This is a genomic window from Microcoleus sp. S36b_A4 (genome assembly GCF_036700645.1).
Classification (GTDB): domain Bacteria; phylum Cyanobacteriota; class Cyanobacteriia; order Cyanobacteriales; family Microcoleaceae; genus Microcoleus.
On the sequence record NZ_JAUBPI010000033.1, the window covers coordinates 1 to 54,718 of the forward strand.

Below are 54,718 nucleotides of genomic sequence, written 5' to 3' on the forward strand. Positions count from 1 at the left end.
ATTAATTATGAAATGGAACCGAAAGATCAAAAACAAAGGTAACGCGAGTTAATGCAGTTTAGATGTCGAACAGCTTAATATTCCGAATTGTGTCGGCAAGGTTGTATGGTAAACTCACTTTTGTTAACTCCTATGCTAGGGTAATTTGTAAATAGGAAGACCAGCCATTTGCTGACATTTAAGTATTATAATGAGTCAACTTGATCTTTGTCAGTGAGAAAAAGTGACAAAAAGTGAGAAATAGTAGCAACATCTTGGAGATTGTGATAAAATCTATCCATAGCAATGTGCGCGCACGGTCACAGTGTCATAAACCATGCTGGCACAACCTCAACTCGGACACTACCTTTAAGAGGATTTAACCCATGACTGTGGATGAAGCTCTCGCCATTGTCGAAACAGTATTAGATGATGACGAACAGTTAAACGATGTGCAAGAGCTAATCTTCAAACAGTGCTGGGAAGGCAGGCAGTCTTATGAGGAAATTGCTAAACTTTCTAAATATGATGATGAATACATTAAAGCGGCTGGCTATAAACTCTGGAAGTTACTCTCAGACGCTTTTGACGAAAAAGTAAAAAAAAATAATATTAAAGCAGTTATAAAACGATACTTGCGGCGACATCAAGTGACATTACATCGAACTCAAGTAATTGGAGTTAATCTCAGCGGTGCTAACTTAAGCGGCTCCAGAGTATCATTCGCAAACTTAAGTGAATCAGATTCGTCAACAGATTTGCAGGGTGCAAATATATCTGATAATAAAACGGTATCAGATGAAATTATCAAGGTTGAAGACGCACATAACCAGGGAATTTTGTCGAGCATAAGAGAACGCATTTATCAATGGAATGATTTGCGCTTTCACAGCCAAGAACAAGTAAAAATTGCCGAAGCGCTCGATCGCACAAACACCCTCTTTTTCCCCAACTCCAAAGCCCGCCTCACAACACCCGCAGGCCGACAAAACCAAGAACCAGATTTCCTCATATTTCACCAAGGCAAATGGGGTATTCTGGAAATATGGCATCCCGACACAGAAAAAGATGAAACGCGCGATCGCCTGTTTGCATCTCACGGTATCAGTATCATCCACTATTGCGACGCTAACAGATGCACAGAAGAACCCGATCGCATTGTTCGAGAATTTTTAGACATATTGAGTCAGGGATAGGGCGAGTGGTTTTTTCATAAGGGCGATCGGGCAAACACCGCTCAACTATATTTCCCTGAAGACTCAGCAGCATTAGCCAGCCGCTCCACGCCCGCTCGGACAATTACCGCCAAATCTGCGATCGGCATACATTGAATTTTTTTAAGCAAGTCGTTGGTATTGACAGGTTCCGGCATTGGCTTGCCTTCTAGATGGGCCATTAACTCTTCCATCGTAAAGCCCGCTCTTGCCGCAATCTGCGTCAAATTTTTCGTATCCGGGAGCACTTGTCCTTTTTCCCAATACTGAACAGCAGCCCCAGAGACTCCCAACAGTCTGCCAAAAGCGCTAAAACTCATGGAGCCACGCGCTAGCTTAACAACTTCGCTCAGTTTTTTCCTAGCTTCTGCGTCCACAGTATTAGTCACCAGATAAACACAACTCCTAGTTTACAGATAAATCTATCTAATACTCATTCCCCAGCAGCTTCAGCCGATGCAGCGAATCTATCCGCTACAGCTTTGCCAATTAGCGCCACCTGACTCAGAGGCAAAAACTGAATTTTTTTGACAATATCGTTAATTTCTGGGGCTTGCGAGACTGGATTGCCATCCAAAAAGCTGAGAAACTCTTCCAGCGAATAACCAGCTCTCGCAGCAATTTTAGCCAAGTTTTCCGTTTCTGGAACAGTATCGCCCCTTTCCCACAATTGCACAGCAGTCGCAGAAACCCCCAAAAGCTTGCCAAACGCTCGTTGGCTCATAGAGCCACGGGCCGTTTTGATAATTTCACTAAGTTTTTGTCTATTTTGGATGTTCACGACTTAAAAGCTACTCGACCGTACCTATAAGTAAACTGGTCAGTTTATAAATCATTATCATTTAACGATTGAATCGTTTACTTGTCAGGGTTGACACACAAGTAAGTTTACTCTAAAATTAAAAGTATAAATTTAGTACCGCTGTATCGGAGTACCCCTCACGATTTAGGAGTCCGAAAAAATGACTAATAGACGCACACGCAGGACACGCAAGACAAGCCACACACGCCAGAGCCTTACAGCCTCCGGTTGGCTAAAACCCAAGTGCTGGCAAATCTCCAAAATAGAAGCAGCCGAAGCCCTGAGAATGCCCGTCAACCGCATAGTCAAAGTTTACCCCAAACAACATCAAGTAATAGTTGTTTACCTGAACAAGAAAGGACAAAAATGCAGTTCCTTTTTCAGCTACAGACTATTTGCCAGATGGGAACAAGAGGCGATCGCAGCAATTGCCAGTTGTCGAAACCAGCAAATCCTAGCACCCCTAGAAGTCATTGTACAATACGACCTCGAACATTTCAAATATCCAGTGGCGATCGCCGATGTAATTTGGGAAGCCCTACTCAACCAGATATCCCGCGTAACAAGGGAACTGAGGCTGAGCAAACAATGCGCCTAGCCCCCCATCACTCCATCAATTAGTAGAAGCAGCCAACTCAACCAAACGTTCCTGCTGATCCTGAGAAATGCAAGTTTGAATAATCTCCTCAATATCCCCTTCCAAAACACTATTGAGCGAGAAATTCTCCCCCAAACGGTGGTCCGTAGCCCGATTGTCCTTATAGTTGTAGGTGCGAATCTTCTCCGATCGCGAACCAGTACCAACCTGAGCCAAACGCCGCGACTTCACCTCATCCTGCTGCTCCCGCAACTTCATCTCATAGAGCTTAGCCCGCAAAATCTGCATCGCCCGCTCCTTATTCTGCAACTGACTGCGCTCCTCAGTACAGAAAATCCGAATTCCCGTCGGCTTGTGAAACAAATCCGCCGCAGTTTCCACCTTGTTCACGTTTTGGCCGCCAGCACCGCCCGATCGAGCCGTGCTCATCTCAATATCCTTCGGATCGATGTGAATCTCCACATCGTCAACCTCCGGCATCACAGCCACCGTCGCCGTCGAAGTATGCACCCGGCCGCCAGCCTCAGTCACAGGCACTCGCTGCACCCGGTGTACCCCAGCCTCAAACTTCAGCTTGCTGTAAACGCTGTCGCCCGTAACTTCCAGAATCACCTCTTTAAAGCCGCCCATTTCCGCCAGCGACTCGCTCACCAACTTCACCTGCCAGCCTTGAGTTTGAGCGTAGCGCGAATACAGCCGCAGCAAATCTCCAGCCCAAATACTAGCCTCATCTCCGCCAGTACCCGCCCGAATTTCCAGCATAATATTCTTGTCATCATTCGGGTCACGCGGCAGCAGCAAAACCTTCAAACGACTTTCCAAATTCTCCAGCTTCGCCTCAAGTTCCTGAACTTCCAGCGCAGCCATTTCTTGCATATCTCGATCGCCCGCGGCTTCCTTGAGAACCTGTCGCGCGCCCACCAAATCTTCCTGAGTGGTTTTCCACAGAGCAAAAGTATCGACCACTTCCTCCAAGGACGATCGAGCTTTCGCTACCCGTTGAAACTCTTGATTGTCCCTAGCCACATCCGGGTCAGCCATGCGGCGAGTCAGCTCATTAAAAGTTTGCTCTACCGACTTCAATTTATCCAGCAAATAAGATTCAGCCATTGTCAGTTGTCCTTTGTCAATCGATTTTAGATTTTAGATTTTAGATTTTAGATTTGAAGCACAGTTGGTATAGAATCTCGATCGAACTCAACTGCCAGCCGTAGCAAGTCTTCAATCTCAACTCTCCAATGCGAGGGCGGATCGATTTTAGATTTTAGATTTTAGATTTTAGAACTCAAGAGCAGTTAGGATCGAACTCTACTCGATCGAAGTCAACTGCCAGCCGTAGCAAGTCTTCAATCTAAAATCTAAAATCCGAGGGCGGTAAGTTGCCAGTAGAAAGAACTACTCTCAACAAACTGCGGACAAATGACAATCCGGCTACTTCTTCTTTTTGCCTTTACCAGCAGCCTTAGCAGCATCTGCTTTCGGATCTTCCATTTTCAGCGGTCCAGAGGAAGCATCTGCCTTCGGCATTTCTACCTCGGTCATGCCGTATTTCCGCATAAAGCGCTCCACACGACCTTCAGTATCAATAATCTTCTGAGTGCCAGTATAAAAAGGATGATTTCCCGACCAGACATCAACTTGAAGCTTTGGTCTAGTGGAACCCACAGTCATCACGAGTTCCCCGTTGCAATAAACCTGAGATTCGGGATACCACTCAGGGTGAATGCCATCTTTTGCCATTGTTTTTTACTCTCTAATTTTTGACTTTACAACCATTTTAGCTGCCGCAGGACTTCTAAACCAACAACAGCACCAATTTTGTCTTATACCTTTTGGAACCAGGAATCAGGAATCGGAAATAAACTTGAAAAAAGGCAGATAAAATCTGAATGATTCTTGCCTTTTCTTCCTTCCTTCTTCCTTCTTCCTTCTTCCTTCTTCCGTCAATCCGTCAATCCGAACATCCGTTACATCCGTTAAAAAATCCGTTGCCGAACTTCCATTACATCCGTTACATCCGTTAAAAAATCCGTTGCCGAACTTCCCTCGATTACCGCTTCGAGTATTGAGGAGCTTTGCGAGCTTTCCGCAAACCGTACTTTTTCCGTTCTTTGGCCCGCGGGTCGCGAGTCAAATAGCCCTCAGTCTTCAGAGGCTTGCGGTTGTCCGGGTCTAATTGACAAAGTGCTCTAGCGACACCTAGGCGAATCGAGTCAGCTTGACCTGTCAAGCCACCGCCTTCGACTTTTACCAAAATGTCGTACTCATTTTCCAGACCCAAAGTTTCCAGAGGGGCTTTAGCCAGAGCCAAATAAGTAGGATTGAATTGCAGGTACAAATCCCCCTCTTTACCATTGACAGTCAGTATGCCAGTGCCGGGAACCAAGCGCACCCGCGCTACTGAACATTTGCGGCGACCGGTACCCCAGTACACAGCGCGGCCGGTATCTGTTGCTTGCATTACTCATTTCCTCCCGGAATCGTGTGAACAATTAATTCTTCTGGTTTTTGAGCTTGGTGCGGGTGGTTGGGGCCAGCGTACACCTTCAGTTTAGTAAACAGTTGTCTGCCCAGAGAAGTGTGAGGCAGCATTCCTCGTATAGCTTCTTCGACAATTCTTTCGGGCAAACGTGCTTGCAATTTGGCAAAAGTTTCTGTTTTCATGCCGCCCGGTCTTCCAGAATGGCGGCGGTAGATTTTCTGGGTGCGTTTTTTGCCAGTAACAGCGATTTTGTCAGCATTGATGACAATTACGAAGTCGCCGGTATCCATAGAAGGAGTGTAAGTCGGTTTGTGTTTCCCCCGGAGGTACATGGCAACTTCAGTTGCCAGACGGCCCAGCCGCTGGTCGGCGGCATCGACCACGTACCACTTGTGCTCTAGGGAGTCTTGAGTAGGGACGTAAGTTTTGTTCATTGTTTATGGTGAGTTGTCTATTAACTGTTAACTGTTGTTAGTTGTCAGTTGTCAGTTGTCAGTTGTCAGTTTTTAATTGTTAGTTGTCCTTAGTTTTTTATTAGTAGTTACCTAATGACTAATGACTAATGACTAATGACTAATGACTAATGACTAATGACTAATTTTGGCTGAGTGTCGTACCAGACCTCTGGGGGAAAGGGAAATTCTGAATAGCCAACCCGCAGCAGGCACAAACCTTGAGCGGGGGCGGCATATTTTACCATTTCTCGGCGTTCGTTGACCCAGATATCTGTGAAATTGTCGATCTGCCTTTCCCCTCGACCCACCTGCACCAGCAACCCCACCAGCAGCCGCATCATCCCGTACAGAAACCCGCTTGCCTGAACCTCTATATAGATAAGAGGCCCAGAACGCTGACACTCTGCCGCTTGTACGTCCACCCAGGAATGGGGGCGGGCAGAACCAGCGCGGTGGAAAGCAGCCAGGTGATGCCGCCCGATGAGCGGTGTCAATGCTGTCTGAATCAAAGATTCATCCACAGGAGCGTGATAGCAGTGCCAAGCAAAAGGACGCACAAACAAATTAGGTGTCGGGTCTGTATAAAGGGTGTAGCGATAGCGCCGCCAACTGGCTGAGAACCGAGCGTGCCAGGTAGGTTCCACCTTTGCCGAAGCTCGAATTAAAATATCTTTTGCCAGTCGAGAGTTGAGAACGCTTGCCCAACGGTGAGCCGGAATTGGGCCGTGGGCGTCAAAATGGGCTACTTGAGCAGCAGCGTGAACTCCCGCATCGGTTCTCCCAGCAGCGTGCAGCGTTACCGGGCGTTCCAGAACAGTCGATATTGCTGTTTCAATTTCTTCTTGTACTGTACGTTGGTTCGGCTGTCGCTGCCAACCGTGAAAGTTAGTGCCGAGGTATTGGATTACTAGAGCAACGCGCTGTATCGATTGGGGATTTTCGATTGGGGATTTTGGATTGTCAGTCATAAATCAAAAATCTCCAACCCAAAATTGAATTAAACCAGTTCAACGATCGCCATTTCGGAATTGTCTCCCTGACGGGGGACTGTTCGCACGACGCGGGTGTAGCCGCCGTTGCGCGATCCGTACCGTTCTTGTGCCGCCTCAAACAAGGCGTGTACTAACTGTTTATCGTAGATATAGCCCATAGCTTGGCGGCGAGCGGCCAAGGAGCCATCTTTCGCCAGGGTAATCATCCTGTCCGCCTCTGAGCGCAGCGCTTTGGCGCGGGCTAGAGTGGTAGTGATTTTACCGTGGCGGATTAATTCGGTGGTCAGCGAGCGCAGTAGGGCGCGGCGCTGGTCAGCCGGTTTGCTGAGTTGGGGAACGCGACAGCGGTGACGCATAGCAGTTGGTAATTGGTAATTGGTAATTGGGTGCCGGGATAGTCCGCGAGTTTTGAGCGGTGAATTCTTTAACTTAAAAACTCACCTACTTAAAATTCAAAACTTTTTGACCCGTTACCCGTTGATTAACTTTTAGCTGATTTTTCCTGTGGCAAGGTAATGCCCAAGCGTTTTTGTAAAGCTTCAATCACTTCTTCTGCAGACTTCTGCCCGAAGTTCTTGATCTCGAGCAAGTCTTCTTGGGTATAATCCAATAAGTCTGCGACTGAGTTGATCTGAGCCCGCTTGAGACAGTTGTAAGCCCGGACGGACAACTGCAATTCTTCGATCGGAATTTGGCTAGTAGGATCTGCCTCACCTGGATACTCTGGTTTGAGAGAATCTTGGGTGATGTCTTTGAGAGGTGCAAATAAATCTACCAAAATGTGGGCCGATTGACTCAAAGCTTCTTGAGGAGTCACGCTGCCATCAGTCCAGATTTCCATAATCAGCCGGTCTTTCTCGACCGTGCCGCCTACCCTAGCATCTTCTACGCTGTAGTTGACTCTGCGAATCGGCATAAAGATGGCGTCTATTTGGAGGAAATCCAAAGCCGACCCATCATCGCGACTGCGGTCTACTGCTCGGTATCCGATGCCTTTTTCAATTCTGAATTCCATTTCCAGAACTGAGCCTGGCGAGAGAGTTGCAATGTACTGGGAGCGATCGATCAATTCCACCTCTGAGGGCAAATCGAATCGATCGGCCGTAACGGTGACGGGCCCCTCAATCCGCAACCTGCCGATTTGCGGCTGTTGAGAATGAGTTTTGAGAACCACCTCTTTCATGTTCAGGAGAATTTCTAGAACATCCTCACGTACCCCTTCGATCGTGGCAAACTCGTGATTGACGCCCGCGATTCGGACTGAAGTTACTGCTGTTCCTTCCAAATTTGACAGCAGAACTCGCCTCAGCGCATTCCCAACAGTTGTTCCCTGACCGCGATCGAGCGGTTCCAGGACAAATTTTCCGTACTGACTGCGGTCTTTGTCAGTGTTAGACTCTATACATTCAATTTGAAACTGCGCCACGGAGTGACCTCCCTTTTCCACTTTGGATTTTTGATTTTGGATTTTAGATTGCAGAGCATACCCCTGAACGGATTTCGGATTTTGGATGGACGGGGCAACAGTTAGAACCATTAGTTTTTGACTTTAAGCAGTTAGCCATTATCCAAAATCTAAAATCTAAAATCTCAAATCGTTTTAGACTCTACGCCGCTTGGGAGGGCGACAGCCGTTGTGAGGAATTGGGGTAACATCTCTAATCAGGGTGATTTCCAGTCCCGCCCCTTGCAGCGCCCGGATTGCAGTTTCTCTACCTGCTCCCGGCCCGCTCACCATTACTTCTATTTGGCGCATTCCTTGGTCGTTTGCTCTGCGGGCCGCACTTTCTGCTGCTGTTTGAGCTGCAAAGGGAGTTCCCTTTTTAGCTCCTTTAAAACCGCTGGAACCTGCCGATGCCCAGGATATGACTTCGCCGTTGAGGTCGGTAATAGTTACTATCGTGTTGTTAAAGGTAGACTGGATGTAGCCTACCCCATTGGGTACATTCCGTTTCTGCTTTTTTGCACCAGATTTCTTGCCTGTTTGTTGTCGCGCCATATTAGTCTCTTTAACGTTTCTCTCAACTAATGTCCCGAAGCGCTAGGAGCCAGCAGCCCCCAGCGTATTTTTCCCAAAAAGATGTTACTTCTTGGAAGGTGCCTTTTTCTTGCCCGCAACTGTTCGGCGGACGCCACGACGGGTTCTGGCGTTGGTACGGGTTCGTTGTCCCCGCACCGGCAGACCCAAACGGTGACGCCTACCGCGATAAGTTCCGATGTCCATCAGGCGCTTGATGTTCATTGACTCCCAGCGCCGGAGGTCTCCTTCGATTTGGTATGTGGTCTCTACATGAGCCCGCAGAGCTGTCACGTCTGCCTCTGTTAAATCCTTGACGCGAGTGTCAGGATTTACGCCTGTTGCAGCGATAATTTTTTGGGCCCGCGACAAGCCTATTCCGTAAATGTATGTCAGACCTATTTCGACGCGCTTATCGCGTGGAAGGTCTACCCCGGCAATCCGTGCCACACTTTTTGTCTCCCTAGTTTTCCTGTTTGGCTACAATGTTCAATTAGGATGCACCTGCGTGCAGTGCCCAATCTTCTTTTTTTCTAACCTTGGCGTTGTTTGTGTTTCGGGTTAGTGCATATCACCATCACTCGACCGCGACGGCGGATGACGCGACATTTTTCACAAATTTTTTTGACAGATGCTCGAACTTTCATCTTTCTTCCTGCCTGGAGAACCCCGCTCTAGCGGAGAACAGGCACGCTGGGACTGCCCGTAGAGCGGTGGGAGGAGAGGCTGGGCAAGGTGTAGGCCTCTCCTCGATTAAATTGTATAAAGTGCGGGTTGTTTCATGAAGGAGCCCGCTTGCACCCACTCCCATTGCTGGGTAAAGTTCGCCTGCGCCAGAGTGTAGGCGAGCGATACTTTTACGGTGTAACAATGACTTAACCCGGTACACCGGTGGGTTGTTGACGCCCTTCTCGGCAACACTACAAACGTAGCATTATAGCATAAATTTGACGCTTTTTACCAAATTCTCTCTAATTAAACTTAGAATTAGTTTTTAGAAAGTTTTATCTAAGCCTATTTTTTCCGAAGGCGATAAGTAATCCTGCCTTTGGTCAAGTCGTAGGGAGTCAATTCGACTTTGACGCGATCGCCAGGCAGAATTTTGATGTAGTTGCGGCGGATCTTGCCGGAAATGTGAGCTAGCACGTTAAACCCATTATCTAGGTCAACGCGAAACATCGCATTAGGCAGGGATTCCGTCACTGTCCCTTCCATTTCAATTAAATCTTGCTTAGACAATTTGGTATTTACCTCAACTCTACATTTGATTAACTAGGAGTGTCCCGCTGTTTACCTCAACACCTATTTACTGGTAGGAGTGAAACGGGAAGCGGGGCAAGAATTCGGGCGACTCGATCGACTTCTTGAATCAACCAACCGCTCGCTTTAGCTTTACTTGAGTAAAGTTGTGGCAATTAGTATCGAGTTCAATTCGGTCTCTAGCAACCCTCACAAAACCTGATAGCACAAAAAGCTCCTAGTTAACATATCTTAGCAAAAGCTTGTGAGTAACAAGCTGTATTGAGAGGGTTCAAGAGTCGCGCGAGAGAGCTTGTTGCAGTTCTGCTGTGACTAATTCCATGGCTCGATCGCCATCAACCGCAACTAACTGTTGGCGGCCGCTGTAAAAATCAATCAAAGGTTCAGTTTGCTCGCGATAAACTTGCAATCGGCGGCGGATCGTCTCCTCATTGTCATCCTGACGCCCCCGCGACAGCAGGCGAGCCACCAAAACATTGTCAGGAACGTCCAAATTGACAGCTCTGAGAGCGCAGTCCTTTCCAGACGTACTTCCTTCAACATCGCAGAGCAGTTTGTCAAAAAAAGCTGCCTGCGCGACTGTGCGGGGAAAGCCGTCGAGAATCCAGCCAGCACGAGCATCTGGCTGATTCATACGTTCTTGCACGATGTCCATCAATAACTCGTCAGGAACCAACTCTCCCCGATCCATGTAGGATTGTGCTTTTTGACCCAAGTCAGTTTTGGCAACTACGCAGGCGCGTAGGATGTCACCTGTAGAAATGTGGGGTATTTTCCAGAGAGCTGCTAAGAGCTGAGCCTGAGTTCCCTTTCCTGCCCCTGGAGGCCCCATAAAAATCAATTGCATTACGATTACTTCACCATTCCTTCATATCGCTGGGAGATGACGTAAGTTTGAATTTGCTTAGCAGTTTCGATCGCCACACCTACTAAAATCAGTAGGGAAGTTGCGCCAAAACCTCTAAAAGTTTGCACACCGATCGCGCTTTCTACAGCAGTTGGTACAATAGCAACCAGACCGAGAAAAATCGCTCCCAAGAAAGTCAAACGGTTCAAAACCTTCTCCACATAATCACTCGTTTTCTGACCCGGACGAATTCCAGGAATGCTAGCGCCCATTTTCTTCAAGTTCTGAGACATATCTACGGGGTTTACAATCAACGAAGCGTAGAAATAGCTGAAGAACAGAATCAAAGTTAGATAAAACAGCGCGTAAGCCCAAGGGGCAGGGCCGTTCGGACTCAAAACATTAGCAACTTGAACCAAAAACGGGTTATTGAGAGACTGAGCGAGGAAAGAAGGCACAATCAACACCGAAGATGCAAAAATAATCGGCATCACTCCGCCTTGATTCAAGCGCAGGGGCAGATAACTCCGGCTCTCCCGATAAACTTTGCGGCCGACTTGGCGACGTGCCGAAATAATCGGAATGCGGCGAGTACCTTCCTGAACAAAAACAATCCCAACAATAGTTACCAAAAAGACCAGCAGCAGAACGACTACGCGGCCGACAACTTGCGTGTCCCCGCTTTGAGCCAATTCAAAAGTTTGTCCCAAAGAGCGCGGCAATACCGACACAATATTGATAAAAATCAGGAGCGACGCTCCGTTCCCGATACCTCGTTCCGTCACCACTTCCGATATCCACATCACAAACATTGAGCCGGCTGTCAGAGCCAAAGCAGTTTGTGCTATGAATAAAGGCGCTGGAGATTGAGCAAAAGGGCTGACCCAAATCGCAATGCCAATACTTTGCAGAATTGCCCAGCCTAATGAAACGTAGCGAGTAATTTGAGAAATTTTGCGTCGCCCTGCTTCTCCTTCATTTTTCTGCAAGTCTTCTAAGCTTGGCAGAGCCGCAGTTAGAAGTTGCACAATAATTGAAGCATTAATGTAGGGCAAAATCCCCAACGCGAAAATCCCCAACGCTGACAAGCCGCCTCCGGAAAACAAGTCCAGAAAGCCAATTAAAGGGCTATTTTGGACGTTTTGGGCAAAGGCGACTCGATCAATGCCGGGGACTGGCAAGTGGACACCCAGGCGTACTAAAATCAGTAAGCCAACGGTTACGAGGATGCGGCCTCGCAAACCAGCAGCTTGAGCCATCTGCATGAACGTCTCTTGTGCAGTTGGCGCTTTCTCTCTACTAACGTCCATAGTTACGATTTTGGATTTTAGATTTGGGATTTTCGACTAAATCATTTTCTGATAGCAAGCTTGAGGATTTGAGATTTGGACAGACTCTCAAACCTCAAATCTTCACGCAACTAATTCGCAACTTCCGCCTGCAGCTTCAATTTTGGTGCGAGCACCTGCGGTAAAAGCCGAGGCGCGCACTTGCAAAGGTACATTCAGTTCGCCATCTCCTAAGATTTTCAGCGGCCCGTCGTCTGTGGTGACAATTTTTGCTTGGATCAGAGAGGTGAGAGTAACTTCGGTGTTTGCTGGCAGCGATGCTAATTTACTCACATTAATGGTAGTGTACTCTTTCCGGTTCACTAGAGGGAAGCTTTTCAACTTGGGGAGACGGCGGTAGAGAGGATTTTGACCTCCTTCAAAACCGGGTCTAGTGCCGCTACCGGCTCTAGATTTTTGACCGCGCATCCCTTTGCCGGAGCTCGCGCCTTGACCGGCAGAAATACCTCTGCCCAAGCGTCGGGGGCGCTTTTGGGAGCCTGCTTTGGGTCGGGCGTCTTGCAATCTCATAGTTTTAGTAATTGGTAATTGGTAATTGGTATTTAGAGAGGGGTATGCAGTAGTTTTGAGTGCGTGAGTTTTAAGTTGCGGATTTTTTTATTTTCACCGCAAGCACTTAACACTCAAAACTTACAGTTTCCCATTCTCGCGTGCCCTAACCGTAGAGATTTTCTACTGGAATTCCGCGCTCTTGAGCAACTTCGGACAAGGTGCGGAGGGTGGAGAGGGCATTGACTGCAGCTCGGGCGTTGTTTAAGGGATTTCCAGAACCTAGCTGTTTGGCTAAGATGTTGCGGACTCCGGCTAGTTCGAGAACAGTTCGTACTGCTCCCCCTGCAATTACCCCGGTTCCTGGAGCGGCCGGCCGCATCATCACTTTAGCTCCGCCACCGTCACCGTTGATGGGGTGAGGGATGGAGTTAGATTTGGTGAGGGGGACTTCAATTAGGTGCTTTTTGCCGTCAGCGACGCCTTTTTTAACGGCACCGATTACGTCGCTAGCTTTGCCGACTCCTACTCCAACTTGACCGCGTTCGTTGCCAATAATGACTATGGCGCGGAAGCTGAGTTTTTTACCACCTTTGACTACTTTGGTAACGCGCCGAATCTGAACAACCCGTTCTTGCCATTCGGATTCTTTTTCGCGCCCTTTGTTGTTGCTGCTGCTTTTTTTCTTGTTGCGCTGTTCTTTTTGTTCTGCCATAGTTTTGTCCTGTGGGAATTAGTAATTGGTGAAAGGCGATCGGCAAGTGGTAATTGTTTGAGTAAAAAGTAAAAATAGAAGAAATCTGGATTTTGCCTTTTAACTTTCAACTTTTGACTTTTTACTTTTTAATTACTCATTACCCGCTACCCATTACCCCCTCTAGAAGTCTAACCCCGCTTCGCGAGCTGCTTCTGCGAGGGCTTTGACACGACCGTGATAGAGGTTGCCCCCCCGATCGAATACGACTTTGACTATGCCAGCGCTGGAACAGCGTTTGGCAATCAACTGACCGACTTGCACGCTCGCGGAACAGTTGCCGCCAGAACTGAGAGTTGACTTCAATTCGGGATCGAGGGTTGACGCGGCGGCCAAAGTGTGCTGGGCGGTGTCGTCGATTACTTGAGCGTAGATGTGCTGATCTGAGCGAAATACCGCTAGTCTGGGACGTTCGGAGGTGCCGAACACCTTGCGCCGAACACGGCGGTGTCTGCGCTGGACTGATTCTTTGCGAGTAAGCTTCATTGTTACTTCTTACCTGTTTTGCCTGTTTTACCAGCTTTGCGCCGGACGACTTCGCCGCTGTAGCGAATGCCTTTGCCCTTGTAGACTTCGGGCGGACGCACCGCGCGGATGCGGGCTGCTGTATTGCCTACGAGTTCTTTGTCAATGCCGGAGACAATGACGTTGGTGTTGCCTTCAACTGCCATTGTGATGCCTTCGGGAGGGGGCATTTCAACGGGTTTGCTGTAACCGACGTTTAAAATCAGGTTCCGTCCTTGAACCTGTGCCCGATAACCTGTGCCGATAATTTCGAGACGCCGCTGAAAACCTTCTGATACACCTTCGACCATGTTGGCGACTAGGGTGCGGCACAATCCGTGCAGTTGTCTGGCGACGCGAGATTCGTCTCGGCGGGTAACGAGTAAAGTCTCGCCTTCAATTCCCATGAGGATTTCGGCTGGAATCACTCGGGAAAGTTCACCTTTGGGCCCTTTGACGGCTACTTTTTGGCCGTCTAGGGTGACGGTGACTTTCGTGGGGATGCTAATCGGACGCTTGCCAATTCGCGACATAGTTTTTTTGTCCTTTGTTTTTAGTTATTAGTCCTTGATTATTAGTGCTTAGTTATTAGTCCTTAGTTATTGATTTTTGAGTCTCTTGCCAACGACCAGTGACTAATGACTAATGACTAATGACTACCAAACATAACAAAGCACTTCACCGCCCAAACCTTGGCGTCGAGCTTCTCTATCCGTCATAATGCCACTGGAGGTGGAAATAATGGCTATGCCAATTCCGCCTAATACTCTGGGCAATTCTTTACGGTTCGAGTAAACGCGCAGTCCTGGTTTGCTGACTCGCTTAAGTGCCGTGATAATGGGCTTGCGAGTTTTACCTTTGTACTTTAGAGAAAGCACTAAATGTCGCTTGATCCCTTCTGGTTCTGCTTCTTCAAATTCGCTGATAAAGCCTTCACTTTTGAGGACTTGGGCGATGCTGCGGGTCATTTTTGTAGCTGGAATTTGCGTTGTTTGGTGGCGCGCCATGCAAGAATTGCGAATGCGCGTCAACATATCTGCTATGGTATCGTTAGCTGCCATCTTTTGCTTCTTACTCTAGTGCTTAGTTGTCCCGGAACGGCATTCCCATTTCTTTAAGCAAGGCGCGTCCTTCTTCGTCGGTGTTTGCTGTGGTGATAATTGAAATGTCCATGCCTCGAATTTGATCGATGCGGTCATATTCTATTTCTGGAAAAATTAGCTGTTCTCTCAGACCCAAGCTGTAGTTGCCGCGTCCGTCGAAGCTTTTGGGGCTGATGCCGCGGAAGTCGCGAATTCGGGGGAGTGCGAGGTTGATCAGCCGATCGAGAAAATCGTACATCCGATCGCCGCGCAGCGTCACCATAACGCCGACGGGTACTCCTTTGCGGATTTTGAAGCCTGCGATCGCTTTTTTCGCCCGCGTTACCACTGGTTTTTGCCCGGTGATGATGCTAATTTCGTTGATCGACGAATCCAGTGCCTTAGCGTTTTGAGATGCTTCTCCCAAACCTCGGTTCACTGTGACTTTGACGAGTTTGGGCACCTGATGGATATTAGTATATTTAAACTGATCCATCAGTGTGGGAACGATTTTTCCTTGATAAAGAACTTTGAGTTTGTCCGGCATAGTTTTTGTGTTTCGTTAACTGTCCCTGGGCTTGGTCAGGGAATTATTAGTTGTCAGTTGTCCGTTGTCAGTTGTCCGTTGTCAGTTGTCCGTCCGTTGACTGTTGTCAGGAAAGCATTTGTCTAATGACTGATGACTGATGACTAATGACTGATGACTAATGACTAATTATCGAGGATTTCTCCAGTTTTTTTGAGCTGTCGCAGTTTCCGGCCATCTTCGCTAAATGTATAGCAAACGCGGCTAGCTATTTTTTCTTTTTCGGAATAGTGCATGACATTTGAGCTGTGAATGGGAGCCTCAAACGTCAGTATTTTCCCGGACTCTCCCTCTTGCTGGGGCTTGACGTGCTTTGTTCTGATGTTTACACCTTTAACAATTACTTTGCTGACTTTAGGATATGTCTTTAAGATTTCTCCGACTTTTCCTTTCTCTTTGCCAGTAATTATTTGCACGGTATCGCCTGCTTTGACGTGCATTCTGTAGCGCTGCGGCTCGCTAGTTGGTTTACCCTTTTTTCCGTACATTTTAAAGTACCTCCGGGGCTAAGGAAACGATTTTAGTAAAGTTTTTGTCGCGCAATTCGCGGGCGACGGGGCCGAAGACGCGAGTGCCTTTGGGGTTGCCGTCTACGTTGATAATAACGGCGGCGTTATCGTCAAAACGAATGCTCATGCCACTGTCGCGGCGCAAACCTTTGCGGGTTCTGACAATGACAGCCCGAACGACATCGGATTTTTTGACGGCCATATTGGGGATGGCGTCTTTGACGACGGCAATGATGACATCGCCGACTCCGCCGTAGCGACGGTTGCCGCCTCCCAATACGCGGATGCACATCAGTTTGCGGGCTCCGCTATTGTCGGCGACATTGAGGTATGTCTGGGGTTGAATCATGGTGATTGTTGACTGTTAACTGTTGACTGTTAACTGTTGACTGTTAACTGTTGACTGTTGACTGTTGACTGTTGACGACTAATTGATTAATCAAGTACCGATCGGGCGATCGCGATATCGCAATTAACTGTTAGCCGTTTTTTGTCCCGAAAATCTCAGCAACCGTCCAACGTTTGGTTTTGCTCAGTGGGCGAGTTTCAGTGATGCGGACACGATCGCCCGATTTGCACTGATTTTCTTCGTCATGAGCTTTGTACCGCTTGGTGCGGACTACGATTTTGCCGTATTTGGTGTGGGAGGAGCGGTTTTCGATTGCTACCACGACGGTTTTATCCATCTTGTCGCTCACTACTACGCCAACTCGTTCTTTAATTGCCATAGCTACCTATTTTTGTTGTGCAATTGACTATTTTTAGCTACTGTGCGATCGTCGGCTCGGCTGCTTCTGACTCTTGGCTGACTGCTGCGGTTGCAGCAGGCTGTCCTACCTGTTTAGATGCGGCTAATTTTGCTGCTGCAGCTTCTTTCTCAGCAACGATTTGGCGCTCGCGTTCAACTGTCATCAATTGAGCTAGCCGGTGTTTGGCGTGCTTGAACAGGTGAGGCTTTTCCATGCGGCCCGTAGCTTGCTGAAGCCGCAATTCCATTAGTTGGCGCTTGACGGCTAAAATTTGCTCTGCTACTGCAGCATCGCTTAATTCTCTAGCTTCTTTAATCTTGGTCAAAGACATAATTGTGTGCTTTCTCGTTAGCGAGCGGTATGACAGAAGACAGAATTGTCTCGCTTGGCTGAAGGTCGAAGGAAAGAAAAGTTATGAAAGCCAGATTTTAAATTGCTGTAGCCGTTTAAAATGCTGATTAATACAGACCTAATTCTACCTTCGCTCTTCGCTATGACTGGTCTTCTTCGCGAGTGATGAACTTGGTTTTAATTGGTAATTTGAAAGATGCCAAACGCATTGCTTCGCGGGCAGTTTCTTCACTTACGCCGCCAATTTCAAACATTACCCGGCCGGGTTTGACAACGGCAACCCAAAACTCAGGATTACCTTTACCGGAACCCATCCGGGTTTCTGCTGCCCGCTGGGTGACTGGTTTGTCGGGAAAAATGCGAATCCAGATTTTGCCGCCCCGGCGGATATAGCGGGTCATGGCGCGCCGTCCGGCTTCTATTTGGCGAGAAGTGATCCAGGCAGGTTCGACAGCTTGGAGCGCGAAGTCGCCAAAGCTAACTGTATTGCCGCGGGTGGCAATACCGCTCATTCGCCCGCGCTGTTGTTTGCGGAATTTCGTTCTTTTAGGGCTTAACATGGCTTTGGGAGTTGGGTAATTGGTAATTGGTAATTGGTAATTGGTGATTGCTAATTGCTAATTGGTTTGGAACAACTCACACTTAACAAATGACAACTAACAGTTAACAATTAGCTAGCCTTCGTTCGATCGATCTTCAAAGTTCTGGCGGCGGCGCTTTTGTTTGGTGCGGGGCACTGCTGCATTTGGTGCAGCCTCTTGTTCCTGTCCGGGAATAATTTCGCCTTTGAAAACCCAAACTTTAATGCCCAGAATACCGTAGATGGTTTGAGCAGTGCAGTAGGAGTAGTCGATGTCTGCCCGCAGCGTGTGCAAGGGGACTCTTCCTTCCCGTGTCCATTCGGTACGGGCAATTTCTGCACCGTTGAGGCGTCCACTGACTTGAATTTTGATGCCTTGGATGCCGACTTTTTGGGCGCGGGTGATTGCTTGGCGGACGACTCGGCGGAAGGATACGCGCCGTTCTAGTTGCTGAGCGATGTATTCCGCGATCAGTGTGGCATCGGCGTCTACTCGCTGGACTTCGACGACGTTGATGCGGATTTGGCGGTTGCTACCGAGTTGCTGCTGCAAACCGACGCGCAAGGTTTCGATGCCTGCTCCGCCGCGGCCTACGACAACGCCTGGTCTGGCGGTGAACACTTCTAGGTCGATTTGATCAGCTTTCCGCTCAATTCTGACCGAGGAAATCCCAGCATTGCTGAGGGTTTTACGAACGTACTTGCGAATTTTATAGTCTTCTTGCAAGAGTTCTGGATAGTTTTTGGGATCAGCAAACCAGCGAGAGCGGTGCTCTTGGGTAATGCCGAGGCGAAAACCAATTGGATGTATTTTTTGGCCCATAATAGTTGATGAGTTAATTGGTAATTGGTAATTGGTAATTGGTAATTGGTAATTGGTGATTACCCATTTTTTCAACTTTAAGCTGTTTATTACCTATTACGTTTTTCCCTGGTTTAGTTTTCTACGAGCGGAGCTACTACTACGGTAATGTGACAGGTTGGCTTGCGGATTTGGTAGGCGCGACCTTGAGCGCGGGGTCTAAAGCGTTTGAGGACTGGGCCTTGGTCTGCGTAAGCTTGAGAAACTACCAGCTTGGATTTATCCAATCCTGCGTTGTGTTCGGCGTTGGCTACTGCAGATCGCAAAACTTTGACGATTGGTTCGCAGGCGCGGTAGGGCATGAATTCGAGTAAAATCAGCGCTTCTTGGTAGCTTTTGCCGCGAATTTGGTCGAGGACTCGGCGCACTTTGAAGGGGGATGTTCTGATGTAACGGGCGATCGCCTTAATTTCGGATGTGGTATCTATAACCATTTCGATTGGGTAATTGGTAATTGGTAATTGGGAAAAAGGTAATTGGTAATTGGGAAAAAGTTTGTCCGATCACCTATTACCTGTCACCTAATTCGGCTATCTTTTTGCCTTTTTATCACCACTTTTCGCGTGACCTCTAAAGGTGCGAGTGGGGGAAAATTCTCCGAGTTTGTGACCTACCATTTGGTCTGTGAGGTAGACGGGTACGTGCTGTCTGCCGTTGTGAACGGCGATCGTGTGGCCTACCATTTGGGGCAGGATTGTGGAAGATCGCGACCAAGTTTTAATTACTTGTTTTTGGCCGGCGGCGTTGAGTTTTTCGATTTTTGTCATCAGAGCATCTGCGACAAAAGGCCCTTTTTTTAGCGATCGAGACATGATTTTTGTAATTAGTAATTAGCAGTTGGAATTGAATTGGGAAGAAAGTCGGAGGAATAAAAGAGCGCGGAAAACTTTTTTGTTGTTCCTTCTTCCTTCTTCCTTCTTCCTTCTTCCTTCTTCCTTCTTCCTTAACTTTGTCTGCCGCCCTTGCCGCGCTTGGAAGCTTTGCGGCGGCGGCGGACGATTAAAGCGTCGCTGCGCTTGTTTTTGCGTCGAGTTTTTGCACCCAATGCTGGTTTACCCCAAGGAGTGACAGGCCCCGGACGTCCGATGGGAGCTCTGCCTTCGCCACCGCCGTGCGGGTGGTCTACCGGGTTCATGACACTACCGCGAACGGTGGGTCTGCGACCTTTCCAGCGGGTGCGACCTGCTTTACCCAGGCTGATGTTTCTGGCGTCGGTGTTGCCGACTTGACCGATGGTGGCGTAGCAGTCGGCGCGGACTTTGCGCTGTTCGCCGGATGGCAGTTTGAGGGTGACGTAGCTACCTTCTTTTGCCATTAGCTGAGCGCTGGAGCCGGCGGAGCGAACGATTTGTCCGCCTTTTCCGGGTACTAGCTCGACGTTGTGGATGCTGGTACCAAGGGGAATGTTCTTCAGGGGGAGGGCGTTGCCGATCTCGATCGGCGCGTCTGGGCCTGAGACAATTACTGTACCGACGTTTAAGTTGAGCGGGTGCAAGATGTACCGTTTTTCGCCGTCTTTGTAGAACACGAGGGCGATGCGGGCGTTGCGATTGGGGTCATACTCGATCGCCTTGACGGTAGCGGGAATGCTGTGTTTGTCGCGGCGGAAGTCGATGTCTCTATACAGCCGTTTGTGACCGCCTCCCCGGTGGCGACAGGTGATGACGCCTCGGTTGTTGCGGCCTTGTTTGGTGTGCTTATTGCTGGTTAGAGACTTTTCTGGCTCTGATCTGGTAATTTCAGCAAAGTCCGAGACGGTTTGTTCTCGGGTGCTGGAGGTATAAGGTCGGTAAGAACGGATGCCCATAATCGATCTATTTTAGATTTTGGATTTTGGATTTTGGATTTGACGTTTATCGATTTTAGATTTTAGGTTGAAGATTGGCGATCTTTGGTTAACTTACGAGTTTTCTGGTTCGAGAATTTCCACCAGTTAACCGCAATTTAAAATCTAAAATCTAAAATCTAAAATCCAAAATCGTCTAGACTTCTGGGAATAGGAGTTTGCGGATCGAGTCTCCGTCGGTCAGAGTTACGGTTGCTCGCTTGTAACAAGGTTTAAAGCCGACGAATTTGCCAACTCGACGCTTTTTGCGCGGCGGGTTTTGGGTGTTGACGCCGATGACTTTGACCTTAAATAGTTCTTCGATTGCAGCTTTGATTTGAGGCTTCGTCGCTTTGGGGGCTACGTCGAATGTGAATTGATTTAATTCCATCATTCGGGTAGCTTTCTCGGTGAGAATCGGACGCTGGATCAAATCTGCGTAGTCGCGGGGGTCGATTTTACTCACCGTAAATCTCCTGAATTTTAGCTATGGCTGTAGATGTGACGATAATTTTGTCAGCCGCGAGAACGTCGTAAACATTCAGGGATGTTGCCAAGATGACGTTTACTAATTCGATGTTGCGTCCTGATAAGTAGACGTTTGGTTGCGGTTCTGGCAAGATTAACAGAACTTTTGTATCGGGTTCGATACCCCAGCGGGCGATCGCACTCAACAATTCTTTGCTTTTCGGTCTCGGAAATTGCTCTGCAAATTCTTCAACCACAATGATGTCTTCGGTGCGACTTTGGAATGCTGTCCGCAAAGCGAGACGGCGTTCCTTTTTGTTCATTTTGACTTCAAAGTCTCTCGGTTTTGGTCCGAAGATGACACCGCCGCCCCGCCACAGCGGAGAACGGATTGAACCTGCTCTGGCTCGACCCGTGCCTTTTTGACGCCAGGGTTTGCGGCCACCGCCTCTGACTTCCGATCGAGTTTTGGTGCAAGCATTTCCTTGACGAGCGTTATTCAGTTGCCGCGTCAATGCTCTGTGAACGATGTGAGACGCATTTTCTTCTTTGGCTACGCGCAGTTCTAAAGTTGTTTCTCCAACTTCTTCGCCTTGCCAATTTCGCACTACACAATTAACCATATCTTTTGTCCTTTGTCTGTTGTTAGTTGTCTGTTGTTAGTTGTCTGTTGTCTGCTGTCTGTCGTCTGTTGTCTGTTCTCAGGTCTTAGTTTTCAGCTCTTAGTTTTCAGCTTTTAGTTCTTAGTTATTGCTTGCTACTAACGGCCAACCACTATCTACTGACTGCTGACTACTGACTAATGACTACTGACTAACGTCCTACTTTTTTCTCAGGCACAACATTGACTAAGGCGCCAGCTTTGCCGGGAACTGCTCCCTTAATTAGCAGCAAATTCTGCTCTGTATCCACCCGGACAATTGTTAGTTTGCGGACGGTGACTTGAACGTTGCCCATACGTCCTGCCATTCTTTTCCCAGGATAAACGCGACCAGGAGTAGTTCCAGGTCCGATCGATCCAGGCTCGCGGTGGTTCTTGGAACCGTGAGACATGGGGCCTCGTTTAAAGTTGTGGCGCTTTTGAAAACCTGCAAAACCTTTACCGATGCTGGTACCGATGACATCTACTATTTGTCCCGGTGTAAAGGTATCTGCTTTTAGTTGTTGACCTAATTCAAAGGAACTGGTGTCTTCCAATCGGTATTCCTGCAAGTGGCGCAATGGATTCGCCCCCGACTTGGCAAGGTGTCCTAGTTCTGGCTTGTTGAGAGCCTTTGGTTTAACTTCGTTGTATCCAACTTGAACGGCACCGTAGCCGTCAGTTTGTTTTGTTTTGATTTGAGTTACTGTACAAGGCCCTGCTTGTATGACGGTGACGGGGATGGCTCTCCCTTGGTCGTCAAACACTTGAGTCATGCCTAGTTTAGTGCCAAGAATGCCTACAGACACGGATTTTCTTCCTTTTATTTACGCAAGAGGTTTCGGATTGCGAAATTTACGTCAATCCGCTTGCTCTTGTGCAGAAACATTTATTTCAGTGTTCCTGCAATTAACTGTTATCAACCAACAGCTTTCCTCGGTGTTTAAAATTTGAGTTTTAAATTTGGGAGCGAGCTTGTGGAAGTCTTGCAAGGGTTGAGATTCGCGGCTTTTTACCGACTTTATCTCCGAGTTTTGTCTCGGTCTTGCTTGTTTGCGCCAGGACTTGAGCAGCAAACCACTCAGTATCCTTTACGGCGACAATTCACAATAGTACATGAAGTGTTTGCCGTTTGTCAAGGCCACGATGAGAATTTTTCGGCTCAACTTTAGGATTTATAATATTTCCAGCTCGCAAGCAGCGATCGACCAAATTTTGATACAGCAGGAAACACAAATTTATGGGACTGATTACGACGGGATCGGATCTAATTCGGGATTTGGAAAAGTCGGGGTCGCTGGCCCTGTACGTTCCTTTAGAGGGAGGATTTGAGGGGCGCTACCTGCGGCGGCTGAGGGCTGCGGGCTACGGTGCGTACACGATTTCGGCGCGGGGTTTGGGTGATTTGGCGATGTATTTGACCGGGGTTCACGGGGTGCGGCCACCGCATTTGGGCAAAAAAACTACTGGCAATGAATCGGCTGTGGGTTATACGTACTACGTGCCGCCGATGTTGAAAACTCAATTAGACAATTTGCCACCTAAAGCAAAAGGACTGGTGCTGTGGATTATTGAAGGGCAGATTTTGTCGAGTCAGGAGATTGAGTATTTGACTGTTTTGCCGACGTTAGAACCGCGAGTTAAAATAGCAGTTGAGATGGGGGGCGATCGAGCTTTTAGCTGGAAGCCACTCAAAGATGCTTTAGTTGCAGCTTAAATTCCGGTATTTGCGATCGCAAATCAACTAAAAAACGCAGCGAGCAACTAAAGCTCAACAGCTTCTGCTCGCTGGTTTTGATATTTTTGGAACTTAATTAACAGGAAAAATCTTATGCTTCAGAACCGCGATTATACCATCATTATTGACAAAAGCGGCAGTATGTACACAAAAGACCAGATGGGCGGTAAAAGTCGGTGGGCGCTCATGCAAGAATCGACCATCGCATTGGCGAATAAATGCGAAGAACTCGATCCTGATGGCATAACAGTTTATGTGTTTTCCGGTCGCTTCAAGCGCTATGACAACGTAACATCAGCTAAAGTCGTGCAAATTTTCCAAGAAAACGAACCTTCGGGGACTACGAATTTAGCTGCTGTTCTGCAAGACGCCCTGAACAGTTATTTTCAGCGCAAAGCATCCGGTAAGACCAAGCAAAATGGGGAAACATTATTAGTGGTGACGGACGGGGAACCGGACGATCGCAAAGAAGTGATGAAAACAATTATAGAGGCTTCTCGAAAGCTCGATCGAGATGAAGAGTTGGCGATTTCTTTCATTCAAGTAGGAAATGCGCCGGAAGCTACTAAGTTTCTCAAGATATTGGATGACGAACTGCAAAGCGCCGGTGCTAAATTCGATATCGTTGATACTGTCACGATGGATGATATTGAAGGAATGACCCTGACAGAGGTATTGCTGAATGCAATAACTGATTGAGGAGGCGGGCGAAGTTCATGCGATTATATTTGTGCTAGTTGGGCCAGCAGCATTTTTTAGGGGGTTTAAGTTATGGAATCTATCGATCGCCTGTTAGGTGAACTTAAGGCAGAGTATCAAGCATCTCAAAAAAATGCTGAGTTAAAAAGTCAGACACCAGTGCAAGCACAAGCGCCTGTACCACAAGCAGCAGTGCCGTCAAATCAAACATTTAAAACATCAGATATAAATTTGTATGCTAGTCCTTTGGATAAGGATTTAGCTCAAATTAAGGCTGAGTACGAAGCGCAAAATCAAGCTCAGGCAGTCGCTTCACAGCAACCGCTTAAGCCTGAGCACGAAGCACAAAATCAAGCTCAGGAAGTAGCTTCACTGGAACCGCGGCCCGCAGAAAAAGTCGCGGGGCTGCAGTTGGACGTACAAACGCACAGACAGAAAGTTAGGCAAGCTCAGGTTTGGCTGAAAAAGTTGGATAAGAATTCCGATGAGGGATATTGGTTCGATCAGTTTGCTTTTAAGTATTCTTCGAGGATAGATGCGGCGATCGACTATTTGCAAGCGGTGAATGAGTTTGATTGATTGAACTACACGGTATTCACAATTAGTCAGGACGTTTTTTGGTTAATTGTCATCTCTATTTGTTGTAAGGGTATGGCAGTGCTGTGTCTTTGCAAGACGTGCAATAAATATCCTTTGTATCACGCGGTATTTAGGACACAGCAGTGCCGTATCCCTACAAATTGCCAGCACATAAATATCATTTATAGGGACACCGCACAGTTATTTCCTGTGGCTGCGACAACCACGGGGAGGATTGAGCCTATACTAAATTTTTGGCCACCGATGTAGGATGCAACAAAAACAAAGCGGCTTTTTTTGCTGTCTCTTCAGATAACTGAATTTGTTTTAACTCAACAATACCTTCACTGATAAAAGTATCTCTCAAAGCAGCTTTTTCTCCGCTGTTAAAACTCGTTTCGTAAAACACTTCTCTAATTCCAGCGGCAATGACTAATTTCAAACAATAGATGCAGGGTTCTAAAGTGACGTAAATACTAGCCCCAGCAGTAGATATACCGTGTTTAGCAGCTTTAGCGATCGCATTTGCTTCCGCGTGAACCGCCCTTGAGGGCAAAGTTTTGCTGGCGTCGCAACTACTCAAACCAGGATAGCAGAAGCCTTGAGTTGTACAGTGTGCCGAACCTGACGGCGAACCGTTGTAACCGGTTGCTAAAACTTGCCTGTTTTTAGTTATCACCGCGCCTACAGGAAAAGCCAGACAAGTCGATCGAGTAGCAGCCAATTTTGCTAACATTAAGAAGTATTCGTCCCAAGTCGGTCTTTCTTCTTCTAGATTCATTTTCTATCCTGAATGTATTGGTTGCTGGTTTTCAGACACTCGGCCGCCTTTTGCAATTCTATTCCCAAATAACCAATATGATCGGGTTGGATGGCAGGGGAAGCCGCACAAATTTCTCGCACTAACTTGAGAGGGTTTTTTCCAGAATAACAGGTGACAACTTCGCCGCTGCCGGGGGTGGTTTGCGTGACAACTATTTGATTGTCGGCTACTTCAACTAAAAAATTGCCCGCTGCATCGAAAAAGTCTCGATCTTCGCAGATTTTAGCATATTGGGTTTGAATTAGTCGATCGGCATTTTCAAAGGTATCGTCATACAAGTGAGCAGATTGACTCAACGTTACCAACGGGCCCATTGTCAAATTATAATCGGAACGCCTCGCAATTTCATCTCGAATATGCTGCTGCAAAGCCCGCAAACCCATTGCATTGGCCGGCCAAGCCGCAAACATATCATTACTACGGAGAGTTGCCGTTAGCGATATTTCACTGTCTACAACTCGCACCCAAATGTGATTTAAACAAGGACTGCCGCTGTGCTGGTGGTCGGAGGAACCGTCACGTCTTCTGTTAATATTTCCGCCCGCATCCCACAAACTAATTACAGCACTGGCTGCGTCAATTTCTTTAATTAGTTTGGTAATAACTTCTTCAATTTGATCGCGTCCAAACCACGACCGCATCCGCTGGGCGTAGGTATATTTAATGCCTTCGTTATATGGGGCATCTTCGAGCATTTGCGGTTTGTACTGTTCGAGGAAATCGCGGTCTATTGGTAAGTAATTGGGTTCAGGAAAATAGAACTCCGCAGGTTCATCTGTAATGACTGCCATTAAGTCGATTAATTCTTGCCACTGTCCGTCATAACCAGTCGGCCGCAGGGTGCCGGTGGTCTTAATTCGGTGGATAATTTTTACCCAAGTTTCGGCGATAGTTTTGCCTTCGATTCTATGTCCGTATTTCTGACCGGGGAGTACAGTCGGGACGATTTCGACTAACGGAAAAGTTACGGTTTCTCCCCAAGGTTCAACAGATTCTTTTTGGGCAAAAGACTTGACAAAAGTCACAGTTTCTGCTATGGTTTTTGCTTCTATCCATTGTATTTTATGACGCAATATTTCTAAGGCTTCTGCTGCTATTTCAATATCAATGTAGCCAAATATTGAAGATTTAATTAGCCAGCAATCTCTACCAGTATCGCTTTTTCCCGCTTCAAAGCCGTTGCGAAAAAAGTCGAGTAAGCAGGCTGCCGCACCCGAATTGCGGTCTTCTTTGGTAGCGTTGAGAATTACTAAAAAGCGGACGTGGGGATTGCACAGCAAGTTTCTAATTAAGAAGTTGATGCCACGAGTAGGAGAGTATAGTTGTCCGATCGCAGCATATTCTTGAGGTTGTAAATGTTTGCCGATCGCACTTTTTACTGTCCAGCCGCTGACAATGGCTGTTTGCCCCGTTCCGCAAATTAACTGATTGGGTTTGTATAGGGGTTTGTACTCAAATTTATTGACGAGATTTGTGGCTGTCATGGTTTACCGTTTTTTGCACCGCGTACTACTATATCAATAGTTTGGATGGTTTGAAGGGGCGCTATCAATCATTTTTATGGCACCGCTGCAACGATTTGTTATGCTGCGTCAACGCAAATCTTTGCCTGAATGTCTTTTACAGCGATCGCCCTCACCGGAATTGAAATCACAAACTCTGTACCTTGACCTAAAGTTGAGTTAACTTCTAGAGTTCCAGAGTGTTTCTCAACTACGATTTGACGAGCGATCGCCAATCCCAGCCCTGTTCCTTGCCCCACGCCTTTGGTGGTGAACAGATGCTCAAAGATTTTTGGCTTCACTGCATCCGTAATGCCAATCCCATTATCCTGAATTCGGATCACTGCCTGAGATTCCGACAATTGGGTTTTGACAGTAATCTGGTTGGGGTTGGCTTTGATCTGAGCAAAACTGCGTCCTTTATTTGATTCCTCTAGGGCATCGATCGCATTTGCCAGCACATTCATAAATACCTGATTTAACTGTCCGGCAAAGCATTCTACCGGTGGCAGATCGCCATAGTCTGTGATGACTGCAATTTCCGGGCGACATTCGTTGGCTTTGAGGCGATGCTTGAGAATCAAGATTGTGCTGTCAATGCCGTCGTGGATGTTGTAATGAATGGGGCGATCGCAATCAGAACGCGAGAAGTTTCTTAAACTGGTGCTGATTGTGTGAATGCGCTCGACTCCTTCTTGCATCGAATCGATTAACTTGGGTAAATCCTCTTGTAAATATTCCAAATCTATTTCCTCCACGAATTCCTGTAGTGAGGCACTTGGATAAGGGAGTTCTTTTTGGTATAAATCAATTAGTTGAAAGAGGTCTTTAATATAGTCCTGAGCGGGTTTCAGATTGCCAGCAATAAAGCAAAGCGGGTTATTAATTTCGTGCGCGACACCCGCGACTAAATTTCCCAAAGCAGACATCTTTTCGGTGTGGACTAAATGAAGCTGAGACTGTTGCAGTTGTGTGAGTGCTGCTTCTAAATCAGCCGTTTGCTCAGCTACACGCTGTTCGAGATTTTTAGTTAACTGTCGTAGCTGCAAATGAGTTTTTACCCGTGCTAGCACCTCCTGTTCTTGAAAGGGTTTGGTGATGTAGTCCACAGCACCCAGGACAAATCCTTTCACCTTACTATCGGCATCGGAGAGGGCGGTCATAAAAATGATGGGAATACTTGCGGTTTTAGGATCTGCCTTCAGACGTTGGCAGGTTTCAAAGCCGTCAATTCCTGGCATTTGAACATCGAGTAAGATCAAATCCGGAGGATAAGCTTGGACTCGCTTAAGAGCGCGATCGCCATTGATTGCGGTTGCTACTTCGTACCCCGCATCACTTAAAGTTTCACAAACTACTTCTAAGTTTGCAGGGGTATCATCCACCACCAGAATTAATTCAGGACTAGACATCGGCTTTCTTCTCTGTGAGATGTTGTTGTAGCAACTCTTCAATCTCTTCGGCTTTAAATTGCTTGGCCAACTGAAGAATTTCTGAGGCAAAATTAGCGTAGCGAGGGTTAGATTGAGCAATATGCTCTGTGTGCGATCGTAGCCGTTTTAAGTTGCCTTGTTGTGCCAATTCTAGTAACTTTTTTAAGTCTACCGCAGAAGGAATAATCATCCCTTCTGGGTTCTCTAATGCAGTGGTTGGAGTGGATGGTTCAGACTCGTTGGAGCCTGTCATTTCATATTTCCATTTTAATTCCAGATGAGTGGCTAAGAGGTTAAATAATTCACTGACTTCCACTGGCTTTGCCAGGAAATCATTTCCCCCTGCATCTAAACTCATCTGTTGATAGGCTTGTGCAACTGATGCAGAAGAGACAATGATCTTAGGGTGGGGCAAATCCTTTACACTGCGAATTTGTTTGAGCAGCTCAAAGCCGTCCATGACTGGCATTGCTAAGTCTGTAATCACTAAGTCCGGTTGAGACTGTCGTATTTTTTCCAATCCTGCTTGTCCATTTTCGGCCTCACTAACTTGGAATCCTAGTGGCTCTAACAAGTTGACGAGAACGGCTCGGTTCTCCCAACGATCGTCTACTACAAGTATGCTGCGTTGTTGTCCTTCGTAACCAATAATTTGTTTTCCTGTTGTGAAGGAGTTTTGCTGTACCCAATCGGTGGCGATCGCCAGTTCCACCTCAAAAAAGAACTCACTGCCGACTCCGGGTTGGCTATTAACTTGGATTTTTCCGTTCATGAGTTGGACAATCCTTTGGCTGATCGCGAGTCCTAAACCCGTTCCCTCGGCTTGGCGCTGGCGATCGCCCACTTGTTCAAAAGCCTGGAAAATTTTCTCCAAATGATCGGGCGCAATTCCTACACCCGTATCCTGAACTTGAAATTTGAAAGAGCGAGTGGATGGATTGAGAGGGTTCTCAACTACAGCAACCTTCAGCGTGACAGAACCTTTGTCGGTGAATTTAATTGCATTTCCCACCAAGTTGAGTAACACCTGACGTAGCCGTTTTTCATCGGCAAAAATCCCTTCAGGCAAATGTGGATCGGGATCGTAAACGAAGTCAATGTTTTTTTGGTCGGCACGAATGCGGCAAATTTCAGCGACACCTTGGATGAATGAGGGAAAGTGAATCGCTTGAGGTGCGAGTTCTAATTTACCGGCTTCAATTTTGGACAAGTCCAACACATCGTTAATCAGCGTCAGCAAATGAGAACCACACTGGTGAATGATTTCTACCCCATGACGTTCTTTCGCTGGCAATGCGCTGCTGCGGTTGAGGATTTGAGCATAGCCCAAAATACCGTTGAGGGGAGTGCGGAGTTCGTGGCTCATGTTGGCAAGAAATTCGCTTTTTGCTTGGTTTGCGCCATCGGCTACAAGTTTTGCTTCTTTCAGTTCTGCGGTGCGTTCCTCGACACGGCTTTCCAGTTCGATAAAGGAGGTTTTGAGTTGACCCGCCATCTGATTAAAGGAATCTGCCAGCGATTCTAATTCACTAATACCTTGCACCTGAAGTGTTTGATCCAACTGTCCCGAACTAATCGCCTGACTGGCTTTTTGTAGCTGCAAAATCGGTTTGATAATCCAACGCGAAGTAAAAAGACCCAGTATAGTCGTCACTACCAAAGCCCCTAGACACAGCAAAATTGTAGTACGAGTATTGGCATTGATTTGTGCCATGAAATCTGATTCAGGCACCACAACAACGCTGAACCAATCGATACCTCGTTCGTCTCGAATGGCGGAAACCTGCACGAACTGCCGTTGGTTTGCCAGCATAAAATCAAGCTGTTGACTCTGTGCAATAGCGTTGAAGTTGCCAAATCGATCGAGGATAGCTTGCGCTGTGGCACGAATTACAGAACTTTCAGACTTGACGGCAGGAATTTGTTGCAACTCCTCTTTTTTAAGATCGATAATGTAAGGCTGTTTGATCGTTGAACTGGCAATCTGATTGCCTGCTCGATCGACGATAAACGTTTGTCCCGTTTGACCCACCTTCAACTCGCTCAGAAAACGATGAATCTTGTCGAGTCGAAAGGTGCTTTTTTCCACCCCTAGTAACGTTCCATAGCGATTGTAAATCGGCTGGGATAGAGCCAGCGTAGCCGATTTATACGAACTGCTGACGTAGGGCACAGATGTCCAGGCTGGTTTTCCAGCTTGCTGTACAACTTGATACCAAGGTCGAGTCCGAGGGTCAAACTCTGCCTGAGTTTTGAGCAATGCGACCCGTTGACCTTGATTATCAAGTTTGTAGAATCGGCGTTGAGGTAGACGCGCTTTGTCACTGAGGCGAGAAACGATGCCGTCATTGATTGTTGTATCTAGGGCAATACTCGTGCCATCCTCTAAACCAATTTGCACGTCTTCGAGGGTATTTTGGCTGACTAATTGCCATAAAGTTCGTTCCAGTTTGGTGAAATCTGTTAAATCAAGCTGACCCTCTTGGGCCCCAACTACGATCACTTGTCCGGCAATATAAGGTTTTTCTAAATAGTTTAGAACTTGCAGGTTGAGGCGATAGCTCATCTCTTGTCGTAACTGACTGGCAACATCATTGACTGCCTTCTGTCCATTCCGCAGGGAAATATATCCCGTTAGTCCAACTGCTACGAAGATTTGTAGTACAAACGGGACTATCAAGAGCGATCGCAGGGAAAGTTTGCGCTTAAGTTTAAATAGATTCAGGGATGAGTTTGGCAGAGACATGGTAGTAGCTTCTCTATAAAATAGACTTTGAGGAATTGCTAGCTTGATATTCAATCCACCTTGGTAAAGCTTTCAAGGCGCTTAAATTCCTGGCTAGACACCGACGCTAACAATTAATGTCGTACCTCCAACCAGCAGTCCCATTAGCAAGTTGCCAGTGGTTTTCTCTTTCTGACGCAAGTGCAACAATCGCTGAGTTGGTTGATGTGCCGTTGGTTGGTGGAGTTGCCCGGAGGTTGTGATCAGCGGGCGATCTGTTGGCCGAGGGTTTTTTTTAGTAAATCGGGCGATCGTTCTGGCTCAAATTTAAAGGCGATCGCACTCCACCAACAATCTCTCAACCCAATTCCCATCGAAGACTACCGTTTACAGAAAATCCCAAAGAAAGCCCTGGGCTTTTAGTCGTGGGATGAATCTGCTTACCCTTTAGGTCCAGCCCTTTTCAGTCTATGCCGCAGTCCCCTAATCAGATATTAATTGTATCAATACTTCAAAGTTACCTGTAGGTCGAGCTTAAACTCGATTTGAGCGTTCCCACATTCTCATTAAACCCAGTCTTAAGCTAAAATTTCTCACCGTGAGTTTCTCTTTTTATGGTTTTAATAAATTAGTTTAACAAATACCTCAAGCCAACAATTCACTCACAGCTACGCTAAAACCTGCAAGCACACTTTGAGTATTAACAACTTCATCGGCATTAAACAACCGCCAGCGTTGCCCTACATTCACAAATATTAATCTAGCTTCAGGAAACAACAACCAAACTTCTAAACATCCCGATTCCAAATATTCTTGAGCTTTTGCGAATAACTCTTCGCCGCTATCTTCGGGGGAAGCAACTTCCGCTATCAAAGGAAAACTTTGGGAAAATGCTGTAAAATTGCCGGATTGTGGCAACAATTCAGGAGTGATGTAAGCAACATCGGGACGGCGACCCTGTTTGTTAGTGCGGCAAAGTATTTCGGTGAGAACTTCTCCTCCCTGTCCGCTGGAGTCTTTGTAATTTCCCCAGTAACGGGCTAATTTAGATTGAGCGAGACCATGCTTGAATGTCATTCCTGTTTTCTCCACTAAGTTGCCGTCAACCCATTCCATTCTATCAGCAGGTCTGACTAAAAAATCTTCAAGAGATATGACTTTTTTAGGCTCAGATTTTGGCGGAATTTCTGCTATATTTTCTGATTTTTGCGGTAATTCTGGCTCTGAGTTTTGGTCGGCATTTTTGGGTATAATTATAGTAGCTGTCATGCTCGCAACCTCTGTTTAACGATTATAAGTTTACAAGCGATCGCTCTCGATCGCATTCGATGACATGATTGAACGTGGTAGATTTTGTCTTTTCCACTTAGCCAGACAATTTATATATCATAGCAATTCAGAAAGGTGACTTTCATGATTCTCTCAAACCGTTTTTCTGAAGCCCTCACCTATGCCGCCGAATTGCACGCTACCCAAGTTCGCAAAGGTTCCGGCGTTCCCTACATTGCCCATTTGTTGGGCACTGCTAGTATAGCTTTAGAATATGGGGCAAATGAAGATGAGGCGATCGCAGCTTTGCTTCACGATGCGATCGAAGATCAAGGCGGCGCCACCACCCGCGAAGCCATCCGCCGCCGCTTTGGGGATAGCGTCACAGCAATTGTAGACGGGTGTACCGACAGTGAGGAGACGCCGAAACCCCCTTGGCGACAGCGAAAACAAGCTTATATCGATCGCATTTCTACAGCTTCTGCCTCGGTCAGATTAGTCTCGGCTGCTGATAAACTTTATAATGCTCGATCTATCCTGAAAGATTCCCGTCAATTAGGAGATACTGTTTGGGAACGCTTCAAAGGTGGCAAAGACGGTTCTCTCTGGTATTATCGTTCTTTAGTAGAAGCATTCCGCCAAGCTGAGTTAACGCCTATAGTTGAAGAATTAGACCGCACAATTTTAGAATTAGAACAGTTTTCTGAACCCTGAAGGCTGAAGGTAAAAAGCACTAATTATCAATTACCAATTACAATTAAAAAATGGCAAATGTTCGCTTAGAAAATATTACCCGACGCTACCAAAACGTCACCGCGATCGAAAACATCAGCTTCAAAATCCCGGACGGGGAATTTTGGGTATTAGTCGGGCCCTCCGGCTGCGGGAAATCGACAATTATGCGGACAATTGCAGGTTTAGAAACCGCCACTTCCGGCAATCTTTACATCGGAGATAATTTAGTTAACAACATTCCGGCGAGACAGCGGGATGTAGCAATGGTGTTTCAAAATTACGCGCTTTACCCGCACATGACTGTCGCAGAAAACTTGGCATTTGGATTGCGGATGCGGAATGTGGACCCGACTAAAATTCAAGAACGAGTCGAAACAGTAGCCCGATCGCTCTCGATCGACCACCTTCTCAAGCGTAAGCCCAAACAGCTATCAGGCGGACAGCAGCAGCGGGTAGCACTGGGAAGGGCGATCGCCCGCGAACCGAAAGTGTTTCTTTTAGATGAACCGCTTTCTAACCTCGACGCTCAACTGCGAGATGACACTAGAGCCGAGCTCAAACAACTGCATCAACGGCTGGGAATTACCACAATTTACGTCACCCACGACCAAGTGGAAGCGATGACTTTAGCTGATAAGATTGTAGTCTTAAATGGGGGAAAGATTCAACAAATTGGAGACCCGCAAAGCATTTACGCCAAACCAGCTAACCGCATGGTGGCCACCTTTTTAGGCAATCCCGCCATGAACATTTTGCCGGCTATTTATACTAACGAATCCTTTCAAATAGGAGATCAATCTTTAGTCTGTCCGCCCTCGATTCAGAAAAAATTGCAGGCGAGAGAAGGACAAGGATTTGATTTGGGCATCCGTCCAGAAAATATAGAAATCTTTACGCCACAAACAGTAGAAGATGATGATGATGATTTGAAAACCGATGTTTGGGCTTTAGAAAAAGTCCCTCTTGATGTAGAGGTAAAAGTAGTGGAACCTCTGGGGCGAGAAACTTTAATTCGGGCGAGTTTGCCTTTGCTGAGCGCTGAAACTACTGTACAGTTACAAATACCTGCGAGTGTTCGCTTGCGATCGGGCGATCGGCTGACAGTACAGCTTGACTTCGATCGACTATTTATATTTGACCCCTCCACCGGTGAGGCGCTGTATCCTTAACGGGCTTGAACAGGACTGACGCACGGAGGCCCAGCAACCAGGTTTTTTTAGTCGCAGTGCGTAAGTCCTGTTTAATCTAAAATCTAAAATCTAAAATCTAAAATCAGTGGGAAAGTCTCGATTCGTAGTTACAAAAGTTTACACTTGACATTTATTAATTTACGCAGTAATGATACGATTAGTATTGGCACAATGGTAAAACGTCCCCCCAAAAGCTGATATTTCCTGAATCGGGGCGATCACGACCCACAACGCCAGCATCTTCGCGCTAAGAAGCGGCTTTACGCCCCGACTTGGGAGCAACTAGCGAACTAAAAACTCAGAAAAACGTTCTAGCGGCATTTTTAGATGAATCCCGACAACCTGCCTCAAATGCTGCAAACAGGATTTCACCTAACTTTAGGTGCAACTTCCTTTTTAATTGAGACATTGCAAGATCCTCTGAAGCGAGAAGAAAATCTTGACAAACTGAAGTCAGATTTTGGCCAGCTAGCCGATGAGCTGCTCGAAAAAGGAGAAATGACAGAGCGAGAAGCCCGGAATTTTGTAGATACTATTTTCTCTCAACCGGGCGATCGGGAGAATGCAGACAATGAATCTGTCTCGCCCAAGCAATCAGATGCAGCGACTGATGCTCCTCCCGATTCGGTTGTACAGCCTAACGTAAAGCTAGAGATTCAAGAATTAACTGCACATATGGCAGCGCTGAGGGCCGAGTTGGAAAATTTGCGCGCCGAAAATTCCCAGTACTAAAGAATCAAGAATCTTTAACACAGCCGGAGTTTACTTGCCAACTTAATTTAAGAGAACCAAAATTTAGTCATTGTCCCATTTTTCAGAACCTATCAGGTCGGCAATGCGATCGCGCAGCAAGAAGTCGCATTTTTCTAATTCGCACTCTACACAAGCCCATTCCCGGGGCGGAATGAATTGGCAAAGCGTGTATATAGGCTGTTGGCGGCTCAGTACGCCCTCGTGGACGAGGTGACGCGCTTCATCTTGGATGACATCTAAAGAGTATTGGATTTGGGGAATAGTGGAGTGAATCATAATGCGCCCTCAATGTTTTACTAAAAAGTTTTATGGCCCTGGTAATAATATAGTCCAAACTTACGAATATGGAAGTTAAATTTTGTCCGTATCCAGCTATACAATTCACTGCCGTAAATAAAAATAAATTATACGAATCATCAGTAAGTGATGAGATCAGTCTTAGGATATTGATAAACAGCACATTTTCCTGACTAGGAAGCGGATCTGCTGGAAAGTTCAATTCAGAACTTAGGAACCCGCATCGGATTCCCGGTTTCTCGATGCTTTGCCACCAAAGGCAACATTTCTTGCGAGAAACCGGGTTGATGAATTTAAGTCCTGACGGAAACAACAAAGGGAAGATTTAGGAGTCCGGCAACTCAAGCACTACCAGTCCCGTCAATGCCGAATAGCACTTCTAGAACGAGAGATTGCGCGGCCGACATTTGCCCATAACAAAATACATAAGGAATACTCGGAGGCAAGTGTGGCAAAAATTGCTCTAAAACGTAGGGACTGCCGTAAATTAACACAGCTTGCAGTTCTCCAGTTTTTAATAATTTCTTAAACCAATCTTGAGCTGCTTCGGTCAAACCAGCACTGCCTCGGAAGCAATTGCCGCGAATGAAAATTTGCAGCAGTGTCGGATAAAAATGCTCTGCACCTGTATTATCAGCGATCGCCCCTGTGCGATCGTCAATCAGTTGCAATTCGTAACCAAACTGTTCGGGAAGGGCGATCGCCGGAGTGTGGTTGCCCAAAAACTCGCACCCCAAAACATCATCTACAACAATCAAATTCCGCAAAAGCTGGTTTTCTGGGGGTTTTGCAACCTGCAAAGGTAGATTGCCACCAAATTTCAAAGAATCTCGCAAAATATCGGCAGCAGTTGCCCTTGCCTGTGGGTTTGCCAGCAAACTTAAGTCGATCGACTCCAGGGATTCTAGATTCTTGCTCCCCCCCTTGCTAAGGGGGGGTTGGGGGGGGTCAGAAATCAACATACCCACCTTTATTTTCGCTTTCCAAATGCGCTTGACAGATTCCTTAATTTGTGATAGTGAAATCCGCCCTTGAGTGACAGCTTCGCAGACCGCGAGAATCGCCGCTTCCGGGTCAAGCGGCATCAGCAAAACATCAGCACCAGCCTCAGCAGCCAAAACAGCAGCTTCATTAGCGCCGTACTTATTGGCGATCGCACCCATCACCAAAGCATCCGTCACAATTAAACCTTCAAATCCCAACTCTTCTCGCAGCTTCCCGATCAAAATCTTGCGAGAAAGAGTAGCAGGAAACTCCGCATCCCAAGCCGGAATCAGCAAGTGAGCACTCATCACAGCATCGACCCCAGCAGCCATCGCCTCGACAAAAGGAGGCAATTCAACCTGGGCCAATCTCGCTGGGGAATGTGGCAAAACCGGCAATTCCAAGTGAGAATCAACCGCCGTGTCGCCGTGACCGGGAAAATGCTTAGCTGTAGTCAAAACCGGGTGTTCACCTGCACCTCGAATAAAAGCAGCGGCTAATTTTCCGACAATTTCCGGTGTTTCTCCAAAAGCGCGGACGTTAATCACAGGATTGTCGGGATTGTTGTTAACATCCACCACTGGTGCGAGAATCCAATTTAGACCGAGCGCCCTAGCTTCGATCGCAGTGACAGCGCCCATTTGTTCAGCATATCGATCGGCTTTACCTGCATCGTGCCGCGCAATTTCAGCAATTGCCATCGGCGGCCCGAACCAAGTCGCCCCCGCGAACCGCTGGCCGACACCTTCTTCAATATCAGCAGCCAGCAGTAGCGGAAACTTAGCCCAAGACTGCAATTGGTGCGATCGAACTGCCAACTCCGCAGCACTTCCCCCGACCAAAATCACCCCGCCGACGCCCAACTTTTCCAGATAATAGCGGAGTTTGCTAGCAGTTGGTTCCCATTCGGGATAGCGAATTTGGTGGTCGAACAAGCAGCCAGAAGCGCGCACCACGAACATCTGGGCCACCAGTTCGGGTAAGGAAAGATTGTCAATCATGGGAAATTAGGAATTGTTTGTTGACTGTTGACTGTTGACTGTTGACTGTTGACTGTTGACTTTGGGTTGTTGACTACCTTCAGACCTAATCCTCGTCTGCTTCTAAATCATCATCATTTTCATTGCCATCGGCCAATTCTTCGTCATCAAACATACCCGGTTTGCGATCGGCAGAAAGCTGATTCAGCAGTATCAACATTTTATCGCCCCGTTCCAAAGAACGGTCTTCCAGAAAAATCACCTCCGGCGTCCGGCGCAGTTGCAATCGTTGGCCCAACTGGTTGCGGACGTAGCTAGTAGCAGATTTCAACCCTTCCATAGTTTCAGCCTTCGCCTCATCAGTACCGTAGATGCTGACAAAAATTTTTGTATGCTGAAGGTCTCCAGAAACAATTACGTCGGTAACGCTAACCATACCGGCACCTACCCGGTCGTCCTTGATTCCATTCAGCAACATCAGGCTGACTTCCCGTTTAATCATTGAAGCTACACGCTCAATGCGACGACTTGTAGCCATAACACCTACTCCTCTACTTTCCTAATCAGCCATTTTCATCCCGATTGACAATTGTAGCGCGATCGGTCAGGGGTGTTACGGGCGATCGTCCGAGTTAGGGGTGAGAGACAGCTTAGAGGAAAAAAATGTTTAATTGCCATAGGCGAATATATAGCTAATATAGAGATGTAGAGTGAGAGACAGCTTAGAGGAAAAAAATGTTTGATTGGATTGTCAAAACCGTAGCCGATGCTTCAGGGGTAACTAACCAGCTAAGGATAGCGGAATGGGCCAGATTGAACAGGACTAACCCTTTCGATATGGGAGCCAAAAACTACCAACGATGTATTCATGACTTAGGGTTAGGGGGAAAATATCATGAACTTGAATATAACGAAGATGGAAGCCTAAAATATCAATAATTTAGCCGTAATTCCCTTGATAATGATCCATGATTTCCCATTTTATTATCCATCCCTAATCAATCAATCAATTAAACAGAAACATTTCTTGTTGAAATTCCTTTATCGCTGTGTTTTTTTAGGAAATAAAATCATGGAAAAAGAATTTACCATCGGTCAAAAAGTCAGAGTTGTGGCGATGCCGCCTTACGTCAAAACTGCCGAACCGATGCCGATGCTGCGGCCTGCGAATTTAATTGCGATCGGCGCTGAAGGCATTGTGATCGATCGCCGTCCCGGCAATTATTGGGGAATTCGCTTTGAAAAAGGTGCTTTTCTGTTAGACAGTCAGTACATTGAAGCAGCGGAAACAATTGTAGAAGGTAATGGGTAATGGAAAAAGGGGGAATGGGGAATTGAGATCACCACTTAACATCTCCCTTTTCCTTGTTCCCTCAACATCTCTCCCTTAAATTGGTTAAATCCTATGGCTTGATCGTTGCCCCACATCCTTCTTCAACAAGCCAGCTTAGCCTCAAAAGCCAAAGAATTAACAGGAAACTCCCCCAAAAATTCCTCTAAAATAGGAGATGTGAAGTTACAAGGTTGAGGCTTTCCCAAATGATAACCTTGAGCGTAATCTACCCCAAGTTCATTGAGTTTATCCATAATCGTTTGATTTTCAACATACTCGGCAATAGTTTTAATTCCCATGACGTGAGCGATTTTGGTAATAGCTTCCACCATAGCGACATCAATAGGATTGTCTACAATATGCTTAATAAAATTGCCGTCTATTTTGAGATAATCAACCGGCAAGTTTTTTAGGTAAGCAAAGGAAGACATCCCGCTGCCGAAGTCGTCCAAGGCAAACTGGCAGCCTAGTTCTTTGAGTTGCCAAATCAAGCTGGCTGCCTTGCTGAGATTACCGATCGCCACGGTTTCGGTAATTTCAAAACAAATTATTTGCGGCGGTATTTGATGGATGGAAAACTGTTCCTGAATAAACTCGATAAACTTTTCTTCGTTGAGGCTGTCCCCAGAAAGGTTGATTGAATAAAGGTTGGGATATTGGCCAAATGAGGATTGCAGATTAGACAAAAGAGAGCAAGCAGGGAAGGTGACTATTTTATCGCTGTCTACCCCAGGGTTTTGGACTAATAAATTGGCCGTGAAAATTTTAGATAAATGGCTAAATAAAGTGCTAATTACCCAGCGGTCGATCGCGTGCATCAAGTTGTAGCGTTCGGCTGCCGGAATAAACGCCATCGGCGACACCAACTCACCAGTTTCCAACTGGAGGCGCAGGAGGATTTCGCAGTGGGTTCCGGTGGTTGGAGAGTTGAGCAAAGGTACGATCGGCTGAGAGTACAAGCAAAAGCGATTCTCTTCTAAAGCTTGATGAATTTGCACCACCCACTCGGTTTCGCCATGCTGTTTGATTAATTCTTGATCGCCGGCTTGATAAACCTGTACCCGGTTGCGACCTTTATTTTTAGCAGCGTAGCAAGCCATATCGACCGCGCTCAAAATCGCAGATGTCGAGGCTGTTTTGGGATTGATTGCTACCAAACCGATACTGACGCCGATCGCAAAAGTTTTATCCTGCCACGCAAAGCGGAATCGTTGAATGCTTCGCAGCAGCGATTCTGCAACATTCAATCCTCGTTCGACGGGACAATGGTACAGGAGTACGGCAAATTCATCGCCACCCAAACGCGCCAAAATATCGGTTTTGCGGATATTGCTTTTAAATAGCTGGCTGACTTGGCGCAGCAGTTCGTCCCCTGCCGCATGACCGCAGGTATCGTTAACTATTTTGAAGCGATCGAGATCCAGGTAAAGCATCACGTGTTCTTGCCCGTAACCTTGAGCGCCGTGTAGGGCGTGCTCTAGCTGGTACTCAAATTCCCGGCGGTTGACTAATTGCGTCAGGGGGTCATGAGTTGCCTGCCAGGTGAGTTGCCGCGCTTGAGTTCGCACTTGTGTGACATCTCGGAACACAACGACGGCGCCGACAATTTCGCCGCTGCTAGCGTGGATGGGGGCGACGCAGTGGTCGATCGCAAATTCGCTGTTGTTGTGGGCAATCAGCAAATTGTTGCGCCCTTGGTCAACAATCCGACCTTCGGACAAAGCGATTTCGGCGATATTTTCGATCGGCAGCCTGGTAGTTTCGTCAACTATTCTCAGCACCCTGGCGAGGGGCAAACCTTTAGCTTCCAATGTAGACCAACCCGTGAGTGTTTCGGCAACTGGATTCAGGGTGGAAATGCAGCCGTCGGCGTCAGTAGTAATGACGGCATCGCCGATCGATTGTAGTGTTACCTGAGCGAGTTCTTTTTCTTCAAAAAATGCTTGTTCCATGCGCTTGCGATCGGTAATATCTCGCTGCACAGACACCCAGTTGGTAACGTTCCCGGAGGTATCGGCAATGGGTACACTGTTGAGTTCCACCCAATAAGTTGAACCGTCTTTGCGGTAGTTAATCAATTCCAGGCGTAGGGGTTCTCGGCGAGAGAAAGCACGGCGAATTTTAGCGACTTGGGTGGGGTCGCTTTCTGGGCCGCGCAAGCAACTGGGGGTTTGTCCAATGATTTCTTCGGGTAGGTAGCCCGTCATTTGGGTAAAAGCTTCGTTGGCATAGATGATGGTGGGGTCGGAGATATCGCTGTCTCCGGCATCCATAATCACGATTGCGTCGTTAGCGTTCACTACAGCAGATTCTAAAAGGTGGAGTCTGGCCTCGGCCCTAACGCGGATAGCAATTTCGCTTTCTAGTCTGGCGTTAGTCAAGCTGAGGGAGGCGATCGCTTGTTGCAATTCCCTAGTTCTTTCTGTCACTGAATCGTGCAGAACATCGATCGCCCCGGACATTTCCATCGGGTCAAGTACGCGCAGTATGTTGGTTTGAGTAACTATTCCCAGAAGTTCTCCCTGTTCCCCCGTTACTACCAACCTACGGACTAAACGCTGGTGCATTTCCTGATGAGCTACCCACAGCGAGTCTTCTTGCTTGAGGCTAAATAAGGGGGTACTCATCACAGTTTGGGCGATCGTTTGGGACAAATCTATATCTAAAGCTTGAAATTCGACAATATCCCGTTCTGTGACTATACCTACTGGAATTGGGAACGGTAAATCCCTCGATAATTCTGTTGATTCCGTAATTACTACGCAGCTAACGCGGTGCTGCGCCATCAACTCGGCTAAACTCCTAACTGACGCGGAGCGAGGCGCTTGAATGACTTGTGCGGTCATTACTTCTTTCACGCGCCGCATTTTTAAGATATTTGCCGGTTTGAGCATGGCTTGGCGAATGCTTTCCGGCGTAATTACTCCTAATAGTTGACCTTCACTATCCAATATTGGCAAATGCTTAATTCTTCGTTGCCCCAGCAGAATTAGGGCGCTGAAAATGTCTTGAGTCTCGGATTTTGTCAGAGTTGCTGTCGGCTGCCTCATCACTTGTGCGATGGTGACACCTTTTAAGTTTTTGCCCGAGGCAATCAAATCGACAAGATCCCTTTCTGTGAAGATTCCTTGCAATTGAGAATGTGGATCAGAGTGCGAGGATAATTTTAAGAGTGATTTTTCCACGACAAAGACGCAGACACCTGTCGCGTCTCTGAATGCACTCTTAGTGGGGAGATTTGCGATTTCTGTTAGTTGCTGATAGATATCGGTTGGTGGAATGTCTGCGTTTAGAGAGCAACTTGGGCGTCGTTGGCCCATCAGGGTAATTACTTCTGCTAGTGGGGTATCGGGCGCCACTGTCAAGGGGTAGCGGTCTATTACTTGAGCTAAGGTTGGCAGATACTTGGATGAATCGTTTTTGAGCATATCTAATTGAGTTTTGCGATCGCGTGGACTCTGCGACATTCCAAAAAAGTGCTGATTTCCAAGCACTAGGTGGATTTTTACGGCGCTGCTGAGACCTAATTAAAATTTATTGTTAAAAATGCAGCCGAGATTGGACTGGGGATCAAGCCAGTGACTGCTTTTCTTCTACCTATAAAGTTAGAAGCTTATCTTTATTTTAAGTTAAATTTTCTATCCCGTGACACATTTATTAAAAATAATGTATTTGTTGTGAACTTTTTGCGATAAGATTATCGGCTAAAATCATCCATAGCATTGCGAATCATCTCCCTCTTCAGAAAGACGCATCTGTTTGCTGTATTAGCTAACCTAGAAAAGGTTACTACAAAAAGGCACTGTATTAAGTTCGGCAGTGTTAAGTTTTGCGAAATAAAGTTTTGCAAGCTGGTCGAGACCATGTATGCGTTGTTGAGGGCAATCGATATCACAGCCAATGTGTGAATTAGATCGTAACTTGCGAAAACAACCGTGGTAAGATTGTAGATATCAAGACAAGAACTTGAATACAGAGTCTGGTGAGGAAAAGAGATTATGAAACGCAATCTATTAGCCGCTAGTTTTTTAATTACTCCCCTACTGTTGGCAGGCCCGGCTCGCGCTGAAAATCCCGTTCACGTAGAACAGTTATTGTCAACTGGGCAATGTTTTAAGTGCGACTTGTCGGGAGCAGATTTAACGGGAGCTCATTTAATTGGTGCTGATTTGAGAGAAGCAAATTTACGAGGAGCAAACCTATCTCAGGCTAACCTCGAAGGTGCTGACTTGACGGGTGCTAACTTGACGGGTGCTAACTTAACCGCAGTTTTCCTGACTAATGCCAGTTTAAATGACGCAGACCTCGATCGGGCAGATCTGACCGCAGCAATCATTAACACCGCTGACGTATCCGGCGCCTCAATGGAAGATATGACCATCACAGATGCGAAAATCTACAATACCCAAATCGGCGTCGGCGGCAGCTACGACCAGTAAACTCATTAAAAGAATGGAAAACACCAATTTTGAGGTTAAAAACCCGGTTTCTCCCCAGAAACCGGGTTTTTAGTCTTTTTGTAGGCTGCCCCGGAGCCTCACATTTTATGTCGTATTTCAAGCGAACAATCTGACCACGAATTTCAAAGGTGGTACCCACCACGTGATTTATCCGTGGAATCAATCCAAAATCGAAAATCGAAAATCCTCAAGCCCCCCGCATTTATCTCGCGCAAGTCAATCTAAAATCTAAAATCTAAAATCTAAAATCGATTGACGCACCCTACCATTACCACTAAAAACCCAAATCAACCGCTATTCGGTGCGCGCAAGCAAACCCAGAAAACGCCACCGCATTTAAACCCTGTCCGGGAAACGTACTGTCGCCCACACAATACAAACCAGGCATAGAAGTTCGATTAAACGGCATTCCCAGCAAACCCATTAGCTTCTGTCGCGGAATCGGCCCGTAAGTTCCATCTTCGCGCCCCAAAAAGCGGCGGTGAGAACGCGCTGTCCCAACTTCCATATAATCCAAACCGGCGTCTAAACCGGGAAAAATCTTTTCTAATCTTTCAATAATTCTCCCTGCCGCCTCTTCTTTTTTATCCTCATATTCCTGCTGCGAAAGTCCTTCCCACTCTTCCATCCAACTCGAAGTAAAAGCGTGAACGATGTGATATCCTGCAGGAGCTAAATCCGGGTCGAGTACCGTCGGAATTGACACTAAAACTGTTCCCTCCGGCGCTTCCATTTTCTCCCACTCTTCTAACAAAATGTGGTGGCAGGCGCTACCAGCAGGGATTACGCTTGCTTCCACTCCCAAATGCAAACTCAAGAAACTGGGGGCTTTTTGATAGCGCTGCTGCCATTTCTTCTCGCTAGCGGGCATCTCTTCTGCCGAGAGCAATTTCTCAAAAGTATCCCACCGCGTGGCGTTAGAAACTATGCGCTTTGCCCGGTAAACTTCGCCGGTTGCTAGCTCGACTCCGACAGCGCGGCCGTTTTCTGTGATAATTTTTTTAGCCTTAGCTTTGTATTGAATTTTCCCGCCGCATTTTTCTAATCCTTCTACTAACTTTTGGGCGATTTGACCGACTCCGCCTTTAGGATAATTTATGCCACCATAATGTCTGTCGGAAAATACCATTCCGGCATTAATCATCGGGGTCAAGTCGGCAGGTACTACAGACCAGTAGTAGCATTCCATGTCGATAAATTTCAGCAAAGTAGGGTCTTTTATGTAGCGCCGCGCAATGTCGCCAGTATTTTGAGGCAGATATTTTACTAATCCTAAACAGGCTAAAGGATTCTGAAAAAAGACTCGGACGAGATATCCGGGTTCTTCTAGGGATAGCAATTCCATGCCGTTGAGGCAGTTGAAGACGCTCCAGCATTCGCCGTAAAATTTGTGGATTCCTTCGCGTTCGTGAGGGAACCTGTCAGTTAATTCTTGCAAGTATTTCTCATAAGCCTGGGGAACTTCAAGTTCCAAGCCGCTGGGTAAGTGATAGTGAAGCTGTACGGGGTCTGGAATGGTTTCTAAGGTGACGTTGACTGCTTTCAGGGCGCGGGTGAGGAGGTTGGTGGTGCCGCGCTGTCCGAAGCCAAAAATCATGGAGGCGCCGACATCGAATCTGTAGCCTTCTCGATCGAAATATCCAGCGCTACCCCCCGGAATTGTATAGCTTTCGAGCACTAAAACTTTGGCTTTCTTAGCGGCTAGCTGGGTGGCTGTCACCAGTCCACCAATGCCGGAACCGATGACAATTACATCAAACTCTTGCTCTGTTGGGCGGGAGTTGGGAGAAAATAACTGGGATTGGGTAGGAGCTGACATTCGGTTAAAAATCTTAATATTTCTATGATTTTACAGTCGATCGCTCCAGAAGCAAGAAGTTCGGCAACGGATTATGTAGCGGCTGTAACGGATGTCAAGAAGACCGAAGTTCGGCAATGCCCGATACCCTGTTTGGCCGATGCCCTGTTTGGCCGATGCCCCAGCTTCCAAAAAAAAATGCGGGAACAGTCTACCATTGCCGACTGCCCCCGTCTGCCGATCCTTTGAGAGGAGAACACTAAAAATCACTATAGCCTTGTTGCTAATTAATGTCAATACTATTAGAAAAATATTTCAATAAGCGGATGGAGGTTGATCGGCGAATGGGTTCTAAGGGAAGGCTTGTGCTTGTCGCAATACTCCGGCAGTCGGGCACTCGGGCAGAGGTTTGAACCCGTGACGGCAATCTTGAAAATGGTGCAAGAAGTCGATTCTCACTCTCTGGCTTGTATGCGCCCTCAAGGATGTGATAAGTTGCACAGAGCGATCGCTGGCTTGATCGTTGGCGAAGCCCTCGAAGAAGATCGATCGCACCGCATAAAATCCCTCAAACCTAGCAATCTCCCCAATTTCCTAATGTCCCTGCAACTGCGCGTTTACGTTCCTCCGCATCCATTAATTAAACACTGGCTGGCTGTTGCCCGCGACGCCGCCACCCCCTCCGTACTTTTTCGTTCTGCGATGACAGAATTGGGACGGTGGCTGGCTTACGAGGCGATTCGAGAATGGCTGCCGACAGTGGAAACCACAGTGCAGACTCCTTTGGGCGAATGTCCGGCGACTTTTATCAACCCAGAAGCTCCGTTAGTTGTGGTACCGATTTTGCGGGCGGGTTTGTCACTGCTCGAGGGAATTCAGACGGTTGTGCCGCTGGCTTCGGTTTACCACCTCGGCATGGCAAGAAATGAGGAGACGCTGGAACCGACTTGTTATTTGAACAAATTGCCGGCCCAGTTTAACCCGGAAACGCGGGTGATAATTAGCGAGCCGATGCTGGCGACTGGCGGGACGATTATAGCGACTATGCAGGAATTGACTGCACGGGGAATTGACCCGAGCTTGATTCGGATTATCTCTGTGGTGGCTGCTCCTCCGGCTTTGAAGAGGCTGAGTGCAGAGTACCCCAGTTTGATGATTTACACGGCAACGATCGACGAAATAGTCAACGAACAGGGCTTTATTGTACCTGGTTTGGGAGATGCGGGCGATCGAACTTACGGCACATGAACCAGTCAGTCAATCAATTTTAGATTTTAGATTTTAGATTGACTCGACAGATTAATCTGGGGGATTGTATCCCTTTTTGGGCGCGGTGAGGTGTTTCAGGAATGAGTTGCTGAAATCTCCGGGGAAAAAGATGACCGAAAGCATCTAGGATACAAGCCCCCGGATTCATCCCTGGAGGAATAAAAAACCTGTATCCGATAAAACTTGCCCCCCGAATTTATCCGTGGGGTTAATGCTTCAATTCTTTAATCTAAAATCTAAAATCTAAAATCTAAAATCGATTGACCCTGGTTTGCTAAAACCAGCCACAGAGAGAGTTAGAATCAAAAGTACAAGTCAAAAATAAATAGCGTTTAGCACTCATTGCCCGTGAAACTTGATTCTGTTCCGCCAAGCTTGTCTGCTTCTGACTCAGTAAACCTCAATTATGATTTGCCACAACAGGTACAACTACAAATAAAAGAGGTTACTGAGATTTGTGCTGCTTTAACCCCGGAGCCCGCTGAACTCTCAGTGACTGTAAATCCCGATATTTGTCAAGAACAAAAGAAACTGAAGCCCAAGCACTGGGCAATTTTTGCTTCGACTTTTGCAACTATTTTTTTAGCTGAAATTGGAGACAAAACTCAGCTCGCGATTTTGCTGATGACGGCTGAATCTCGAAATCCTTGGATCGTTTTTGCAGGTGCGGGTTCGGCTTTGATAGCAACCAGTTTGCTGGGGGTGTTGCTGGGAAGGTGGCTGGCTAGTCGGATTGCTCCGAGAACTTTGGAGAGAGCAGCCGGAGTGATTTTACTGGCGATTTCGGCGGTTCTGCTGTGGGAAGTGCTGGGTTAACTGTCTGCCTTGTCGGTAAGTCCTAGATTTCTACAATACCTAACTAAAAACTAAAAAAACATGGACTGGCAACTTTTGGGCATCAGTTTTATTACAGTGTTTTTGTCAGAATTGGGAGACAAAAGTCAATTAGCTGCGATCGCCCTGGGCAGTAGTTGTAACTCGCCGCGGGCTGTATTTTTCGGTACGGCGTCGGCGCTGCTGCTGGCGAGTTTAATCGGCGTGGCCATTGGCTTTAGCACGGCAGAGGTGTTGCCGGAGCGACTGGTAAAGGGACTCGCGGCGATCGGATTTGCGGTAATGGGCTTGCGCTTGCTGTGGCCAAAAGCAGATTTACCGGAAGCATCCGAGTAGGGCAGTCGATTTTAGATTTTAGATTTTAGATTTTAGATTTACTCTACAGATGAATCTGGGAGGGTGAACAAGAGTCTAAAATTTTGCTTTCTCCACGGGAGGAGTTCGCAAGTATCCGTTTTTGCGCTGGTTCAGGAAACTTGACCGTATAGTTGTATCAAATCAGTTAGCATCGGAGATTATTTATATCTCTCTGATCTTCATCTGCGTGAATCAGCGTCAATCCATTGTCATCTGCGGCCCAAGAAATTCTCTTTTTTGAACCGCAGATTAGGGCAGATCAACACAGATTAACGCCGATGAATATCAAATCCGGTGTTTACGATCGCTAAAATTTTAAAAATTAGCGGGGGGCGTGAATTCACGCCCCCCGCTGGAGGTTGAGTCTTTTTTCTCCACTCAACCTCTGAGTATTATGTCGATTAAACTTGGTTTTGGTAGCACCAGCCCAGCAGCGTACCGGCGACAGCCAACTTCAGCGCTTCCAAGGCAAAATAGCCTTGGTGCAGTAGATTCATCCCAGCCGGGACTTCTGCTGCGGAATCGAACAGATTTAGCTGCATTCCCAAGGCGCTCATTTGGGGTGTCAGGGCGTAGGTGTCAATCAGGGCGATCGTCAGAAGTACCAATGATAATAAGATTGCTGTGCGGCTGCGCTTGCCGAAGTCACCAACTAAATTGCTCAAAACCATCAAACCCGTTGCCACCAGGCCCGCACAGATTAACTCAACGCGGTTGAATCCCCAGAACATTAAATTCCCGGCAGTTGCAAACTCGGCAGATGTCGTCATGCCAGATACGTAGAGACTGGGCATAATTACTAGATCCAAAATCAGGCTAACGCTGAGCCAGAAAATTAGAGCAACCATGACAATTGCTTGCCAGCGCGGTTTGATTGATTCCACTCTTGATGTTGTAATAGCTGTCATATAATTAGACCCTCTAAAATTTTCTTCTGCCTTTTCTAGAGTTTAACTAACTTTTTTATCAAATCGTGTTAAGTATTTTTAAATTAATGGTAACTTTTCTGTAACAGACGCTGAAGAATTGTTAAGCTCACTTATGTTTGTCCTCACCTCGGTTAATTAATACTAATTCCGAAAAAGTACGGAATAAATTAATAATTACTCATAGGACTTATGCACTGCGACCAAAGACATCTGGTTTTGATCCTGATTAAACACCGTAACGTATTTTTTATAAAAAACCAGGTTTCAGCGTCCAGAAATAACTCCTAATTTAAGTGTATATGCCTAAATTTCAATTATCCTCTTGGTTGCCCCGTCTCCCCCCTCAAGTCTGGATTCTTGCCGCCGGCAGATTCCTCTCCCAAAGCGGCACCGGTTTTACTTTATTTTACGCGCCGATATTTTTTGTCGATCGCGTCGGTTTATCTGCTACTGCTGTTGGGATTGGTTTGGGTAGCGGTTCAGTTTCAGGAATATTCGGCAGAATTTTGGGCGGTTCTTTTTGCGATTCCAAATTTTGGGGAAGGCGCCGAACTTTACTGCTGGCGACAATTATTTCGGCTGCCGCTTCTTTTGTACTGGCGGCGACTAATGATTTCGCTGGCTTAATTGCGGGCAATTTACTGATGGGTTTTGGTGTGGGTTTGTATTGGCCTCCAACGGAGACGATGGTGGCGGATTTAACTGAGGGCGAACAGCGGCAGGAAGCTTTTGCTTTGACACGACTGGCGGATAATTTGGGTTTGCAAGTTGGGATTATTTTGGGCGGTTTGTTGATTGAGGTAACGGGTAATTATCGATCGCTCTTTATCATCGATGGTATCTCGTTTTTAGTGCTGTTTGCAGTGGTGGCGATCGCGATCGGCGAAACCTACAAACCAGCTAATTCAGCCGATATAGGCAAAAAAAGTCTAAAAAATGGCTGGATAGTGGCGCTGAGCGATCGCAGTCTTTTAGTTTATGCTTTAGTAAATACCCTGTTCACATTATATATTTCCCAAATCCAAACCACAATGCCGCTGTACTTTAGCAAGTTTGTCGCGGTGGGGACATCGGGAAAAGGCTTTTCAACAGGTACAATTACCGTTTTGTTTGCTTTTAGCACGTTTTTAACTGTGGCTTTGCAATTGCCGATTGTTAAAGCTTTGAGGCGGTTTTCCCATCCGAAAGCTTTGATGATTTCTGCGCTGCTATGGGGAATGGGATTTATCGCGATCGGCTTGACGGGAATGGCTGCCACTGGCAATCTATTTTTAGCTGTTTTAGGCTTGAGCTTTTTGTCTGTGGCGACTGTTGCTTATACGCCTTTTGCTTCGGCTTTAGTGGTGGATTTAGCGCCGGAGTCTTTGCGGGGCGTGTATTTGGCCGTTAGTTCTCAGTGTTGGGCGATCGGCTATTTAATCGGGCCGCCGCTGGGCGGTTTGGCTTTGGATAGGGGTAAATGGGCGGCGGATAATTTTTGGTTGGGTTTGGCTTTTAGTGTGATTGCGGCTGTGGTTATTTTGCAAAAGCTCGATCGAATGTTGAAAAGTAGAATCTAATATTCAGTTGTTCGTTTAGGACTAAGACAAAAAAACCCGGTTTCTGCGTCAATATCTCTCGGTTCGATACCACGATTTTTCGGAGAAACCGGGTTTGTGAGCCCACGTGCGTCCAAGATTGTTGTTAGCATTAACAGTCAACAGTCAACAGTTAACCGTCAACTAACTAATTTATTTTCGTCGATCGCCCAATTTGCGGTAAACTTCTCTTAAATCAACTTGATGGTGAGCCAAAGCAACCAAAGCGTGATAAAATAAATCCGCAACTTCTCCAGCAATCCCCTCTTTGTCGTCATCTTTGCAAGCCATCACAACTTCCGCCGACTCTTCGCCAATTTTCTTGAGAATCTTGTTGTCGCCGCCCTCGAACAATTTGCAAGTATAAGAACTTTCGTTAGGATTGTCGCGCCGATCGCAAATTACCGCAAATAATTGAGATAACATATCCCCTGGCGGCGGTGAAATTTCCCCATCAACTTGGTGAAAACAACTTCTTTCTCCCGTGTGACAAGCAATATCTCCGACTTGTTCGACAGTGATTAGCAAAGCATCGCTATCGCAGTCGTAACGCAGCCCTTTGACATTTTGAACGTGTCCCGAAGTCGCCCCTTTGTTCCAAAATTCGGCGCGCGATCGACTCCAGAACCAAGTTTGCCCGGTAGAGAGCGTTTTTTGCAAGGACTCCCGATTCATCCAGGCCATCATTAACACCGTACCGTCCAAATAATCTTGGACGATCGCAGGCACTAAACCGCGATCGTCGTAACGGATCTTTTCAATTGGGATCGATCGGCTCAAATTCGATAAATCAGTAGTAGACATAATTTTATTTCAACTTGGTAATATAGATTAACGCTTTCCTGTCGGAGATTGTTTTTTTTATTAACCGCAGAGAACGCAGAGGACGCAGAGGAAGAGAGAAGATTGAGCAAGTGATGGCTAAATTGTCAAGAACTATTTTACAAAAAATTACATTTTAGGGCGATTCCCTACGGGATAGCTTCGCTTCACGGTGCTAGTGCGACAAAGCCTAAAAAACCTAAGCTAGTATTGCTACTCATTGGTTTGTACCCTAAAATCTACTAGAATAGTTTCCTTGAATCGACCTAACCTTTATGTTGAACTGGCTATAAAATTATTCTACCAACAACAGACGTTCACTAAGGAGAAAACATTGGTTTCCACAACCTTGAAAACGACCAAATCAGAAGAAATTTTCGCCGCAGCCCAGAAGTTGATGCCAGGTGGCGTCAGTTCCCCCGTCCGCGCCTTCAAATCCGTAGGCGGACAGCCCATCGTCTTTGACAGGGTAAAAGGAGCCTACATTTGGGATGTGGACGAAAACCAATACATTGACTATGTAGGCACTTGGGGCCCAGCCATCTGCGGCCACGCCCACCCGGAAGTCATCAAAGCCTTGCACGAATCTTTAGAAAAAGGTACGAGTTTCGGCGCACCATCGCTGTTGGAAAACGTACTCGCCGAAATGGTCATCGATGCCGTTCCCAGCATTGAAATGGTGCGATTTGTCAACTCCGGCACCGAAGCCTGTATGGCCGTTTTGCGGCTGATGCGAGCTTTCACCGGACGCGATAAACTGATTAAATTTGAAGGCTGCTATCACGGGCACGCCGATATGTTCTTGGTAAAAGCCGGTTCCGGCGTCGCAACTCTGGGTCTTCCCGACTCTCCGGGCGTCCCGAAATCCACTACTGCCAATACCCTCAACGCTCCCTACAATGACTTAGAAGCAGTCAAAGCTTTATTTGCCGAAAATCCCGGCGAGATAGCAGGCGTAATTCTCGAACCAGTGGTGGGGAATGCCGGTTTTATTACCCCGGATGCAGGTTTTCTCGAAGGTTTGCGGGAAATTACTAAAGATAACGGTGCTTTGTTAGTTTTTGATGAAGTAATGACCGGTTTCCGCATCGCCTACGGCGGAGCTCAGGAAAGATTCGGTGTCACCCCGGATTTGACGACTTTGGGTAAAGTTATCGGTGGCGGTTTGCCGGTGGGAGCTTACGGGGGAAGGCGGGATATTATGGGGATGGTGGCTCCTGCTGGGCCGATGTATCAAGCGGGTACGCTTTCTGGAAATCCTTTGGCGATGACTGCTGGGATTAAGACTTTGGAATTGCTGCAAAAACCCGGCACTTACGAACAGTTGGATAAGATTACTAAAAAACTGTCTGACGGATTGCTAAAAATTGCTAAGGAAGCCGGACACGCGGTTTGGGGCGGGCAAATTAGCGGGATGTTTGGCTTGTTTTTTGCGGCTGGCCCGGTTCACAATTACGAGGATGCTAAGAAGTCGGATTTGACGAAGTTCAGTCGCTTTCACCGGGGAATGTTGGAGCACGGAATTTATCTTGCTCCTTCGCAGTTTGAGGCCGGATTTACTTCTTTGGCTCATACTGAGGAAGATATCGATCGAACTTTGGCTGCAGCGCGTGAAGTGATGGCAAGTATTTAACGTGTGTAGTAAGGACTTTTGTCCTTAAAACTCAGGAATAAATAATTAAAGTCCTTGCTGTTTGTTGGCAGTAAGGACTTTAATTTTTAACTGTTTTATCAAATAAAGTCCTGAATCATACAGACTATTCAGGACTACCTTTTAATCAGGCTTACAGGCTTTTTTAGTAAATTTTCACGGGTAATTCATGTTTAAGGGTGTGAGGAAATTCAAAATTAGTAATTATAGGAACTCTCTACTTTGCGGTAGCAATCCCTAACTTAGCTCCCTTAATTCGGCGTAATCGATCCATAACTTCCACAACATTTCCGTGATTGACGCTTTTATCTGCATTCAACACAATTAAGGAGTTCTGATTTGACCCCATCACCTGTCGCACTGTACTCTCAATATGCTCTAAGTTGACTAACTTTTTATCAACCATTAATTTTCCATTAGCATCAATGGTGACGGTAATTTTAGCAGGCGAGTCCTGAACTTGAGAGGTTGATGCTTTCGGTAAATTTACGGGCAAACCCTCGGATTTGGATAAAGACAGAGAGGAAACAATTAAAAACGTTAATATGGCGAAGACCACATCAATCATTGGCACGATGTTAATCTGGGGAATACTATCAGGTTCATGGGGTAGGCGCATAGTTAGATTCTCTTGGTAGTTTTTCGTAGCGGTGACGGTACATTAACTCTAGCTGACCTCCAGCTTCCTGAATAAAAGCAATCTGCTGTAAGTAAAACCCGCGAAACATATTGGCAAATAAGAGTGTAAAGATTGCCACAACTAACCCTATTGCCGTAGAAACGAGGGCTTCGCTAATTCCAGAAGTAACGCCTGCGGAATTGGTGCCCGTTGCATTCCCCAGTTTGAGCGAGGAAAATGTGGTAATTAACCCTAAAACAGTTCCGAGCAACCCAAATAGTGGGGAAAGGCTGATAATGGTGTCAAATATTGTATTGAATCGCTTCAGGATGGGGATTTCTGCCTGAGCGCCACACTCTAAGGCCAAACGAAATTCTTCGATGTTGGGCGAGTCTAATTCTAAAGCTTCTAAAAAAATCCGGGCTAGGGGCAAATCGCCGTTTACTTGTAACTTTTTGATGGCGGAATCGGGGTTTTGACTGTAAAGCTGTAGCACTTCTCGCACGACTCGCCGCTGCCGCCGATTTACCCTAAACCAAAAGGCAAGACGCTCTATGATCAGCGCGACTGCTGCGATTGAGGAGGCAAATAGCGGCCAAGCAACAATGCCTGCGGCGCGAAAAATGTAAATGAAAGCATCCATTGATTTGTATTCTCGTTAGCTCGGTTGAGTGATCGCAAGCTGCCTAATGCTGTAATTAGCCCGATCGAAGGCTGGTAGAGTTTCTACGTCAAGTCGGCACAAGTGATTCAGGTTGCGAATTGTTTCACTCAAGCGCGATCGCAAGCGCGATCACAAGCGCGATCGCACTACCTGTATGTGACTATCTTCGTCTGTACCCAAAATGCTCCTACTGCGATCCCGATCGAGATCGCGACAGATTGTTCTGCCAGTGCTTCTTTGCTAAATATTTGCGTTAGGACTTGACAATAATCTTCAATAATTCAAAAGATTCTCAACTAGGTTTCCACAAACTTGAGGCTTTGTCAAGTCATGAGCCACACATTTAGATAATAATTACCTATTAAAAATACCAATTTAATTGATTTTAATTATTAACTATTTTTTATAAAAAGTTTGAGAATGTGGAAAATTATTGGTAGATCAGGGGCTAGAGTATTGCAGTTAAGGCATTTTTCAGCTTTGCCCTACCAGAATCAGAACATTGACACCGCCCCTAAGAGCCAAGTAGACGCCCCCAAAAGAAATGCTGATTGGTAGCCTCTAGTTGGAATCTCAAAATTAAATAATGAAAATTAATTGCAAGAGTCTTGAACAGGGTGACAGTCTTCTTATAGGATGGGTAGGTTGATCAGTGATAGCAAGCTCAACCAGCAGGTGGTAGCTTGTTTCGGGTTATGTCGGGGAGCCAGCGAGGATGTTGCCATCCATAAAGGAGAGTGAGAAGGCATGAGTTTTTCAAATATTTCGGCGACGCAAAGACAACAACAAGAAGAAGCTCTCAAAAAAGTTCTGGCGATCAGTCTGTTAGCCTCAACCTTACTGCACGGTGTCGCGCTGCCGTTGAGCCTCAAGTTCGCCAAACCTGCTGAATTTGAAGAGGATGCAATTGAAATTGTTGTGCTTGATGAGCCTAAAGTAGAGGAAACCAAGCCAGAGCCGACTATTCCAGAAAAGGAATCTCCCCCGCCTGAGACGTTTAAACCAGAACCGCCACCAGAGCCAACTCCCCCAGAGGAGTCACCCGTAGCCGCAACGCCACCACCGATTCCAGAAGAGCAGCCGGTAGCCGCAACGCCACCGCCGATTCCAGAGGAGCAGCCGGTAGCGGTAACTCCACCACCGATTCCAGAGCAGCCACCCGTAGCCGCAACGCCACCACCAATTCCAGAGGAGCCACCGGTAGCGGTAACGCCACCACCAATTCCAGAGGAGCCACCGGTAGCGGTAACGCCCCCGCCGATTCCAGAGGAGCCACCGGTAGCGGTAACGCCCCCGCCGATTCC

The 54,718-nt window shown here is 46.8% G+C and carries 65 protein-coding genes (1 of these 65 cut by a window edge); 18 read left to right on the forward strand and 47 right to left on the reverse strand.

Features of this window, described 5'->3' with window-relative positions; genetic code table 11:
• Nucleotides 1-365: 365 nt before the first annotated feature.
• Nucleotides 366-1,175 carry a pentapeptide repeat-containing protein gene (locus QUA03_RS12930; protein WP_333212622.1) on the forward strand — a complete coding sequence of 270 codons (810 nt, stop codon included), beginning with the start codon at nucleotides 366-368 and terminating at the stop codon, nucleotides 1,173-1,175.
• Nucleotides 1,176-1,216: 41 nt separating this feature from the next.
• Here the strand turns inward: QUA03_RS12930 and QUA03_RS12935 are convergent, their stop codons facing one another.
• Both QUA03_RS12935 and QUA03_RS12940 read right to left on the reverse strand, forming a co-directional pair.
• The gene (locus QUA03_RS12935; protein ID WP_333212623.1) at nucleotides 1,217-1,582 is read right to left on the reverse strand and encodes a helix-turn-helix transcriptional regulator; all 366 of its coding nucleotides are present in this window, start codon (nucleotides 1,580-1,582) and stop codon (nucleotides 1,217-1,219) included.
• Nucleotides 1,583-1,626: 44 nt separating this feature from the next.
• Nucleotides 1,627-1,917 carry a helix-turn-helix domain-containing protein gene (locus tag QUA03_RS12940; protein ID WP_199297830.1) on the reverse strand — a complete coding sequence of 97 codons (291 nt, stop codon included), beginning with the start codon at nucleotides 1,915-1,917 and terminating at the stop codon, nucleotides 1,627-1,629.
• Nucleotides 1,918-2,155: 238 nt separating this feature from the next.
• Between QUA03_RS12940 and QUA03_RS12945 the strand changes: the two genes are divergently transcribed.
• Nucleotides 2,156-2,593: a hypothetical protein gene (locus QUA03_RS12945; protein ID WP_333212624.1), complete on the forward strand. Its 438-nt coding sequence runs from the start codon at nucleotides 2,156-2,158 to the stop codon at nucleotides 2,591-2,593.
• A 15-nt stretch (nucleotides 2,594-2,608) separates the two neighbouring features.
• Here QUA03_RS12945 and prfA read toward each other — a convergent pair whose 3' ends face one another.
• From prfA to rplC, 31 genes are all read right to left on the reverse strand, one after another.
• Nucleotides 2,609-3,703, reverse strand: a complete 1,095-nt coding sequence (prfA, locus tag QUA03_RS12950) for a peptide chain release factor 1 (protein WP_333101797.1) — start codon at nucleotides 3,701-3,703, stop codon at nucleotides 2,609-2,611.
• 321 nt (nucleotides 3,704-4,024) lie between these two features.
• Nucleotides 4,025-4,333, reverse strand: coding sequence for a 50S ribosomal protein L31 (gene rpmE, locus QUA03_RS12955; RefSeq protein WP_333059812.1), 309 nt, complete (start codon nucleotides 4,331-4,333; stop codon nucleotides 4,025-4,027).
• Nucleotides 4,334-4,643: 310 nt separating this feature from the next.
• Nucleotides 4,644-5,054 (reverse strand): 30S ribosomal protein S9, encoded by a 411-nt coding sequence (gene rpsI, locus QUA03_RS12960; protein ID WP_106147490.1) that lies wholly within the window; start codon nucleotides 5,052-5,054, stop codon nucleotides 4,644-4,646.
• On the reverse strand, nucleotides 5,054-5,509 hold the full coding sequence (rplM, locus tag QUA03_RS12965; RefSeq protein WP_015178725.1) for a 50S ribosomal protein L13: 456 nt from the start codon (nucleotides 5,507-5,509) through the stop codon (nucleotides 5,054-5,056). Before rplM ends, rpsI begins: the two co-directional genes overlap by 1 nt.
• 146 nt (nucleotides 5,510-5,655) lie before the next feature.
• Nucleotides 5,656-6,498, reverse strand: a complete 843-nt coding sequence (gene truA / locus QUA03_RS12970; protein WP_333212626.1) for a tRNA pseudouridine(38-40) synthase TruA — start codon at nucleotides 6,496-6,498, stop codon at nucleotides 5,656-5,658.
• Between the two features lie 29 nt (nucleotides 6,499-6,527).
• A complete protein-coding gene (rplQ, locus tag QUA03_RS12975; protein WP_242719721.1) occupies nucleotides 6,528-6,878 on the reverse strand; it encodes a 50S ribosomal protein L17 in 351 nt (116 codons plus the stop codon).
• Between the two features lie 125 nt (nucleotides 6,879-7,003).
• Nucleotides 7,004-7,948 carry a DNA-directed RNA polymerase subunit alpha gene (locus QUA03_RS12980; protein ID WP_332958426.1) on the reverse strand — a complete coding sequence of 315 codons (945 nt, stop codon included), beginning with the start codon at nucleotides 7,946-7,948 and terminating at the stop codon, nucleotides 7,004-7,006.
• A 174-nt stretch (nucleotides 7,949-8,122) separates the two neighbouring features.
• On the reverse strand, nucleotides 8,123-8,521 hold the full coding sequence (gene rpsK, locus QUA03_RS12985; protein WP_006634980.1) for a 30S ribosomal protein S11: 399 nt from the start codon (nucleotides 8,519-8,521) through the stop codon (nucleotides 8,123-8,125).
• Nucleotides 8,522-8,605: 84 nt separating this feature from the next.
• Complete coding sequence (rpsM, locus tag QUA03_RS12990) at nucleotides 8,606-8,989, reverse strand: 30S ribosomal protein S13 (protein ID WP_006634981.1); 384 nt, start codon at nucleotides 8,987-8,989, stop codon at nucleotides 8,606-8,608.
• Between the two features lie 83 nt (nucleotides 8,990-9,072).
• Nucleotides 9,073-9,186, reverse strand: coding sequence for a 50S ribosomal protein L36 (gene rpmJ, locus QUA03_RS12995; protein ID WP_015178722.1), 114 nt, complete (start codon nucleotides 9,184-9,186; stop codon nucleotides 9,073-9,075).
• A gap of 367 nt (nucleotides 9,187-9,553) precedes the next feature.
• Entirely contained in the window at nucleotides 9,554-9,778 is a 225-nt protein-coding gene (infA, locus tag QUA03_RS13000) for a translation initiation factor IF-1 (protein WP_006276978.1), read from the reverse strand.
• 292 nt (nucleotides 9,779-10,070) lie between these two features.
• Nucleotides 10,071-10,646 (reverse strand): adenylate kinase, encoded by a 576-nt coding sequence (locus QUA03_RS13005; protein WP_333212628.1) that lies wholly within the window; start codon nucleotides 10,644-10,646, stop codon nucleotides 10,071-10,073.
• Nucleotides 10,647-10,651: 5 nt separating this feature from the next.
• Nucleotides 10,652-11,956 carry a preprotein translocase subunit SecY gene (gene secY / locus QUA03_RS13010; protein WP_333082087.1) on the reverse strand — a complete coding sequence of 435 codons (1,305 nt, stop codon included), beginning with the start codon at nucleotides 11,954-11,956 and terminating at the stop codon, nucleotides 10,652-10,654.
• Nucleotides 11,957-12,058: 102 nt separating this feature from the next.
• Nucleotides 12,059-12,505: a 50S ribosomal protein L15 gene (rplO, locus tag QUA03_RS13015; RefSeq protein ID WP_006634984.1), complete on the reverse strand. Its 447-nt coding sequence runs from the start codon at nucleotides 12,503-12,505 to the stop codon at nucleotides 12,059-12,061.
• Between the two features lie 145 nt (nucleotides 12,506-12,650).
• The gene (gene rpsE, locus QUA03_RS13020) at nucleotides 12,651-13,199 is read right to left on the reverse strand and encodes a 30S ribosomal protein S5 (RefSeq protein WP_190745441.1); all 549 of its coding nucleotides are present in this window, start codon (nucleotides 13,197-13,199) and stop codon (nucleotides 12,651-12,653) included.
• A 162-nt stretch (nucleotides 13,200-13,361) separates the two neighbouring features.
• A complete protein-coding gene (gene rplR / locus QUA03_RS13025; protein WP_333101803.1) occupies nucleotides 13,362-13,724 on the reverse strand; it encodes a 50S ribosomal protein L18 in 363 nt (120 codons plus the stop codon).
• Nucleotides 13,725-13,726: 2 nt separating this feature from the next.
• Nucleotides 13,727-14,275, reverse strand: a complete 549-nt coding sequence (gene rplF, locus QUA03_RS13030) for a 50S ribosomal protein L6 (RefSeq protein WP_333057791.1) — start codon at nucleotides 14,273-14,275, stop codon at nucleotides 13,727-13,729.
• Between the two features lie 123 nt (nucleotides 14,276-14,398).
• On the reverse strand, nucleotides 14,399-14,803 hold the full coding sequence (gene rpsH / locus QUA03_RS13035) for a 30S ribosomal protein S8 (RefSeq protein WP_332978141.1): 405 nt from the start codon (nucleotides 14,801-14,803) through the stop codon (nucleotides 14,399-14,401).
• A gap of 22 nt (nucleotides 14,804-14,825) precedes the next feature.
• Nucleotides 14,826-15,371, reverse strand: coding sequence for a 50S ribosomal protein L5 (gene rplE, locus QUA03_RS13040; protein WP_333082089.1), 546 nt, complete (start codon nucleotides 15,369-15,371; stop codon nucleotides 14,826-14,828).
• Between the two features lie 164 nt (nucleotides 15,372-15,535).
• The gene (gene rplX, locus QUA03_RS13045; protein ID WP_333212630.1) at nucleotides 15,536-15,898 is read right to left on the reverse strand and encodes a 50S ribosomal protein L24; all 363 of its coding nucleotides are present in this window, start codon (nucleotides 15,896-15,898) and stop codon (nucleotides 15,536-15,538) included.
• A 1-nt stretch (nucleotide 15,899) separates the two neighbouring features.
• Nucleotides 15,900-16,268: a 50S ribosomal protein L14 gene (rplN, locus tag QUA03_RS13050; protein WP_006634991.1), complete on the reverse strand. Its 369-nt coding sequence runs from the start codon at nucleotides 16,266-16,268 to the stop codon at nucleotides 15,900-15,902.
• A gap of 130 nt (nucleotides 16,269-16,398) precedes the next feature.
• Nucleotides 16,399-16,647 carry a 30S ribosomal protein S17 gene (gene rpsQ, locus QUA03_RS13055; protein ID WP_006634992.1) on the reverse strand — a complete coding sequence of 83 codons (249 nt, stop codon included), beginning with the start codon at nucleotides 16,645-16,647 and terminating at the stop codon, nucleotides 16,399-16,401.
• Nucleotides 16,648-16,684: 37 nt separating this feature from the next.
• Entirely contained in the window at nucleotides 16,685-16,999 is a 315-nt protein-coding gene (rpmC, locus tag QUA03_RS13060; protein ID WP_333212632.1) for a 50S ribosomal protein L29, read from the reverse strand.
• 160 nt (nucleotides 17,000-17,159) lie between these two features.
• The gene (gene rplP, locus QUA03_RS13065; protein ID WP_333082091.1) at nucleotides 17,160-17,579 is read right to left on the reverse strand and encodes a 50S ribosomal protein L16; all 420 of its coding nucleotides are present in this window, start codon (nucleotides 17,577-17,579) and stop codon (nucleotides 17,160-17,162) included.
• A 114-nt stretch (nucleotides 17,580-17,693) separates the two neighbouring features.
• Complete coding sequence (rpsC, locus tag QUA03_RS13070; RefSeq protein WP_242719701.1) at nucleotides 17,694-18,422, reverse strand: 30S ribosomal protein S3; 729 nt, start codon at nucleotides 18,420-18,422, stop codon at nucleotides 17,694-17,696.
• 113 nt (nucleotides 18,423-18,535) lie between these two features.
• On the reverse strand, nucleotides 18,536-18,895 hold the full coding sequence (gene rplV, locus QUA03_RS13075) for a 50S ribosomal protein L22 (RefSeq protein ID WP_006634996.1): 360 nt from the start codon (nucleotides 18,893-18,895) through the stop codon (nucleotides 18,536-18,538).
• A 96-nt stretch (nucleotides 18,896-18,991) separates the two neighbouring features.
• Nucleotides 18,992-19,273, reverse strand: coding sequence for a 30S ribosomal protein S19 (gene rpsS / locus QUA03_RS13080; protein WP_006634997.1), 282 nt, complete (start codon nucleotides 19,271-19,273; stop codon nucleotides 18,992-18,994).
• 131 nt (nucleotides 19,274-19,404) lie between these two features.
• Nucleotides 19,405-20,268 carry a 50S ribosomal protein L2 gene (rplB, locus tag QUA03_RS13085; protein ID WP_333045754.1) on the reverse strand — a complete coding sequence of 288 codons (864 nt, stop codon included), beginning with the start codon at nucleotides 20,266-20,268 and terminating at the stop codon, nucleotides 19,405-19,407.
• A gap of 175 nt (nucleotides 20,269-20,443) precedes the next feature.
• Nucleotides 20,444-20,752, reverse strand: coding sequence for a 50S ribosomal protein L23 (locus tag QUA03_RS13090; protein ID WP_006634999.1), 309 nt, complete (start codon nucleotides 20,750-20,752; stop codon nucleotides 20,444-20,446).
• Nucleotides 20,745-21,377, reverse strand: a complete 633-nt coding sequence (gene rplD, locus QUA03_RS13095; protein ID WP_190657994.1) for a 50S ribosomal protein L4 — start codon at nucleotides 21,375-21,377, stop codon at nucleotides 20,745-20,747. The genes QUA03_RS13090 and rplD overlap by 8 nt, the downstream gene beginning before the upstream one ends.
• 190 nt (nucleotides 21,378-21,567) lie before the next feature.
• A complete protein-coding gene (rplC, locus tag QUA03_RS13100; protein ID WP_190657996.1) occupies nucleotides 21,568-22,203 on the reverse strand; it encodes a 50S ribosomal protein L3 in 636 nt (211 codons plus the stop codon).
• A gap of 431 nt (nucleotides 22,204-22,634) precedes the next feature.
• Between rplC and QUA03_RS13105 the strand changes: the two genes are divergently transcribed.
• From QUA03_RS13105 to QUA03_RS13115, 3 genes are all read left to right on the forward strand, one after another.
• Nucleotides 22,635-23,111: an NAD(P)H-quinone oxidoreductase subunit N gene (locus QUA03_RS13105; protein ID WP_333160374.1), complete on the forward strand. Its 477-nt coding sequence runs from the start codon at nucleotides 22,635-22,637 to the stop codon at nucleotides 23,109-23,111.
• A gap of 114 nt (nucleotides 23,112-23,225) precedes the next feature.
• Entirely contained in the window at nucleotides 23,226-23,831 is a 606-nt protein-coding gene (locus QUA03_RS13110) for a VWA domain-containing protein (protein WP_333101807.1), read from the forward strand.
• 72 nt (nucleotides 23,832-23,903) lie between these two features.
• Entirely contained in the window at nucleotides 23,904-24,410 is a 507-nt protein-coding gene (locus QUA03_RS13115) for a salt stress protein, Slr1339 family (RefSeq protein ID WP_333212634.1), read from the forward strand.
• A 241-nt stretch (nucleotides 24,411-24,651) separates the two neighbouring features.
• Here QUA03_RS13115 and QUA03_RS13120 read toward each other — a convergent pair whose 3' ends face one another.
• The 4 genes from QUA03_RS13120 to QUA03_RS13135 form a co-directional block, all read right to left on the reverse strand.
• Entirely contained in the window at nucleotides 24,652-25,191 is a 540-nt protein-coding gene (locus tag QUA03_RS13120; protein WP_333212636.1) for a dCMP deaminase family protein, read from the reverse strand.
• Nucleotides 25,188-26,717 carry a thymidylate synthase gene (locus QUA03_RS13125; protein WP_333212637.1) on the reverse strand — a complete coding sequence of 510 codons (1,530 nt, stop codon included), beginning with the start codon at nucleotides 26,715-26,717 and terminating at the stop codon, nucleotides 25,188-25,190. Before QUA03_RS13125 ends, QUA03_RS13120 begins: the two co-directional genes overlap by 4 nt.
• Before the next feature lie 98 nt (nucleotides 26,718-26,815).
• Nucleotides 26,816-28,147, reverse strand: a complete 1,332-nt coding sequence (locus QUA03_RS13130; protein WP_333212639.1) for a response regulator — start codon at nucleotides 28,145-28,147, stop codon at nucleotides 26,816-26,818.
• Nucleotides 28,140-30,914 carry an ATP-binding protein gene (locus tag QUA03_RS13135; protein WP_333212641.1) on the reverse strand — a complete coding sequence of 925 codons (2,775 nt, stop codon included), beginning with the start codon at nucleotides 30,912-30,914 and terminating at the stop codon, nucleotides 28,140-28,142. Before QUA03_RS13135 ends, QUA03_RS13130 begins: the two co-directional genes overlap by 8 nt.
• 180 nt (nucleotides 30,915-31,094) lie before the next feature.
• Here QUA03_RS13135 and QUA03_RS13140 point away from each other — a divergent pair, with 180 nt between their 5' ends.
• Nucleotides 31,095-31,316, forward strand: coding sequence for a hypothetical protein (locus QUA03_RS13140; protein ID WP_333212643.1), 222 nt, complete (start codon nucleotides 31,095-31,097; stop codon nucleotides 31,314-31,316).
• Between the two features lie 222 nt (nucleotides 31,317-31,538).
• Here QUA03_RS13140 and QUA03_RS13145 read toward each other — a convergent pair whose 3' ends face one another.
• Nucleotides 31,539-32,162, reverse strand: coding sequence for a Uma2 family endonuclease (locus tag QUA03_RS13145; protein ID WP_333212645.1), 624 nt, complete (start codon nucleotides 32,160-32,162; stop codon nucleotides 31,539-31,541).
• Nucleotides 32,163-32,306: 144 nt separating this feature from the next.
• On the opposite strand from QUA03_RS13145, the gene QUA03_RS13150 reads away from it, so the two are divergent.
• From QUA03_RS13150 to QUA03_RS13160, 3 genes are all read left to right on the forward strand, one after another.
• Nucleotides 32,307-32,876, forward strand: coding sequence for an HD domain-containing protein (locus QUA03_RS13150; RefSeq protein ID WP_333212646.1), 570 nt, complete (start codon nucleotides 32,307-32,309; stop codon nucleotides 32,874-32,876).
• Nucleotides 32,877-32,926: 50 nt separating this feature from the next.
• Nucleotides 32,927-34,066, forward strand: coding sequence for an ABC transporter ATP-binding protein (locus QUA03_RS13155; protein ID WP_333212648.1), 1,140 nt, complete (start codon nucleotides 32,927-32,929; stop codon nucleotides 34,064-34,066).
• A 348-nt stretch (nucleotides 34,067-34,414) separates the two neighbouring features.
• Complete coding sequence (locus QUA03_RS13160) at nucleotides 34,415-34,819, forward strand: hypothetical protein (protein WP_333212650.1); 405 nt, start codon at nucleotides 34,415-34,417, stop codon at nucleotides 34,817-34,819.
• Nucleotides 34,820-34,882: 63 nt separating this feature from the next.
• Here the strand turns inward: QUA03_RS13160 and QUA03_RS13165 are convergent, their stop codons facing one another.
• The 3 genes from QUA03_RS13165 to rbfA form a co-directional block, all read right to left on the reverse strand.
• Nucleotides 34,883-35,116 carry a DUF4327 family protein gene (locus QUA03_RS13165; protein WP_333057778.1) on the reverse strand — a complete coding sequence of 78 codons (234 nt, stop codon included), beginning with the start codon at nucleotides 35,114-35,116 and terminating at the stop codon, nucleotides 34,883-34,885.
• Between the two features lie 362 nt (nucleotides 35,117-35,478).
• The gene (locus tag QUA03_RS13170; protein ID WP_333212652.1) at nucleotides 35,479-37,122 is read right to left on the reverse strand and encodes a glycoside hydrolase family 3 N-terminal domain-containing protein; all 1,644 of its coding nucleotides are present in this window, start codon (nucleotides 37,120-37,122) and stop codon (nucleotides 35,479-35,481) included.
• Between the two features lie 85 nt (nucleotides 37,123-37,207).
• Nucleotides 37,208-37,639, reverse strand: coding sequence for a 30S ribosome-binding factor RbfA (gene rbfA, locus QUA03_RS13175; protein WP_333212654.1), 432 nt, complete (start codon nucleotides 37,637-37,639; stop codon nucleotides 37,208-37,210).
• A 534-nt stretch (nucleotides 37,640-38,173) separates the two neighbouring features.
• Here rbfA and sipA point away from each other — a divergent pair.
• Nucleotides 38,174-38,413, forward strand: a complete 240-nt coding sequence (gene sipA / locus QUA03_RS13180; protein WP_333202698.1) for a regulatory protein SipA — start codon at nucleotides 38,174-38,176, stop codon at nucleotides 38,411-38,413.
• Nucleotides 38,414-38,535: 122 nt separating this feature from the next.
• Here sipA and QUA03_RS13185 read toward each other — a convergent pair whose 3' ends face one another.
• Nucleotides 38,536-41,901, reverse strand: coding sequence for an EAL domain-containing protein (locus QUA03_RS13185; RefSeq protein ID WP_333212656.1), 3,366 nt, complete (start codon nucleotides 41,899-41,901; stop codon nucleotides 38,536-38,538).
• 531 nt (nucleotides 41,902-42,432) lie between these two features.
• Here QUA03_RS13185 and QUA03_RS13190 point away from each other — a divergent pair.
• Nucleotides 42,433-42,873 carry a pentapeptide repeat-containing protein gene (locus QUA03_RS13190; protein WP_333212658.1) on the forward strand — a complete coding sequence of 147 codons (441 nt, stop codon included), beginning with the start codon at nucleotides 42,433-42,435 and terminating at the stop codon, nucleotides 42,871-42,873.
• A 295-nt stretch (nucleotides 42,874-43,168) separates the two neighbouring features.
• On the opposite strand, the gene crtH is transcribed toward QUA03_RS13190, so the two are convergent.
• Nucleotides 43,169-44,713, reverse strand: coding sequence for a carotenoid isomerase (crtH, locus tag QUA03_RS13195; protein ID WP_333212659.1), 1,545 nt, complete (start codon nucleotides 44,711-44,713; stop codon nucleotides 43,169-43,171).
• Nucleotides 44,714-44,737: 24 nt separating this feature from the next.
• Here crtH and QUA03_RS13200 point away from each other — a divergent pair, with 24 nt between their 5' ends.
• From QUA03_RS13200 to QUA03_RS13215, 4 genes are all read left to right on the forward strand, one after another.
• Complete coding sequence (locus QUA03_RS13200; protein ID WP_333212661.1) at nucleotides 44,738-44,941, forward strand: hypothetical protein; 204 nt, start codon at nucleotides 44,738-44,740, stop codon at nucleotides 44,939-44,941.
• Between the two features lie 348 nt (nucleotides 44,942-45,289).
• Nucleotides 45,290-45,940 carry a uracil phosphoribosyltransferase gene (upp, locus tag QUA03_RS13205; protein ID WP_333082111.1) on the forward strand — a complete coding sequence of 217 codons (651 nt, stop codon included), beginning with the start codon at nucleotides 45,290-45,292 and terminating at the stop codon, nucleotides 45,938-45,940.
• 369 nt (nucleotides 45,941-46,309) lie between these two features.
• Entirely contained in the window at nucleotides 46,310-46,777 is a 468-nt protein-coding gene (locus tag QUA03_RS13210; protein ID WP_333035444.1) for a TMEM165/GDT1 family protein, read from the forward strand.
• Between the two features lie 60 nt (nucleotides 46,778-46,837).
• Nucleotides 46,838-47,131, forward strand: a complete 294-nt coding sequence (locus tag QUA03_RS13215) for a TMEM165/GDT1 family protein (RefSeq protein ID WP_190658036.1) — start codon at nucleotides 46,838-46,840, stop codon at nucleotides 47,129-47,131.
• A 422-nt stretch (nucleotides 47,132-47,553) separates the two neighbouring features.
• Here QUA03_RS13215 and QUA03_RS13220 read toward each other — a convergent pair whose 3' ends face one another.
• Nucleotides 47,554-48,060: a hypothetical protein gene (locus tag QUA03_RS13220; protein WP_333212663.1), complete on the reverse strand. Its 507-nt coding sequence runs from the start codon at nucleotides 48,058-48,060 to the stop codon at nucleotides 47,554-47,556.
• A 320-nt stretch (nucleotides 48,061-48,380) separates the two neighbouring features.
• On the opposite strand from QUA03_RS13220, the gene QUA03_RS13225 reads away from it, so the two are divergent.
• The gene (locus QUA03_RS13225; RefSeq protein WP_333212664.1) at nucleotides 48,381-49,640 is read left to right on the forward strand and encodes an MFS transporter; all 1,260 of its coding nucleotides are present in this window, start codon (nucleotides 48,381-48,383) and stop codon (nucleotides 49,638-49,640) included.
• A gap of 171 nt (nucleotides 49,641-49,811) precedes the next feature.
• Here the strand turns inward: QUA03_RS13225 and hisIE are convergent, their stop codons facing one another.
• Nucleotides 49,812-50,462, reverse strand: a complete 651-nt coding sequence (hisIE, locus tag QUA03_RS13230) for a bifunctional phosphoribosyl-AMP cyclohydrolase/phosphoribosyl-ATP diphosphatase HisIE (RefSeq protein ID WP_333212666.1) — start codon at nucleotides 50,460-50,462, stop codon at nucleotides 49,812-49,814.
• A gap of 352 nt (nucleotides 50,463-50,814) precedes the next feature.
• On the opposite strand from hisIE, the gene hemL reads away from it, so the two are divergent.
• Entirely contained in the window at nucleotides 50,815-52,113 is a 1,299-nt protein-coding gene (gene hemL / locus QUA03_RS13235) for a glutamate-1-semialdehyde 2,1-aminomutase (RefSeq protein WP_333035451.1), read from the forward strand.
• 235 nt (nucleotides 52,114-52,348) lie between these two features.
• On the opposite strand, the gene QUA03_RS13240 is transcribed toward hemL, so the two are convergent.
• The gene (locus tag QUA03_RS13240; RefSeq protein ID WP_333212668.1) at nucleotides 52,349-52,750 is read right to left on the reverse strand and encodes a biopolymer transporter ExbD; all 402 of its coding nucleotides are present in this window, start codon (nucleotides 52,748-52,750) and stop codon (nucleotides 52,349-52,351) included.
• Complete coding sequence (locus QUA03_RS13245; RefSeq protein WP_333212669.1) at nucleotides 52,734-53,393, reverse strand: MotA/TolQ/ExbB proton channel family protein; 660 nt, start codon at nucleotides 53,391-53,393, stop codon at nucleotides 52,734-52,736. The genes QUA03_RS13240 and QUA03_RS13245 overlap by 17 nt, the downstream gene beginning before the upstream one ends.
• Before the next feature lie 768 nt (nucleotides 53,394-54,161).
• On the opposite strand from QUA03_RS13245, the gene QUA03_RS13250 reads away from it, so the two are divergent.
• On the forward strand, nucleotides 54,162-54,718 hold the start of the coding sequence (locus QUA03_RS13250) for a TonB family protein (RefSeq protein ID WP_333212671.1). 1,000 nt of this gene lie beyond the right edge of the window; 557 of the gene's 1,557 nt are visible here — the first part of the coding sequence; the start codon lies at nucleotides 54,162-54,164; the stop codon falls past the right edge of the window.

Bases quoted from the DNA above. Each gene is read 5' to 3' on its own strand.
- QUA03_RS12930 (WP_333212622.1), top strand. From the start codon at position 366: ATGACTGTGGATGAAGCTCTCGCCATTGTCGAAACAGTATTAGATGAT.
- QUA03_RS12940 (WP_199297830.1), bottom strand. From the start codon at position 1,917: ATGAGCCAACGAGCGTTTGGCAAGCTTTTGGGGGTTTCTGCGACTGCT.
- QUA03_RS12945 (WP_333212624.1), top strand. From the start codon at position 2,156: ATGACTAATAGACGCACACGCAGGACACGCAAGACAAGCCACACACGC.
- prfA (WP_333101797.1), bottom strand. From the start codon at position 3,703: ATGGCTGAATCTTATTTGCTGGATAAATTGAAGTCGGTAGAGCAAACT.
- rpmE (WP_333059812.1), bottom strand. From the start codon at position 4,333: ATGGCAAAAGATGGCATTCACCCTGAGTGGTATCCCGAATCTCAGGTT.
- rpsI (WP_106147490.1), bottom strand. From the start codon at position 5,054: ATGCAAGCAACAGATACCGGCCGCGCTGTGTACTGGGGTACCGGTCGC.
- rplM (WP_015178725.1), bottom strand. From the start codon at position 5,509: ATGAACAAAACTTACGTCCCTACTCAAGACTCCCTAGAGCACAAGTGG.
- truA (WP_333212626.1), bottom strand. From the start codon at position 6,498: ATGACTGACAATCCAAAATCCCCAATCGAAAATCCCCAATCGATACAG.
- rplQ (WP_242719721.1), bottom strand. From the start codon at position 6,878: ATGCGTCACCGCTGTCGCGTTCCCCAACTCAGCAAACCGGCTGACCAG.
- rpsK (WP_006634980.1), bottom strand. From the start codon at position 8,521: ATGGCGCGACAACAAACAGGCAAGAAATCTGGTGCAAAAAAGCAGAAA.
- rpmJ (WP_015178722.1), bottom strand. From the start codon at position 9,186: ATGAAAGTTCGAGCATCTGTCAAAAAAATTTGTGAAAAATGTCGCGTC.
- QUA03_RS13005 (WP_333212628.1), bottom strand. From the start codon at position 10,646: ATGCAATTGATTTTTATGGGGCCTCCAGGGGCAGGAAAGGGAACTCAG.
- secY (WP_333082087.1), bottom strand. From the start codon at position 11,956: ATGGACGTTAGTAGAGAGAAAGCGCCAACTGCACAAGAGACGTTCATG.
- rplO (WP_006634984.1), bottom strand. From the start codon at position 12,505: ATGAGATTGCAAGACGCCCGACCCAAAGCAGGCTCCCAAAAGCGCCCC.
- rpsE (WP_190745441.1), bottom strand. From the start codon at position 13,199: ATGGCAGAACAAAAAGAACAGCGCAACAAGAAAAAAAGCAGCAGCAAC.
- rplR (WP_333101803.1), bottom strand. From the start codon at position 13,724: ATGAAGCTTACTCGCAAAGAATCAGTCCAGCGCAGACACCGCCGTGTT.
- rplF (WP_333057791.1), bottom strand. From the start codon at position 14,275: ATGTCGCGAATTGGCAAGCGTCCGATTAGCATCCCCACGAAAGTCACC.
- rpsH (WP_332978141.1), bottom strand. From the start codon at position 14,803: ATGGCAGCTAACGATACCATAGCAGATATGTTGACGCGCATTCGCAAT.
- rplE (WP_333082089.1), bottom strand. From the start codon at position 15,371: ATGCCGGACAAACTCAAAGTTCTTTATCAAGGAAAAATCGTTCCCACA.
- rplX (WP_333212630.1), bottom strand. From the start codon at position 15,898: ATGTACGGAAAAAAGGGTAAACCAACTAGCGAGCCGCAGCGCTACAGA.
- rplN (WP_006634991.1), bottom strand. From the start codon at position 16,268: ATGATTCAACCCCAGACATACCTCAATGTCGCCGACAATAGCGGAGCC.
- rpsQ (WP_006634992.1), bottom strand. From the start codon at position 16,647: ATGGCAATTAAAGAACGAGTTGGCGTAGTAGTGAGCGACAAGATGGAT.
- rpmC (WP_333212632.1), bottom strand. From the start codon at position 16,999: ATGTCTTTGACCAAGATTAAAGAAGCTAGAGAATTAAGCGATGCTGCA.
- rplP (WP_333082091.1), bottom strand. From the start codon at position 17,579: ATGTTAAGCCCTAAAAGAACGAAATTCCGCAAACAACAGCGCGGGCGA.
- rpsC (WP_242719701.1), bottom strand. From the start codon at position 18,422: ATGGGCCAAAAAATACATCCAATTGGTTTTCGCCTCGGCATTACCCAA.
- rplV (WP_006634996.1), bottom strand. From the start codon at position 18,895: ATGGTTATAGATACCACATCCGAAATTAAGGCGATCGCCCGTTACATC.
- rpsS (WP_006634997.1), bottom strand. From the start codon at position 19,273: ATGTCTCGATCGCTAAAAAAAGGGCCTTTTGTCGCAGATGCTCTGATG.
- rplB (WP_333045754.1), bottom strand. From the start codon at position 20,268: ATGGGCATCCGTTCTTACCGACCTTATACCTCCAGCACCCGAGAACAA.
- rplD (WP_190657994.1), bottom strand. From the start codon at position 21,377: ATGGTTAATTGTGTAGTGCGAAATTGGCAAGGCGAAGAAGTTGGAGAA.
- QUA03_RS13105 (WP_333160374.1), top strand. From the start codon at position 22,635: ATGGGACTGATTACGACGGGATCGGATCTAATTCGGGATTTGGAAAAG.
- QUA03_RS13110 (WP_333101807.1), top strand. From the start codon at position 23,226: ATGCTTCAGAACCGCGATTATACCATCATTATTGACAAAAGCGGCAGT.
- QUA03_RS13115 (WP_333212634.1), top strand. From the start codon at position 23,904: ATGGAATCTATCGATCGCCTGTTAGGTGAACTTAAGGCAGAGTATCAA.
- QUA03_RS13120 (WP_333212636.1), bottom strand. From the start codon at position 25,191: ATGAATCTAGAAGAAGAAAGACCGACTTGGGACGAATACTTCTTAATG.
- QUA03_RS13125 (WP_333212637.1), bottom strand. From the start codon at position 26,717: ATGACAGCCACAAATCTCGTCAATAAATTTGAGTACAAACCCCTATAC.
- QUA03_RS13130 (WP_333212639.1), bottom strand. From the start codon at position 28,147: ATGTCTAGTCCTGAATTAATTCTGGTGGTGGATGATACCCCTGCAAAC.
- QUA03_RS13135 (WP_333212641.1), bottom strand. From the start codon at position 30,914: ATGTCTCTGCCAAACTCATCCCTGAATCTATTTAAACTTAAGCGCAAA.
- QUA03_RS13145 (WP_333212645.1), bottom strand. From the start codon at position 32,162: ATGACAGCTACTATAATTATACCCAAAAATGCCGACCAAAACTCAGAG.
- QUA03_RS13150 (WP_333212646.1), top strand. From the start codon at position 32,307: ATGATTCTCTCAAACCGTTTTTCTGAAGCCCTCACCTATGCCGCCGAA.
- QUA03_RS13155 (WP_333212648.1), top strand. From the start codon at position 32,927: ATGGCAAATGTTCGCTTAGAAAATATTACCCGACGCTACCAAAACGTC.
- QUA03_RS13160 (WP_333212650.1), top strand. From the start codon at position 34,415: ATGAATCCCGACAACCTGCCTCAAATGCTGCAAACAGGATTTCACCTA.
- QUA03_RS13165 (WP_333057778.1), bottom strand. From the start codon at position 35,116: ATGATTCACTCCACTATTCCCCAAATCCAATACTCTTTAGATGTCATC.
- QUA03_RS13170 (WP_333212652.1), bottom strand. From the start codon at position 37,122: ATGATTGACAATCTTTCCTTACCCGAACTGGTGGCCCAGATGTTCGTG.
- rbfA (WP_333212654.1), bottom strand. From the start codon at position 37,639: ATGGCTACAAGTCGTCGCATTGAGCGTGTAGCTTCAATGATTAAACGG.
- sipA (WP_333202698.1), top strand. From the start codon at position 38,174: ATGGAAAAAGAATTTACCATCGGTCAAAAAGTCAGAGTTGTGGCGATG.
- QUA03_RS13185 (WP_333212656.1), bottom strand. From the start codon at position 41,901: ATGTCGCAGAGTCCACGCGATCGCAAAACTCAATTAGATATGCTCAAA.
- QUA03_RS13190 (WP_333212658.1), top strand. From the start codon at position 42,433: ATGAAACGCAATCTATTAGCCGCTAGTTTTTTAATTACTCCCCTACTG.
- crtH (WP_333212659.1), bottom strand. From the start codon at position 44,713: ATGTCAGCTCCTACCCAATCCCAGTTATTTTCTCCCAACTCCCGCCCA.
- QUA03_RS13200 (WP_333212661.1), top strand. From the start codon at position 44,738: ATGATTTTACAGTCGATCGCTCCAGAAGCAAGAAGTTCGGCAACGGAT.
- upp (WP_333082111.1), top strand. From the start codon at position 45,290: ATGTCCCTGCAACTGCGCGTTTACGTTCCTCCGCATCCATTAATTAAA.
- QUA03_RS13215 (WP_190658036.1), top strand. From the start codon at position 46,838: ATGGACTGGCAACTTTTGGGCATCAGTTTTATTACAGTGTTTTTGTCA.
- QUA03_RS13220 (WP_333212663.1), bottom strand. From the start codon at position 48,060: ATGACAGCTATTACAACATCAAGAGTGGAATCAATCAAACCGCGCTGG.
- QUA03_RS13225 (WP_333212664.1), top strand. From the start codon at position 48,381: ATGCCTAAATTTCAATTATCCTCTTGGTTGCCCCGTCTCCCCCCTCAA.
- hisIE (WP_333212666.1), bottom strand. From the start codon at position 50,462: ATGTCTACTACTGATTTATCGAATTTGAGCCGATCGATCCCAATTGAA.
- QUA03_RS13240 (WP_333212668.1), bottom strand. From the start codon at position 52,750: ATGCGCCTACCCCATGAACCTGATAGTATTCCCCAGATTAACATCGTG.
- QUA03_RS13245 (WP_333212669.1), bottom strand. From the start codon at position 53,393: ATGGATGCTTTCATTTACATTTTTCGCGCCGCAGGCATTGTTGCTTGG.